48 protein-coding genes and 3 tRNA genes (1 of these 51 running past the window's edge) are annotated in these 57,671 nt (G+C 39.5%); 9 read left to right on the top strand and 42 right to left on the bottom strand.

Annotated elements, in window-relative coordinates; genetic code table 11:
- A protein-coding gene (locus OCI93_RS13185; RefSeq protein ID WP_261593484.1) for a SufE family protein crosses the window boundary here: on the top strand, positions 1-75 show its final stretch. It extends 333 nt beyond the left edge of the window; 75 of the gene's 408 nt are visible here — the last part of the coding sequence; the start codon falls outside the window, past its left edge; it ends in the stop codon at positions 73-75.
- Positions 76-362: 287 nt separating this feature from the next.
- Here OCI93_RS13185 and tcdA read toward each other — a convergent pair whose 3' ends face one another.
- From tcdA to OCI93_RS13155, 6 genes are all read right to left on the bottom strand, one after another.
- Positions 363-1,157: a tRNA cyclic N6-threonylcarbamoyladenosine(37) synthase TcdA gene (gene tcdA, locus OCI93_RS13180; protein ID WP_261593483.1), complete on the bottom strand. Its 795-nt coding sequence runs from the start codon at positions 1,155-1,157 to the stop codon at positions 363-365.
- A gap of 1 nt (position 1,158) precedes the next feature.
- On the bottom strand, positions 1,159-1,824 hold the full coding sequence (locus OCI93_RS13175; protein ID WP_261626584.1) for a TIGR01621 family pseudouridine synthase: 666 nt from the start codon (positions 1,822-1,824) through the stop codon (positions 1,159-1,161).
- Positions 1,825-1,870: 46 nt separating this feature from the next.
- Positions 1,871-2,068: a Trm112 family protein gene (locus tag OCI93_RS13170; protein WP_261593481.1), complete on the bottom strand. Its 198-nt coding sequence runs from the start codon at positions 2,066-2,068 to the stop codon at positions 1,871-1,873.
- Complete coding sequence (lpxK, locus tag OCI93_RS13165) at positions 2,058-3,032, bottom strand: tetraacyldisaccharide 4'-kinase (RefSeq protein WP_261626583.1); 975 nt, start codon at positions 3,030-3,032, stop codon at positions 2,058-2,060. Before lpxK ends, OCI93_RS13170 begins: the two co-directional genes overlap by 11 nt.
- A 1-nt stretch (position 3,033) precedes the next feature.
- Positions 3,034-4,770, bottom strand: a complete 1,737-nt coding sequence (msbA, locus tag OCI93_RS13160) for a lipid A export permease/ATP-binding protein MsbA (RefSeq protein ID WP_261626582.1) — start codon at positions 4,768-4,770, stop codon at positions 3,034-3,036.
- 135 nt (positions 4,771-4,905) lie between these two features.
- Entirely contained in the window at positions 4,906-7,089 is a 2,184-nt protein-coding gene (locus tag OCI93_RS13155; protein WP_410007635.1) for a DNA internalization-related competence protein ComEC/Rec2, read from the bottom strand.
- Positions 7,090-7,152: 63 nt separating this feature from the next.
- On the opposite strand from OCI93_RS13155, the gene OCI93_RS13150 reads away from it, so the two are divergent.
- Entirely contained in the window at positions 7,153-7,659 is a 507-nt protein-coding gene (locus OCI93_RS13150; protein ID WP_261593477.1) for a DUF2062 domain-containing protein, read from the top strand.
- A 52-nt stretch (positions 7,660-7,711) separates the two neighbouring features.
- On the opposite strand, the gene OCI93_RS13145 is transcribed toward OCI93_RS13150, so the two are convergent.
- From OCI93_RS13145 to OCI93_RS13045, 21 genes are all read right to left on the bottom strand, one after another.
- Positions 7,712-9,466 (bottom strand): DUF3466 family protein, encoded by a 1,755-nt coding sequence (locus OCI93_RS13145; protein ID WP_261593476.1) that lies wholly within the window; start codon positions 9,464-9,466, stop codon positions 7,712-7,714.
- 11 nt (positions 9,467-9,477) lie between these two features.
- A complete protein-coding gene (uup, locus tag OCI93_RS13140) occupies positions 9,478-11,391 on the bottom strand; it encodes an ATP-binding cassette ATPase Uup (protein ID WP_261626580.1) in 1,914 nt (637 codons plus the stop codon).
- A 1-nt stretch (position 11,392) separates the two neighbouring features.
- Complete coding sequence (locus tag OCI93_RS13135; RefSeq protein ID WP_261593474.1) at positions 11,393-11,623, bottom strand: glutaredoxin family protein; 231 nt, start codon at positions 11,621-11,623, stop codon at positions 11,393-11,395.
- On the bottom strand, positions 11,616-13,727 hold the full coding sequence (gene rlmKL, locus OCI93_RS13130; RefSeq protein ID WP_261626579.1) for a bifunctional 23S rRNA (guanine(2069)-N(7))-methyltransferase RlmK/23S rRNA (guanine(2445)-N(2))-methyltransferase RlmL: 2,112 nt from the start codon (positions 13,725-13,727) through the stop codon (positions 11,616-11,618). The genes OCI93_RS13135 and rlmKL overlap by 8 nt, the downstream gene beginning before the upstream one ends.
- Positions 13,728-13,786: 59 nt before the next feature.
- Positions 13,787-14,317: a cell division protein ZapC gene (locus tag OCI93_RS13125; RefSeq protein WP_261626613.1), complete on the bottom strand. Its 531-nt coding sequence runs from the start codon at positions 14,315-14,317 to the stop codon at positions 13,787-13,789.
- A 121-nt stretch (positions 14,318-14,438) separates the two neighbouring features.
- Positions 14,439-15,449 (bottom strand): quinone-dependent dihydroorotate dehydrogenase, encoded by a 1,011-nt coding sequence (gene pyrD, locus OCI93_RS13120; RefSeq protein ID WP_261626578.1) that lies wholly within the window; start codon positions 15,447-15,449, stop codon positions 14,439-14,441.
- A 98-nt stretch (positions 15,450-15,547) separates the two neighbouring features.
- Entirely contained in the window at positions 15,548-20,386 is a 4,839-nt protein-coding gene (locus OCI93_RS13115) for an NAD-glutamate dehydrogenase (protein WP_261626577.1), read from the bottom strand.
- 201 nt (positions 20,387-20,587) lie between these two features.
- Entirely contained in the window at positions 20,588-22,918 is a 2,331-nt protein-coding gene (locus OCI93_RS13110; RefSeq protein ID WP_261593468.1) for an efflux RND transporter permease subunit, read from the bottom strand.
- Positions 22,918-23,916: a YCF48-related protein gene (locus OCI93_RS13105; RefSeq protein ID WP_315942712.1), complete on the bottom strand. Its 999-nt coding sequence runs from the start codon at positions 23,914-23,916 to the stop codon at positions 22,918-22,920. Before OCI93_RS13105 ends, OCI93_RS13110 begins: the two co-directional genes overlap by 1 nt.
- Positions 23,917-24,020: 104 nt before the next feature.
- Positions 24,021-25,388, bottom strand: coding sequence for a DUF1329 domain-containing protein (locus OCI93_RS13100; RefSeq protein ID WP_261593467.1), 1,368 nt, complete (start codon positions 25,386-25,388; stop codon positions 24,021-24,023).
- 11 nt (positions 25,389-25,399) lie between these two features.
- Entirely contained in the window at positions 25,400-27,517 is a 2,118-nt protein-coding gene (locus OCI93_RS13095) for a DUF1302 domain-containing protein (protein ID WP_261626576.1), read from the bottom strand.
- A 237-nt stretch (positions 27,518-27,754) separates the two neighbouring features.
- Positions 27,755-27,976, bottom strand: coding sequence for a DUF2835 domain-containing protein (locus OCI93_RS13090; protein WP_261593465.1), 222 nt, complete (start codon positions 27,974-27,976; stop codon positions 27,755-27,757).
- A 7-nt stretch (positions 27,977-27,983) separates the two neighbouring features.
- Positions 27,984-30,578, bottom strand: coding sequence for an aminopeptidase N (pepN, locus tag OCI93_RS13085; RefSeq protein ID WP_261626575.1), 2,595 nt, complete (start codon positions 30,576-30,578; stop codon positions 27,984-27,986).
- Between the two features lie 42 nt (positions 30,579-30,620).
- Complete coding sequence (gene nhaC, locus OCI93_RS13080; protein WP_261593463.1) at positions 30,621-32,078, bottom strand: Na+/H+ antiporter NhaC; 1,458 nt, start codon at positions 32,076-32,078, stop codon at positions 30,621-30,623.
- A gap of 184 nt (positions 32,079-32,262) precedes the next feature.
- Positions 32,263-34,293, bottom strand: a complete 2,031-nt coding sequence (prc, locus tag OCI93_RS13075) for a carboxy terminal-processing peptidase (protein WP_261593461.1) — start codon at positions 34,291-34,293, stop codon at positions 32,263-32,265.
- A gap of 11 nt (positions 34,294-34,304) precedes the next feature.
- On the bottom strand, positions 34,305-34,955 hold the full coding sequence (gene proQ / locus OCI93_RS13070) for an RNA chaperone ProQ (RefSeq protein ID WP_261593460.1): 651 nt from the start codon (positions 34,953-34,955) through the stop codon (positions 34,305-34,307).
- Between the two features lie 12 nt (positions 34,956-34,967).
- Positions 34,968-35,249, bottom strand: coding sequence for a hypothetical protein (locus tag OCI93_RS13065; protein WP_261593458.1), 282 nt, complete (start codon positions 35,247-35,249; stop codon positions 34,968-34,970).
- Positions 35,246-35,707, bottom strand: coding sequence for a GAF domain-containing protein (locus OCI93_RS13060; protein WP_261626574.1), 462 nt, complete (start codon positions 35,705-35,707; stop codon positions 35,246-35,248). The genes OCI93_RS13065 and OCI93_RS13060 overlap by 4 nt, the downstream gene beginning before the upstream one ends.
- Before the next feature lie 141 nt (positions 35,708-35,848).
- Positions 35,849-36,223 (bottom strand): hypothetical protein, encoded by a 375-nt coding sequence (locus tag OCI93_RS13055; protein ID WP_261626573.1) that lies wholly within the window; start codon positions 36,221-36,223, stop codon positions 35,849-35,851.
- Between the two features lie 144 nt (positions 36,224-36,367).
- Positions 36,368-36,458 (bottom strand) — tRNA-Ser (locus OCI93_RS13050).
- 43 nt (positions 36,459-36,501) lie between these two features.
- Positions 36,502-36,592 (bottom strand) — tRNA-Ser (locus tag OCI93_RS13045).
- 238 nt (positions 36,593-36,830) lie between these two features.
- Between OCI93_RS13045 and OCI93_RS13040 the strand changes: the two genes are divergently transcribed.
- From OCI93_RS13040 to OCI93_RS13020, 5 genes are read left to right on the top strand one after another with little or no spacing between them, the layout of a single operon-like run.
- Entirely contained in the window at positions 36,831-37,496 is a 666-nt protein-coding gene (locus OCI93_RS13040) for a Bax inhibitor-1/YccA family protein (RefSeq protein ID WP_261593455.1), read from the top strand.
- Between the two features lie 55 nt (positions 37,497-37,551).
- The gene (tusD, locus tag OCI93_RS13035; protein WP_261593454.1) at positions 37,552-37,905 is read left to right on the top strand and encodes a sulfurtransferase complex subunit TusD; all 354 of its coding nucleotides are present in this window, start codon (positions 37,552-37,554) and stop codon (positions 37,903-37,905) included.
- Entirely contained in the window at positions 37,902-38,258 is a 357-nt protein-coding gene (gene tusC / locus OCI93_RS13030) for a sulfurtransferase complex subunit TusC (protein WP_261593452.1), read from the top strand. The genes tusD and tusC overlap by 4 nt, the downstream gene beginning before the upstream one ends.
- Positions 38,255-38,527 (top strand): hypothetical protein, encoded by a 273-nt coding sequence (locus OCI93_RS13025; protein WP_261593451.1) that lies wholly within the window; start codon positions 38,255-38,257, stop codon positions 38,525-38,527. Before tusC ends, OCI93_RS13025 begins: the two co-directional genes overlap by 4 nt.
- A gap of 3 nt (positions 38,528-38,530) precedes the next feature.
- Positions 38,531-38,860, top strand: coding sequence for a TusE/DsrC/DsvC family sulfur relay protein (locus OCI93_RS13020; RefSeq protein WP_261626572.1), 330 nt, complete (start codon positions 38,531-38,533; stop codon positions 38,858-38,860).
- Between the two features lie 84 nt (positions 38,861-38,944).
- Here OCI93_RS13020 and OCI93_RS13015 read toward each other — a convergent pair whose 3' ends face one another.
- The 8 genes from OCI93_RS13015 to trhO all read right to left on the bottom strand — a co-directional run bounded on the left by OCI93_RS13015 (position 38,945) and on the right by trhO (position 45,037).
- Positions 38,945-39,247, bottom strand: a complete 303-nt coding sequence (locus OCI93_RS13015) for a DUF1330 domain-containing protein (RefSeq protein WP_261593449.1) — start codon at positions 39,245-39,247, stop codon at positions 38,945-38,947.
- Between the two features lie 88 nt (positions 39,248-39,335).
- On the bottom strand, positions 39,336-39,671 hold the full coding sequence (locus tag OCI93_RS13010) for a zinc ribbon domain-containing protein YjdM (RefSeq protein WP_261593448.1): 336 nt from the start codon (positions 39,669-39,671) through the stop codon (positions 39,336-39,338).
- 195 nt (positions 39,672-39,866) lie between these two features.
- Positions 39,867-41,873 (bottom strand): methyl-accepting chemotaxis protein, encoded by a 2,007-nt coding sequence (locus OCI93_RS13005; protein ID WP_261626571.1) that lies wholly within the window; start codon positions 41,871-41,873, stop codon positions 39,867-39,869.
- A 380-nt stretch (positions 41,874-42,253) separates the two neighbouring features.
- Positions 42,254-42,871, bottom strand: a complete 618-nt coding sequence (locus OCI93_RS13000) for an FKBP-type peptidyl-prolyl cis-trans isomerase (protein WP_261593446.1) — start codon at positions 42,869-42,871, stop codon at positions 42,254-42,256.
- A gap of 90 nt (positions 42,872-42,961) precedes the next feature.
- Positions 42,962-43,312 carry a hypothetical protein gene (locus OCI93_RS12995; RefSeq protein ID WP_261593445.1) on the bottom strand — a complete coding sequence of 117 codons (351 nt, stop codon included), beginning with the start codon at positions 43,310-43,312 and terminating at the stop codon, positions 42,962-42,964.
- A 51-nt stretch (positions 43,313-43,363) separates the two neighbouring features.
- Positions 43,364-43,454 (bottom strand) — tRNA-Ser (locus OCI93_RS12990).
- 68 nt (positions 43,455-43,522) lie between these two features.
- The gene (locus tag OCI93_RS12985; protein WP_261593444.1) at positions 43,523-43,924 is read right to left on the bottom strand and encodes a hypothetical protein; all 402 of its coding nucleotides are present in this window, start codon (positions 43,922-43,924) and stop codon (positions 43,523-43,525) included.
- Positions 43,925-44,050: 126 nt separating this feature from the next.
- Positions 44,051-45,037, bottom strand: coding sequence for an oxygen-dependent tRNA uridine(34) hydroxylase TrhO (gene trhO, locus OCI93_RS12980; RefSeq protein ID WP_261593443.1), 987 nt, complete (start codon positions 45,035-45,037; stop codon positions 44,051-44,053).
- A 225-nt stretch (positions 45,038-45,262) separates the two neighbouring features.
- On the opposite strand from trhO, the gene OCI93_RS12975 reads away from it, so the two are divergent.
- Together OCI93_RS12975 and OCI93_RS12970 are read left to right on the top strand one after the other, a co-directional pair.
- On the top strand, positions 45,263-46,585 hold the full coding sequence (locus OCI93_RS12975) for a DEAD/DEAH box helicase (RefSeq protein ID WP_261593442.1): 1,323 nt from the start codon (positions 45,263-45,265) through the stop codon (positions 46,583-46,585).
- On the top strand, positions 46,582-47,415 hold the full coding sequence (locus tag OCI93_RS12970; RefSeq protein WP_261593589.1) for a CvfB family protein: 834 nt from the start codon (positions 46,582-46,584) through the stop codon (positions 47,413-47,415). The genes OCI93_RS12975 and OCI93_RS12970 overlap by 4 nt, the downstream gene beginning before the upstream one ends.
- 366 nt (positions 47,416-47,781) lie before the next feature.
- Here OCI93_RS12970 and OCI93_RS12965 read toward each other — a convergent pair whose 3' ends face one another.
- The 7 genes from OCI93_RS12965 to OCI93_RS12935 form a co-directional block, all read right to left on the bottom strand.
- A complete protein-coding gene (locus OCI93_RS12965; RefSeq protein WP_261593440.1) occupies positions 47,782-49,845 on the bottom strand; it encodes a TonB-dependent receptor plug domain-containing protein in 2,064 nt (687 codons plus the stop codon).
- 253 nt (positions 49,846-50,098) lie between these two features.
- The gene (locus OCI93_RS12960; protein ID WP_261593439.1) at positions 50,099-50,320 is read right to left on the bottom strand and encodes a DUF1289 domain-containing protein; all 222 of its coding nucleotides are present in this window, start codon (positions 50,318-50,320) and stop codon (positions 50,099-50,101) included.
- 242 nt (positions 50,321-50,562) lie between these two features.
- Positions 50,563-51,712, bottom strand: a protein-coding gene (locus tag OCI93_RS12955) for an IS3 family transposase (RefSeq protein WP_261626570.1) whose coding sequence is annotated in 2 segments (ribosomal slippage) — positions 50,563-51,463 and positions 51,462-51,712 — 1,152 coding nt in all. Because the reading frame shifts where the segments join, the coding sequence is not laid out codon by codon here.
- A gap of 100 nt (positions 51,713-51,812) precedes the next feature.
- Positions 51,813-51,977: a lysozyme family protein gene (locus OCI93_RS12950; protein ID WP_261626569.1), complete on the bottom strand. Its 165-nt coding sequence runs from the start codon at positions 51,975-51,977 to the stop codon at positions 51,813-51,815.
- Positions 51,978-52,233: 256 nt separating this feature from the next.
- The gene (locus tag OCI93_RS12945) at positions 52,234-53,232 is read right to left on the bottom strand and encodes a cupin-like domain-containing protein (RefSeq protein WP_261593436.1); all 999 of its coding nucleotides are present in this window, start codon (positions 53,230-53,232) and stop codon (positions 52,234-52,236) included.
- Between the two features lie 26 nt (positions 53,233-53,258).
- Positions 53,259-54,809, bottom strand: a complete 1,551-nt coding sequence (locus tag OCI93_RS12940) for a flavin-containing monooxygenase (RefSeq protein ID WP_261626568.1) — start codon at positions 54,807-54,809, stop codon at positions 53,259-53,261.
- A 49-nt stretch (positions 54,810-54,858) separates the two neighbouring features.
- The coding region (locus OCI93_RS12935) for a non-ribosomal peptide synthetase (protein ID WP_261626567.1) at positions 54,859-57,671 on the bottom strand (2,813 nt) is incomplete at its 5' end.

Raw genomic sequence — 57,671 nt, 5'->3', positions numbered from 1 at the left:
CTGAGCCCTTCAAGAGGTAACGGTATCAAAGCCATCGTAGACAGAATTCAAACAATAGCCTTACAGTGGGTTTAACTCTCTTTCAATACATCGACTTCTCTTATCGATGTATTGAATAACCTTTTACCATAAATAACACAGCTCTAAAGGCCTTAACTGACATCACTTAAAAGCTAAATAATATGAAAACGCATGAACAGCTACTATTTTTGACTATTCGATATCATGAACAAAATCAATGTATAAGACCAATTTTATTAAAAAATTGATCATTCTAGCGAGCTAAATGACTCATTCACTGCGTTAAAAGCAACCTAATGTAAAGTAAATTAAATCATTTTTAACTTTATCAACTTTTAGACTTATACTACTTTTGCCTTTTTATCCAAGTATTTACGAATAGCTTTCGCTGCTGCAAAAAAACCAAACGTACCCGTTACCATAGTCGCAGAGCCAAATCCTGTTGCACAATCCATGTTTTTACTGCCATCAGCTTGTTGCTTTGCCATACATACTTCGCCGCTGTCAGTTGGGTAAACCAGTTGTTCGGTAGAATAAACGCAATCGACACCAAATTTGCGCTTTGGGTTTGTCGAATAATTGTAATTTTTGCGCAGAATATAACGAACTTTAGCAAGTAAAGGGTCTTGCGTGGTTTTCGCTACATCACCAAATTGAATTTGACTGGGATCAGTCTGGCCACCAGCGCCTCCAGTGGTGATCACTGGAATTTTATTTCTCTTACAATGCGCAATTAACGCTGCTTTTTCTTTTACTGCATCAATACAGTCAATCACATAATCAAAGCCATTAATATGCTCAATGATGTTATCTAAGGTAATAAAGTCATCAATTAACTGTATATTACAGTTTGGGTTAATTTGCTTGAGCCTATCTTGCATAGCTTCAATTTTTTGTTCACCAATTGAAGATGATAATGCATGAATTTGACGATTCACATTGGTTACACAAATATCGTCTAAATCCACTAAACAAATCCGACCAACACCGCTACGTGCCAATGCTTCTGCAACCCAACTACCTACTCCACCTATACCAACAACACAAAAGTTAGCCTCGCTTAACCATTGCAATTGTTGCTCACCATATAGTCTGCCAATGCCACCAAAACGTAATTGGGTTTGCTGTTGTGTCATACTACCACTCTAACTGCCACGGGTTTTGCCATTTAGCAAAAGCTTCGTGATCTAATAATATTGAAAACTGCCCCATCGGTTGAGGCTTTGAAAAATAACATTTCACTTCATTTTGCCAAGAAAAACGCAAAGCATAAGCGTGTAAATAAACCCTATCACTTGGTACTCCACCATAAAGCTCATCACCTAAAATAGGTGAAGATAAACTTTTTAAGGCGACTCTAAGTTGGTGTGTTTTACCTGTAAATGGTTTTAAAATGCATGCCCTAACCCCAGGCTCTAGGCTTAAACTGTAAAATCGAGTTATTGCCGGGTTATCAGTGGATTTTAAAAGTTTGTAAGCCCCACGACGCGACTTTGCCATATCACCTTTTATCCAGCCTTGCTTTTTCTTTGGTTTCTCAGAAACTAAAGCAATATACGCTTTATCAATTTGCCGATTAGCGAATAACTGACTTAATGCATTAGCAGCCTTACTAGACTTTGCTAAAATAATTATCCCTGATGTTACTTTGTCTAATCGGTGTACTGCATAAAGCTTAATACCTAATTGCTTTTCAAGTTGCACAACAAAGCCAATATCACTTTCGCTATGAAAACTCACACCAACTTGTTTGTAGGCAACAACAAAGTCTGGCTCATCTGCGATTAATACAATATCAGCCATTTAAAATAACGCATTTTCTGTTATTAGAATAACTAGCATCGTGCTGTTAACCATGCCACTTTTCAATTTCATCAGCGCTAAGCTCTCGCGCTTCATCTTCAAGCAGCACCGGAATATCTTCACGAATAGGGTATGCCAGCTTTGCAGCGGTACTAATTAATTCACTATTTTCTTTATCGTATTGCAACTTTCCCTTACATACAGGACATGCCAAAATTTCTAATAGTTTTCTATCAAACGCCATGATAAATCTCTTTTTGTTTTAAAATCTGCTTTAATTGTGATTGCAACGCGTCACTAGGCTGCGCATCAACTTTCAAATAGTACCAGTTGTCTTTAGCAAACGCCTGACATTTAACTGCGTCTTTTTCTGTCATAAAAATAGGGGTATTGCCAAATAATGCAAAGTCACTTGCACTATATGCATGGTGATCTCGAAAATGATGTGTACTCTCTAAAGTAATACCTTGCTCTGTTAAACTTTTTTCAAAACGCTCAGGGTTGCCAATGGCACTAATCGCAATGCCATTATGCGGGTAGACTGTAGCTTCAGAGCCATTTATTACCCGATAAATACCTGTATGGGCAAGTTGATAGCTTATTTGGGCATTACCACCATTTTCAATCACCAAATCAACAGAGTTTAACCTACTTGGCAACTCTCTAAGTGGGCCTGCCGGCAACAAACAACCATTGCCGAATCGACGCCTTGCATCCACAACACATAGTTCTATTTCACGGTACATTTTATAATGCTGTAGCCCATCATCTGAGATAATGATATCTACCTCATAGCGCTTTTTGATATGCATACAACTCGCATGCCTATCTGCACCAATTACAATCGGGCAATTCAGCCTTGATGCCAGTAAAAATGGCTCATCCCCCGCCTCTTTGACTGAACTTGCTTTTGTGACTTCATATGGATAATTAAGCGCTTCAGAGCCATATCCTCTACTAATTACCGCTACTTTTAAGCCTAGCAGCTGTAAATAAGGCACAAGCCATAATACAAATGGCGTTTTACCATTACCACCAATACCAATATTGCCAACAATAATTATGGGTACATGCGCATGGAATCTTTTTCTCAGCCCAGCAGAAAAGCTCCATCGACGAAGCGTACTAACCAACCAAAAAACGGCGCTCAATGGTAACAATATGAACGTTAACAAGCTTTTTGCTTGGTACCAGCTTTTTTCAATCATATTATGCCCCATGTTGCATTTGGCACAATGCAGCGTAGGTTCCGCCAGACTCAAGCAGTGATTGGTGTGTACCTTGCTCAATAACTTGCCCTTGTTCAAGAACATATATCCTATCTGATTTTTCTATTGTTGATAGCCTATGCGCTATGACAATAGAGGTCTTATCTGCCATCAAGCTATCTAGTGCGCCTTGAATAAGCCTTTCAGATTCAGTATCAAGTGCTGAAGTGGCCTCATCTAAAATCAAAATAGGTGCATTTTTAACAAGCGCCCTTGCTATGGCAATACGCTGTCTTTGTCCGCCAGAGAGCATTACACCATTTTCACCTACCATGGTCTCAAGACCTTCAGGTAAGTCCTTAACGAACTCCCACACATGGGCCTGTTTAGCAACTTCTTCTAACTGCTCAGGTAACAAGGGTTCATCCAACCCATACATGATGTTATTGGCAATGGTGTCGTTAAACAGCACCACTTGTTGTGATACAACAGAAAATTGCCGACGCAAGTCTTTTAACTTGTACTGTTGTATAGCATGTCCATCGAGTAAAATCTCGCCCATTTCTATATCATAAAACCTCGGTAATAAATTAGATACAGTCGATTTACCGGAGCCAGAACGTCCTACAAGCGCAATGCTTTGTCCAGGTTTGATATGTAAAGATAGATCTCGAATAACAGGCTCTTGTTTGTTTGGGTAACAAAACGTTACGTTGTTTATTTCAAGCTCGCCCCGACAAGATGTGATAGCTAAAGTACCAGTATCTGCTTCAGTTGGAGTGTCTAAAATTTCAAAAATACTTTGCGCAGCGGCGATACCACGCTGTAATTCTCCATTCACATTAGCAAGCTGCTTAAGTGGTCTAAGCATCATCATCATCGACGATAAAAGCGCAACAAAAGTACCGGAGGTGATCGTATCTATCATCGATGGCATGGCAATTATCGCCAAAATTAGGGCCATTGCACTGGCCGCTAAAATTTGAATAACAGATACACTCAATGCACGTGTTGCGTCCATTTTCACTCTTTGTTGGCGATTGTGATTATTAACCTTTGCAAAGCGTCCTATTTCTTTGTTGTGACCTTCAAAACCATGGATTACTTTATGCCCTGACAACATTTGCTCAGAACCTCTTGTTACCTCACCCATTGCATCTTGAATATTCTTGGAAATTGTTCTGAAACGTTTAGAAACAACATTAACAATGACAGCCACAAGGGGAACAATCACTAAAAATATAGATGACAGTTGCCAACTAGCATCAAACATCACTACCAATAGGAAAACAACAAATGCACCTTCTCGGATCATGACTTGTAACGCTCGTGTAATAGCTTGCTGCACTTGCTCAGTATCAAAGGTGATCTTTGAGATCATATCGCCATTTGAGTGCTGATCATGAAAAGATACGGATAGAAATAGCATATGCTCAAACAATTGTTGTCTAAGCCTTTGTACCACTTGAGAACCTAAATAACTTAAGCAGTATGACGCCATATAGTTAAATACACCACGGCCAAGTACCAGTACTATCACCACCACAGGTGCCCACGTCAACACTTCACTGTTTCGTTGCGTTAGTCCTTCATCAATAAATGGTTGCATGAGTTTAATAAATAATGCATCCATTGCCGCATAGCCCAACATGCCCACGACTGAAAAGATCGCAACCATTTTAAAGTCAAATGTATACTTTAATAGCCGCTTGTAGACTTGTTTGGCACTGTGCTGCATAAAAACTCTCTGCTTTTGAAAACCCCGCTTATTGTACTTGTGCAGTGACCAAAAACAAAATGCAATGTTGCCAAAGCTCTCATCTTGAAGCAAAAAGTAATTAAATACCTAATCTATGGAGTATTCTCTGTACACTTATAAGAACCAATAATGGTAGTTTTCTCTAGCAGACTCTACTAACAGCCCCTGTTGAGTTATCTTTATACGAATATGTCCGTCAATTGCTGTATCAAGTTGCCTAACATCAACATTTGTATAGCGTGCAACTACCTCAGAGTGTGGCAAACGCCAAATTGAATAATAGCTACGAGAATAAATAGCAAGCTTAGGTTTAACTGCTGCAATGAACTCTTCACTCGATGACGTTCTACTCCCATGATGCGGCACAAGTAAAATATCACTCTGTAAGCTTTTTCTTGACTGTTTAACTAACCACTGCTCAGCTAAATACTCAATATCACCGGCAAGCAAAACTGAAAAACGTCCATCAGTAATCTTAACAACACATGAATTATTGTTTTTGCTAGACATCATTTGCGTTGGCCAAATTGATTCCACACTCAATGCACCAGCAAAGTTTAAGCGCGTTATATTACACAGCGAATCTGGCATTTCATTGTGAAACGCTCGCAAAGGTGCCTTGCCTGCAAAATTGATTAACTCATCTATGCCACCAACATGATCATTATCTTGATGACTCAAAACTACATGAGATAAGATAATTTTATTGCGCTCAATATAAGGCTTAATAACACGTTCAAAAATAGAAAATCGATCAAAATACTTTGCACCCAGATCATAGAGCACAGCCTGTTTTTGTGACGTTATCAATACAGCAGTGCCATGACCTACATCAAATACGTCCATTTGCCAATGTACTCTAGGTTGCATAAGTGCATACCCTGCACTTATTAATAGAGGCAAGCACGCAATCATGCGCCAGATTTTAACATGCATGACTAATAGTAATGCCAAATAGCACGCGATTAAATAAGAAAACTCAAAGGGTTGTGTTGGCAACCAACCTATAGTCAGCAGGTTATTGCTAAATAATTGCAATAACCAACTGAAAAAACCATCTAACAACAGAAACCAACTATCGCTAATACCCAACCCTAATAGAGGCAATAGAATCAATAAAGCCGGTAGTAATGCAAATGTTAAAAGTGGTATGAACACGATGTTTGTCAATAAAGACGAAACACTTACGCCATAAAAGAAAAAACTACTCAAGGGCGCTAAGACAACGCCTAATATCAGTTGTAGAATAATAAGTTGCGTTATAAAGCGTTCTACACCTAGTTGATGAATAAAAATCCGTACAAACGTAAAAATACTATACACCGCAATGAACGAAAAATATAACCCAGGATTGAGTAAAGAAAAGGGGTCAAATAACAGCACACCACACAAAGCAAATAACAAAGTTCTATAGTTAATCACGCGTTTATCAAAAATATATGCAATCACTAAAACGATAAGCATTAATAATGCTCTAAGCGCCGACACGCTCAAACCACTTAGCAATACATACACTGCACTACCAAGTAAACCAATCGCGGCGTAGTATCGGTTTACATCGTATAATTGATTAAACTTACAGCCACACAAAGCACAGCTAAACAATAGCCATTGCGCCATGTAAAAACATAATCCATAAATAATACCTACATGTAACCCAGATATTGCCAGCATATGGCTCAGACCTAAGCGTTGCATTAGCTGGGTATTTTCGTAGTTCGTTTTTGACCTGTCGCCACTTAGCAAGGTGTAGTAAAGCCAAGATAACTCATATTTTTCCAAATGCGGCCACAACCAAGTCCGGTAGGAGGAAATCCAAGTCATAGATCGAGAAGGAGACACCTCAAAAGCAACTAGCTTGCCTTTAAAATGAAGGTTTTTCGTAAACGCATATAGTTCACTATCAAAGCTGTCGAAATTTTTTCGACTTCTATATGGTTTCAGCTTAGCAGTTGCTGTAAAGCAAGTACCAACGTTAAGCGACTCGTTGTCGAGTTTAACTGCTATATTTGCGAATATAGATTTATACCAAGGTATTACCTTACTATCTAGTTGTGTAAGCTTAATGCGTAAATACCCTTTAGAAAGTACTCTTTCGACTTCACCTTTGATGAGTACTGTTTGTAATTTATCACTCCCTAAAGGAATTTGTTGGTAAAACAGCCTATAATGTACCGAAACTGAAAAAATAGCGAAAATAAAACCTAACAATAAAAGCCAAAACGGCTTAAAATAACACGCGATGATCAATAGGAAGAGTAAGCTGCAGTAAAATTGCCACCGACCAAAATAAAACATGGTGACTATGCAGCCTAAACAAAACCCACACCCTAAGAGAATTGAAGTATATGGTTGCACAAAATGGCTAAGAAGACGATCCAACGATTTTTACCCGATCACAATAAGATCAAACAGCAAAAGTCACTCAAGATTTTTGGTCGTTTACTACATGATGCCAATTTATGGCATTTAAACCGCCGTTCCGCTCGTGGGGCATTTTCTGTCGGGTTATTCTTCGCATTCATCCCTGTTCCTTTTCAAATGGTGCTAGCTGCTGCTTTCGCGATTCCATTTCGCGTTAATTTACCACTGTCCGTTGCATTAGTTTGGTTAACAAACCCACTAACTATGCCGCCTATTTTCTACTGCTCCTATATCGTTGGCGTATTTGCCTTAGGACAAGAAACCCAGCCTTTTCATTTTGAAGCCAGCTGGGAATGGCTTACACAAAGTATCACAACTATAGGCCCGGCTTTCATAGTCGGCTCACTCATCTGTGCCAGTGTTGCTGCAATAATCGGTTACTTTGGGATTGACTACTTATGGCGACGTTCAGTTAACAAGGCTTGGTCCTCCCGCGGTCAGTAATAAACTATAGACAATAAAAAAGCCCTTTCGGGCTTTTTTATTGTCTATTCGTTCATCTGACTAATAACTTGAGTTTTTTTCTTCTTAACCAAGCAAATGGCATCACTAATAAACTCAATAACAAAGCACTCCCCGACTGGCGTTCATAGGTTTCGGCTTCAGGCGGTGCACAATCTTCTATCTGCCCTTGAGGTGTCGGCGTCAATAACACTGGCAAAGTAACAGACTCATACTCAATCTCGCCATTACTGTCTTTTTCTATATTGCCAAGTCTATCTCTACGCTCTACGGTTTTTGTCGCAATAGCATAAATATGGTTTGACTCGGTTATTTTAATCGCTTCAGCAACCGTATAGGGATAATTGTTACCGCTATCATCTTTACATGGCAGTAAATCGTTTATATTTAAAAGCTTTTCATCGCCAACTTTATATATAAACCCCTCTCTACGACGATTACTGCTATTTTTCTCAATTTCAGCTTGGCCAATAATATATCCAGCATCATTAATATCGGTAGTAATCGTGCTCGACCCCTTAAAAAAATAAGGCATTTGGGTATATTCTTTCGTATTCAAATCATAGTAAAAGCCATATTGGTCAAGTATTGAGCCATTTCCAACTCGTCTACCCATATACCCGATAGCAATATTATTATTATTTATATCAGTCGCTTTACCTGTTGCAGCTCTGTTTTCTAATTCTTTAAATGGCACAAGTTTACCATCTTCAAAATAGCCTGCGATATTAAATGGATAAGCAACTGAACCATCCTCTTCTCCACGATAAGGAGAGTAACCAACAGTAACACCTGCTTTATTAACAGCAAGTGCCGCACTAACAAAGGCATCGTTCTCATCATCCTTAGGTGTTAGTCCAAGCCCTAAATTGGTTGTACTTATAACATTAAAGCTTTCATCTAGCTGCCATTTAAAAGCTCTTAAATCATAAAACTGCCTTGATGATACTTGCTGTAACCATCTACACACTTGTAGAGGTTCATCTTTTGAATCACAGTTATCATCATAATTTTTTTGACGATTTTCAGGTATACCGACACTCGATTGACCAACGACAACATATCCACCGTTGTCTAGCTTTTTAATATCAGTTGCAATACTATAACCACCATGCTCGGTAAACTCAGGCTCTAAAATAACCTTTTCACCTTGTGGGGTTATTACTACCCCTCTTGAGCTCCAGTCTCTGATAAAAAACGTTTCTTCATCCGACTGCCCCTCTGGTGTAAAAGTTGTTTTTGAAAAAGGGGCTGATCCCCAGCCCACCATCACCCCATCTTCACTAATGGCTGTCAGGTAATTAGATGTAGAACGTGTTAAGCCATTAGTATCACTATTTTCAACATCGAATAACACATGCTCTTGTGCCGATATTGCATCAATATCTAATGCGATTCTGTCTTGTAATTTTTGATATTCGGCCGAATTAGCTCGGGCACCTAAAAAGCTCAGCATAAAACGATTTGCATCAGCGTTGGTCGCTGCTGCACCATTTTTTATATCTTCCAATGTAAAAGATATTTCTTCATCTATTTGTTCGTAAGAACGCTTAGCCTGATCATATGCATTTTTAATGGTTGCATCATCGAAATCTATATAGCTGACATCAATTGGTAGATTAAATAAACTGGTTGCAGCACCAATTATTTGACCATTATCATTTACATCAGAAATAAACGTATACTTTGCGCCTTCATAGCGAGGTAACTCTGTTAACTGATAGGTTGCTGCCAGTGCTTGGCTACTTAAGCCAGCTAAAATACTCACAGCTAAAAATGTGTGCTTCATTTCAATCCTTACTACTGATTTTGTAATGCTTCTAGTTCTTCCCAACGCTCGAACGCGATTTCAAGCTTCGACTCAAGTTCAGCTAATTCGTTCAACGCATTTTGAGTAGTTTGTGCATCTTGTTTAAAAAAATCCGGTGAGTTCACAATTTCTTGCTGTTGCTCTAGAGCTTGTTCAAGTGACTCTACTTTACTTGGCAACTGTTCCAATTCAAGTTTTAATTTGTAACTCAACTTGGTGGATTTGTTATCAACCGTTTTGACCTGCTTAGCTTGTTTTTCAACATCTTGCTTATGTTGCTTTTCAAGTGCTTTAGCCTGTGCTTCACGATATGACAAATATTGCTCGTAATCTGAATATCCGCCCACAATATCAGTGATCTGACCATCACCTTCAAACGCCCAAACGGTATTACAAGTATTATCAATAAACTCACGGTCGTGACTAACAATTAAAATCGTGCCTTGATATTGGTTAATAATATCTTCCAATAGCTCAAGGGTTTCAATATCTAAATCGTTAGTTGGTTCATCAAGTACCAGTACATTTGATGGTTTTAAAAATAACTTTGCTAATAGCAAACGGTTTTTCTCACCACCTGATAACGCTTTAACAGGCGTTCTTGCTCGTGCAGGCGGAAATAAAAAGTCTTGTAAATAGCCTAAAACATGACGGCTACGCCCACCCATCATAACTTCTTGCTTACCTTCAGCTACATTATCTTGTACCGTTGCTTCTTCATCTAGCTTCTCTCGGTATTGATCAAAATAAGCCACCTCAAGGTTTACCCCTTGCTTAATTTTACCCTCATCAGCAGCCAGCTGACCAAACAATAATTTAAGTAAGGTCGTTTTTCCGACTCCGTTTGGCCCTACAAGACCCACTCTGTCACCACGCATTACCAAAGTTGAAAAGTCTTTGGCTATTTTTTTCTCTTTAAAAGCGTGGTACACATGCTGCGCTTCAAAGACTAATTTACCTGAGCGCTCTGCTGTTTCAATATTGAAGTCTGTTTTACCTACTTGCTCGACGCGTTGTTTACGCTCATTGCGCAACGCTTTAAGCGCTCTGACCCGACCTTCATTACGTGTTCTTCGAGCTTTAATACCTTGCCTGATCCAAGTTTCTTCTTCAGCTAACTTTTTATCAAATAGCGCATTTTGAGTTTCTTCAACTTTTAAGTCATGCGCCTTTTGTTCTAAGTACTTCGCATAGTCGCCTGGGTAAGAAATCAGCATACCTCTATCAAGGTCTAAAATACGGGTTGCCACTGCACGTATAAATGCCCTATCGTGAGAAATAAATACAATGCCGCCTTTAAACTCTTTTAAAAACTGCTCTAACCAGATCACACTATTCATATCTAAATGGTTAGTTGGTTCATCAAGAAGCAACAAATCGGGATCGCTAACTAATGCTTTCGCTAATGCAACCTTACGCAGCCAGCCCCCTGAAAGTTTTTCTAAACGCATGTTTGCACTCAGCTCTAGCTGAGTTAACACTAAATTTATACGACTTTCAAAACGCCATGCATCAGCCGCTTCAATTTTGTTAGAGAGCTTTTCGAGCTTATTAAGTAGCTTTGGCGATTGGTCAGTTTGCAGTGCATCACTGATATGATGAAATTCGATAAGGAGCTCTGCAATATCTGGTAAGCCACTTGCTACATAATCAAATACAGAGCCTTCTACACCTTTCGGTGGGTCTTGCTCTAGGCGCGATATTTTTAACTCTCCGATGCGATTTATGTCACCATCGTCAAGTAATACTGCACCGTCAAGTACCTTGAGTAAAGTCGACTTACCTGCACCATTTCGGCCTACGATACATACGCGCTCACCTGCTTCAATAAGCGCATCTGCATTATCCAATAATGGGTGTGTTCCAAACGCTAATTGCGCTTTTGATATTCTAATTAAATCCATATTATTCTACGAGTTGTTGAATTTGTTGTAATTCGAAAGGCCAATATAAAACCTGTTCGTCACTGATTTTTTTTATAACAGGAATAGATGTTTGATAAATATCCATCAACGCTTGATCATCTATTATATCAATATGCATAACGTCGCTTTCGCTCATTACTTGAAGCGTCATTTCATAGGCTTGCTCACACAAATGACAACCTTGTGTGTAATACAAAATTACTTTAGCCATGAGTTATTAACCAACTATTGTGAATTTGCTTATTGCGCTTGAAATCAGGAGATAGTGTGTTGTCTGAAATATTCTCAGCCTTTAAGCCTAAACCTATCAAGCCAACTTCATCCATCTTAAAGCCGCGCTTATTGTTTGAGAATATCAAGGTGCCCTTTGGGCTTAAGATTTTCTTAATCCAAGTTAGTAGCTGAATATGATCGTTCTGCACATCAAATACATCTTTCATTCGTTTAGAGTTTGAAAATGTAGGTGGATCTAAAAAGATCAAATCATATTGCCCCTGAGCATGCTCCAACCACTTTAAACAGTCAGCTTGCTCAAAACGATAACGTGGGTTTTTAAGATTGTTTAGCGCAAAGTTATCTTCTGCCCATTTTAAATATGTTTTTGACATATCAATAGTCGTGACAGACTTAGCACCACCGAACGCAGCATGGACCGACGCCGAACCTGTATATGCAAACAAATTTAAAAAACGCTGATCTTTGGCATTTTGTTGAATGTAACGACGCACTAAACGATGGTCTAAAAATAAGCCTGTGTCTAAGTAATCGAATAGATTCACCTTAAACTTAGCGCCAAACTCTTCGATTGTATCGTAGCGATGTTGTTTATCCATCGCAGTATATTGCGACTCGCCCTTTTGCTTTTTACGTACTTTTACGGCAATATCTTCGGGCGCTATATCAAGCTGCTCTGCGGTTAAAGTGATCACATCTTGTAAGCGTTTTTGCGCCACAACATCGTCAATTTCTTTAGGCGCAGCATACTCAAATATGACCGCAGAATTGTTATACACATCGACAGCAACATTATACTCAGGAATATCCGCATCATATACACGGTAAGCATTAACTTGCTCTTTCTTCAACCAACTTTTTAAACCTTGTTTATTTTTCTTTAAACGATTAGCAAATGCGCTCGACCCTTCAAAGTTTAACCCCGTTTTTTGCTCATTTTGAGATACCTGACGCGCGTTAAGATCATAAAGGTTTAATTCAACATCTATTGGACCATTTTTAAATTTATAGCGTTTTTCACGCGCAAGCTTTAATAATTTAAATAAACTATCGTCAGTGCCCAAAAGTGCCAGTTTCCAATCTTGAAAGTGCTTTTTAAAAGCAATACCTAAATTACGATATAAACTGACCAACTCTGCCATCGATCCTAAACGCTCACCATACGGTAAGTTACTTAATATAACACCTGCTCGTTTAGCAACGCTATTTAATCCATTCGCATCTTTTACTGTAAACTTGATTTGGCTGTCTACATCGGCTCTATGTGCATTTTGCTTCGCAACATCAATAACTTTGCTATCAAAATCACTGCCTATAAGCCATAAACTATTATCCGTCTGAGAAGACTTTACATCGGCTATGGTTTCGTCAAACTTAGATTTCCGAAAACTTGGAAGACGTTTAAACGCAAATTCTTTATTGATGTTTGGATATATGTTGTTTGCCATACATGCGGCTTCAATCAGCAGCGTACCTGAACCACAACATGGGTCAAAAAGCGGACGAGAAATATCATCTAACCAACCACTGCGTTTAACCAAAGCAGCGGCTAAATGCTCACGAATAGGAGCTTTACCTTGACGTGTTCGATAACCCCTATCAGATAAGCGAGGGCCTGAGTAATCAATATATAATGCGCACTTATTTTTATTTAGTTTGGCAATCACTCTGATGTTTGGATCTGTTTTATCTACATTAGGGCGCTGCTCATACAAATCATTAAAATAGTCAACAATGCCATCTTTTATAACAAGCCCTGAAAATTGCGTATTTTTAAGCTCAGTGTTAGTGCCATTGAACTCAATTGCAAACGTTTGAGTTGGACCAAACCAATCTTGCCACGCTTGGAAGCGCGCAAATTTATAAAGCGCAGCTTTATCATTTATCTCTTCACTTTCATCGATCATTAACATAACACGTGTAGCAAAACGCGTTGTTAAACAAAACCTTTGAGCTGCGATGTTATCGGCATTAAACCTGACTGAGCCAACGCTTTGCTTGCCTAGCTCTAGGCCTGCTTGTTGAAGTTCTTCAGCGAGGAGATGTTCGATACCAATAGATGTAAGCGCGATAAATTGCAATGTACTAACCCTTTATATTCAATTACCCGCGAGTATAACATAGGTTAGAGGGAGCTTGATCACGCCATTTGGGAAATTTTATTACTACTTAATACTGGATGCACACGGTTATTTAGAACTTTGATTGCTTGAAATTGCTCTAATCTCAGGTTTTCATCTAAAGCAAATTCACCACTTAAACTAATACACAAACAAGTACTATCAATTTGTTCAACAATAAAAAAATCACCTTGCTGTTGATTTGAACGCAAACGAATAATCGCTTCCGTACAAGGCTGCTCTCCTGAATAAATTTCAAAGAACCAACTTTTAGCTTGAACAGGGAGTAAATAAAACTTCGCAGCTGTTGCATTAAGTGCTATTTGACAACACTGGGGTTCAGACCAAACATTAAAACTGCGAAGATAATCAAATACGTTTTGATAGTAGCCTGCTTCGCTAATACTAAGGTGGGGGTTACTATAAGCGTCTTGTGTAAGTTGACGTATGCGAAAAGGAGTACAGAGAATTAACTCCTCTCCTAAATCTACAAGCAAACGGTTTTTTTCGCGACAACTAATCCATTGCCACTCTTTTGATGCCTGCAAAATAAAACCCCCGTACTATTTTACTTTGTTGAATAGTACAAGGGATTATAAACAAAAATAGTAAGCTGTAAAAATTTTTTATAAGAACAATTTGTAGATGATCATTGACTTATATAACTGATCCTTATAAACCATCAATGATCTTTTTCACCAATTTTGGGCCTTCGTAAATAAAGCCAGTGTACACTTGAAGCAATGATGCACCCGCATCAAGCTTCTCTTTTGCAGACAGAGCAGAGTCAATACCACCTACTCCAATAATCGGCAGTTTACCTTGTGTAAGGCGCTTAAGTTCACTCACTACAAACGTAGACTTTTCTCTGACAGGTTGACCTGATAAACCACCTGCTTCGGTCGCATATTGCATACCATCAACTGCACCACGTTCTAAAGTGGTATTAGTTGCAATCACACCATCAATTCGGTTTTTTTGTAAGGATTCAGCTATTTGCGCAACTTGCACAGCATCAATATCCGGTGCAATCTTAACTAACATAGGCACAGATTTACTGTGCTTAGCTATTAGGTCCATTTGCTCATTTTTAAGACTTTGCAATAAATCGTCAAGGGCATCTCCGTATTGTAAATCTCGTAGCCCAGGTGTATTTGGTGAAGAAATATTTACAGTGATATATGAAGCATGTTCAAATACTTTTCTCATACAATGAATGTAATCATCTTTGCCTTGTTCATTTGGCGTATCTTTATTTTTCCCAATGTTGATCCCTAAGATCCCATCATATTTTGCGGCTTTCACATTATTTACTAAATTATCCACGCCTTTATTGTTAAAACCCATTCTATTAATAATTGCGTGTGCTTCTGGCAATCTAAAAATGCGCGGCTTTTCGTTGCCTAACTGTGGCCTTGGTGTAACCGTTCCTACTTCAAGAAAACCAAACCCCATTTGCGCAAATGCATCTATACACTCTGCATTTTTATCTAAGCCTGCAGCAAGCCCTACTGGATTTTTAAGTTCTAAGCCAAGGAAGTTTACTGGTTTATCCGCGACAGATTGCGACCATGCCATACTCAACGGTGTATGTGCAAAACGTCTTAAATTATCTAATGCAAATTCGTGTGCCCATTCAGCATCACGGCTAAACATATAGCGACGCGCAATATCATAAAACATGAAAACTCCTCAAAATTCCTAAGTAACATAACAATCTATAATTGAATACAGACAAAAAAATACCCCAGCAAGGCCGGGGTATTTTAACTATTTAAAAATTATTTAATAGTGTCACAATTGTGACTCAACAACATTAGCTCTCGTAGCGCTACTGAAAACTTAGCAAAGTCATGGCTTTGTGAAGTCTTAAACTCTTGTAACATTTGCTGCCAACGATGTAATAGTAATGATTGGTTGTCCATCCACTGTTCTATTAATGCATTTACATCTTCTTCATCACCCTCAAAGCTGTTTAGCACCACTTCTGTTAGTGAGCGTTGTTGCCAATCTAGCTCTTCACGGTATGAAGCACGAGCAAGTGCCTGCCAATGATTTGATACAGGTTGGGCTGTGATCTGATCTAAGAACCAATGCAAGCCCATACTTGCGCCAAGGTTAAAGTAGGTATTTGAAACCAATTCAACATTACGATTAGAGTTTTGCGCGACTTCAGCTAAGTCCATCACTGAGAACAAGCTAGATAAAGATACGATACGTAAAGCGATGTCACCTGGTACGCCTTTCTCTTCTAGCTTTTTAGCATTTGCCATAATCGAAGCACTTTCTGATTCAATCATATAACTGTTTAAATTATTGCTCACATCTTTAAACACTGGTGCAAAAAACTCGATTGTTTGCTCAATTGTCATGGCTTTATTACGATGACGTAAGAACCAACGCGTAGCTCGACGAACCGTACGACGCAGTTGATAAAGCATCTCGGTTTGCACCGTTGATGGGATCTTGTTATCCAGTTGAGCAATAGCACTCCATGTGCTCTTCATTTCAAAAATTGCACTGGCAATTGAGTAGCAAAGTGCAATTTCGCTGTCACTTGCACCTGTTTCTTCGTTCATGCGAACCATGAAGTTCAAGCCCATATCATTAACAATGTTATTTGCTAATTTTGTGGCGATAATTTCTTTACGTAATGGATGGTTATCCATTGCTAAATTGAACTTTTCACGCAGTGGAACTGGGAACGATGTAACGAGTAGTTGACGATAATATGGGTTTTCAGACACATCATCTACAACGAGTGACTCTTTTAAAACCATTTTTGAATAAGAGACCAGCACAGATAACTCTGGACGTGTAAGGTCCTTATCTGCAGCAGCACGCTCCGCAAGCTCTTCATCTGTTGGTAAGAATTCAATGTTTCGATCAAGCTTACCGTCTTTTTCAAGGGCATGAATAAACCGTACTTTCTCTTTTAACGTTGCTGGACCTTTTGATTTAGTAATCGAAAGTGTGTGTGTTTGACGATAACAATCAGCCAACACCAACTCAGAAACTTCATCGGTCATTGAGTAAAGTAACTCGTCACGTTGCTTTTGAGTTAAATCACCTTCAGCAACAAGACCGTTTAATAGAATCTTAATATTAACTTCGTTATCAGAACATGCCACACCACCGACATTATCAATAAAGTCAGTATTAATACGTCCGCCTTTGCTCGCAAATTCGATACGGCCTAGCTGAGTTGCGCCTAAGTTGCCACCTTCACCGAAGATTTTAGCGCCAAGATCAGCACCATTAATGCGCAACGCATCATTGGCACGATCGCCAACTTCTGCACTTGTCTCTTTAGAGTGCTTAATATAAGTACCGATACCACCATTCCAGAGCAAATCAGACGGCATCATCAAAACAGCCTTGATTAGCTCATTCGGTGTCATGCTTGCTTTCTTAGTGCCAAGCATTTTTTTCATTTCAGCTGTCAATGTAATAGATTTAGCTGCACGAGAAAAAATACCCCCACCTTCTGAGATCAACGATTTATCATAATCTTCCCAAGAAGAGCGAGGTAATGCGAATAAGCGCTCGCGTTCAACATAAGATTTAGCAGCGTCAGGGTTAGGGTCGACAAAAATATGCATATGGTTAAACGCGACTTGCAATCGAATATGCTTTGATAGCAACATACCATTACCAAACACGTCACCTGCCATGTCACCTATACCGACAGCGGTAAAGTCTGTAGTTTGACAATCAATGTCCATTTCACGGAAATGTCGTTTTACAGATTCCCAAGCACCTTTAGCGGTAATACCCATTTTCTTATGGTCATAACCTATTGAACCACCTGATGCGAATGCATCACCTAGCCAGAAATTATATTCTTGGGCTATACCATTGGCAATATCCGAGAAAGTGGCAGTCCCTTTATCAGCCGCTACAACTAAATATGGGTCATCTTCATCATGGCGAAGTACACTTTGAGGTGCAACGATTTCACCATGTACAATATTATCGGTAATATCGAGTAAACCACGAATGAAAATTTTGTAACACTCTTGTCCTTCTTTAAAGAACGCTTCGCGCTCACTAGGTAGTTGCTTACATACAAAACCACCTTTAGAGCCAACGGGTACAATTACCGTATTCTTAACTTGTTGTGCTTTAACTAAGCCTAACACTTCAGTACGGAAATCTTCTCGTCTATCAGACCAACGCAAACCACCACGCGCTACTTTCCCGCCGCGAAGGTGAACACCCTCAACACGCGGTGAGTAAACAAAAATTTCAAATGCAGGCAATGGCAATGGCATATCTGGTATTTCGCTAGGTTTGACCTTAAACGAAACATAAGATTTGTTGCTACCATCTTGCTCTTTTTGGAAAAAGTTGGTGCGCAATGTCGCATTAATCATATCAACGTACAAACGAATGATACGATCGTCATCTAAGTTTGCGACATTTTCCAAGTCTTCATAAATACCAGCGATCACTTTATCGATGGTTTTTTGAGCTGCCGGCTTTGATGGAGAAAACTTTTTAACGAATAAATCAACAATTTTAGCTGCAATATGCGGATAGTGATCAAATGTATTCTCAATATAGCTTTGCGAAAATGTCACTCCAATTTGGCGCATATATTTAGCATATGCACGAAGAATGGATGCTTCACGACCCGTCAAGCCACCTAGAAGCACTAAACGATTAAAACCATCATTTTCTAAACGGTTATGCCATACATTTGTTAACGCGGCACGAAAGCGCGCTGATACTTTGTTGAAATCAGCAATACCTTTGCTATCAAGCAGCATTGAGAAATCCATGATCCAATTTACTTGACCATCGCTTGATTTAATTGCAAAAGGTGTTTCACCAATCACACGTAAACCAAAGTTTTCAAGCATTGGCATCACATCAGACAAATGAATAGGCACGTCTTTGTGAAACAAACTTAAACGCACGATTTGTGAGTTTGCTTCTTCTTGTGGACGATAGAACAGCATATCTAGCTTGTTCTCATCATCAAGTTGCTCTACCTTTTCGATATCAACAACTGATGCACTTGGTAACACTTCATCTTTATAAGCTCTTGGAAATGCTGATGCATACTTTCTAAATAATTCATTACCACGAGACTCACCCGCACTTTCAAGCAACGCATCATGAAGTTTATCTTCCCAAGTGCGAGCGGCTTCAATTAGGTTGTTTTCAATATCTTTCACGTTATATTCAATATTATTATCTGCTACACGTACAGTATAATGCGTTCTTGCAAGCGTAGATTCTGAGAAGTAGGTTGTGAATTCAACTTTTTCTTTTGATTGGAACGCATTGGCCAACAATTGTTGAGTTTCACGTCTAAGTGCGGTGTTATAACGCTCTCTTGGTACATAAACCATACAAGAAAAGAAACGACCATAAATGTCTTTACGAACAAATAAACGACACATGTCTCGCTCTTGCACTTGCAGTACACCCATGGCAACTTCTAAAAGTTCCGCTTCACGAGCTTGAACTAGCTCATCTCGAGGGTATGTCTCAAGGATATTTAACACGGCTTTATAAGCGTGCGTTCCTTGCGCAAAATCACACATTTGCATGATGCGATTAATCTTGCTTTTGAGCACCGGCACATCAGCAGCACTGTTGTTGTAAAAGCTTGATGAAAACAGGCCAATAAAGCGGTCTTCACCAATCACGTTACCGTCGTTATCAAAACGCTTAATACCTACGTAATCTACGTATGCTGGACGATGCACTCGTGACAATGAATTTGTTTTGGTAAGAATGAGTAAGTTACTACTACGCGCTTCTTTACGGGCGACTTCTGGTAACTCAGATAATAACCGCCCTTGAGCATCAGAAGATTTTTTCATTAAACCTAAGCTAGTCTCTGTCACATGCTTAAGTTCATAATCTCCTTGAACTGGGCACAAATCATATTGACGATAGCCCATAAAAGTAAAGTTATCTTGTGTTAACCAGTCAAGGAATTCTATTGCTTCTTTTACTTCACTTTCATCGCATTTAAAATCACGTTTTGGTAAATCTTTAATGACTGACTTAAGTTTATTGCGAATCGGTAGCCAGTCTTCTACTGCCAAAGACACATCTTGTAAAACAGACTCAAGTTCTTTTTTAAAGGCTTCAATTTCTCTTTTATCCGTTTGACGGTCTATTTCAATAAAGAACACCGTTTTGGTCGATGTCGACTCTTGTTCTGTTTTTAAGTTGGAAATCGCGGAGATACTTGCGTCATCATTACGTTGAATTTTCAGAGGACAGTGTAACAATAAATGCGAAACAATATTTTCGCGAGTCATCGCCATACGCACTGAATCAACCAAAAAAGGCATATCTTTGGCTATTATCTCTACGATTGTATGAGATGACTGCCAGCCATCTTTTGCTACCTCAGGATTGAATACGCGAATAATCGCATCATCTGAGTTATTTTGTTCGAGAGAATTCCAAAGACTAAGTGCAGCGCCATATAAGTCACTATCGTTGCGGTTTGCCAAGTCCTCTTTACACATATTGCTGTACAAGGCTTTGGCAAATTTTTCAACGAGTGACACGTTTTCTGCATGAACTTTCTTGTGGATCAACTTACATACGTTATCCAAGATAACTGATGCTGGACCTTCATTTTGTGTCATATGTGTTCCTTAATCTATACCACCTTTGAACGGTAGATTATTTGTACAGCTGTTTATTAGCGTGGAGTCAAAAGAATTTTAACCTTTCTGACGCTAATAAACAGCCTTTTCGATGAAAACATTTTAAGCTTTTCAGCTATTTGCTCATCTATTCACAAAATATAGATATAAATAGCCATTCATGGCTATTTAAGAGCACATTTATTCACGTTTTTTTTTCTGGTCGGTCCAGAGCAACGTGCCTATAGCAGGTAATAACAACACAGCACCGAGCATATTTACCAAAAACATAAACGTTAGAAGTATACCCATATCGACTTGAAACTTCAGTGCAGAGAAAATCCAAGTACTAACTCCTATCGCTAATGTAATACCTGTGAACAGCACTGCACTACCTCGCTCAGCAAGCGCATTTCGATAAGCAATTGGTAAAGGTATACCTTGCTTTAACTGTCCCATCATAGACGACAGGATATAAATACCATAATCAACACCAATACCTACTCCAAGTGCAATCACTGGCAATGTAGAAACTGTAAGGCCTATTTCCAATTTTACCATTAAGGCTTGTGCTAAGGTTGATACAATATAAAGTGGTAACACCACAGCAATCGTTGCTTTAACACTTCTAAAACTTACCAAGCACAAAATAATGACTGCACCGTATACATAGATCATCATTGGCAACTGCGCCGCAGATACTGACTCGTTTGTTGCAGCCATTACACCTATCGGGCCTGAAGCTAATTTAAACTGAACAGTGTCGGTATTTTCTTCTTGTGCAAATTGTTTAATACTTGAAACAACGTAATCAATGGTTTCTGCTTTATGATCTTCCATAAAAATGATCACTGGCATAACCGAACAATCGCCATTAAGTAACCCTGTACTGGTTTCAACACGAGAAGTCGCTTGTACTAAAGATGCACTGTTTCGTGGGAGCGTTTGCCATTTCTGGTTACCTTCATTGTAACCAGCATTAACAGCTTGTGCTACAGAGCTCAAAGAGACGGCAGATTGTACACCTGATAGATTTTCAACGCGCCATTGAAAACGACTGATCCTTGCCATTGTTTCATGCTCAGTACAAGCAGCGGGATAAGCTTCAACAATTACTTTCAATATGTCTGATGAAATAGCATAGCGGTCTGAGATTAAGAAAGTATCTTGATTATATCGTGCATCTTGGTGAAGCGAAGGTGCACCTGCATGTAAATCACCAATACGCATACTTTGTGCCTGCCAATAGCCAAACGCAAATAATAACGCCGATACAGCTAAAATTACTCGGGCCCATTTTCTATCTGTAGCACACACCAGCACTTCTCTTACTTGTGTAAACAAAGAATGAGATGTTGTCTTACCGTCATCAACACGCTTAATTTTACTTGAATTAAAGTACGAAGCTAAAATAGGTAGTAACACCAAATTTGTAAATATAATGACCGCCACACCTAAGCTTGCTGTTATGGCCAATTCTCTAATAATACCAATGTCTATGGCTAATAATGTTAAAAAGCCAATCGTGTCTGACAATAATGCAATACCGCCAGGGATCAGCAATGCCTTAAAGCTCGCTTGAGCTGCTACTTTACTAGATACCCCCTCAGCCACTTTTTTACCAATTGAATTGATCATTTGCACGCCATGGCTAACACCAATAGCAAAAACTAAAAACGGCACTAGAATAGACATCGGATCCAAACCAAATCCTAAGCTAGATAACAACCCCATTTGCCACACAACGGCAATAATAGAGCATGCAATTGGTAATAATGTGAGTTTAAAGCTCTTGCAAAATAACCAAACCATGATAAATGTAAATGCAATGGCAACAGCAAAAAATAACACAACGCCTTTTGCACCGTCGGCGATATCTCCTGCCATTTTAGCAAAGCCAATAATATGGATGCTGACCTGTTCAGTACTTAGAGGTTCACGAATTTGAGATTCTAATTTTTTTGCAAAAGCAAGTGTATCTAGCTTCTCTTGGGTCTGTGGGTCAATTTCCATCAACTGTGCACTTACCATAGCGCAGCTATAGTCGCTGGCTATCATTCGACCTACTACATTTGCTTTTTCAATGTTTTGCTTTACAACAGCTAGACCCTGTTCAGTCGCAGCAAAATTAGCTGGGATGATAGGGCCACCAGCAAAACCATCTTCAACTACTTCCACAAAGCGAGCACTTGGCGAAAATATCGAATTCACTAATGGTCTATTTACCCCAGGAATAAAATATAACTGATCATGTACCGCTTTTAGTTGAGCAAAAAAATCCGGATTGAAAATGTCTCCATCTTTATCGCATACCGAGAGCAAAATGCTATTGGCACCCCCGAATTGTTTTTCATGCTTTAGATATAACTGCATGTATTCATGCTGCAACGGAATATTTTTATTAAATGACGCATCAAGTTGAATTTGGGTGGCTTTATATCCCAGTAAACATGTTAACACCGTAAAAAACAGTACCACTGCCATACGGTGTCGAAATACGATGTACTCTAATTTATTTAATACGGCTTGCATTACTTTTTAGCCTCCCAAGTTTTTAGTCCCTTTTCGGTGGCTAAAACTAACTTATTCTTGAACGTGACTGCCGACAATATCGCGTGACCGCTACTAAGTTGTGATGAATCAACTTCACCCTTTTCATAGCCAAATAAGTAGCCACTGTTAGCTAACATATATGTTTTATTTTCAAAGTTAACAAGTGAATTAATGGTAGCTTTGGCAGGCGTTTTAATCTTTCTAAATTCAAGATTGTCGATATTTGCGATAAAAGCGTTACCACGTAAACCGGCAACAATAATCTCTTCATCATCATATGAGGCGACTGAGAAAAATGAGCCAGGGTAAAATTCATCTAATCGTTGCCAACTTTTGCCCATATCTAAACTCTGAGCCACTAAACCCATTTCACCAACCAGAAACAACTGCTGCTGTTGAGTCAATAATCGATTAAAGTGAGGAAGTATAAATTGAGTCTCCTCTTCATATGCTTGAGGATCATCTTCTTTTAATTCGCGTAAATAGTCCTTGTCATCAGGGTGAACAAAATCATCTATAAATCTTTTATGCCAAGTTTTGCCACCATCTTCGGTCTGGTAAAACATGCCATATGCCCCAATGGCAAAACCAACATTAGGGTCAATAAACTCGATATCTAAACAAGGTTTCTGTTGCTGTGGTAAAAACTGCTGAATTTGCCATGTTTGGCCTTTATCACTACTAAATAAAATGCTGCTATCATGGCCACATGCCCAAGATTTATCTGCACTTAATGATGTAACGGCTGTTAACAGTGACTGAACCGGCACCTGTGCTTGCTGCCAATGTTTACCATCATCACTGGTTACTATCGTGCCATGCTTACCTACGGCAATCAGCGTGCCTTCATTATCCACAATATCTGTAAATAAGGTCCTCTCAGGGTGTTGAACTTGTAACGCTGACTCTGGCGCGACTTGCGCACTCACTGAAGTACAAAACAGTACAAGGGCACTCGCAATGGATGTTTTTATCATGCTGAAACTACTCAAATAAACGTGACAGGAGGCGAGAATTCGCCAAATAAACAGAATTGCTAGCGATCAGTTTGACCGCTAACAATAGTTGGTTGAGAACCGTTCTAGCGTTTACCCTCACGGCGCAACGCACTCTGTGTAAATTCATTATCTTGGAAAGACTGACTGAAATCGTACATCTTTTCTTCGTTATCTAGGCCAATTGCTAAATAACGACGAGAGTTCAAGTCATAATATACATCCAAGGTACTCCAATGCGTGGGTACTTCATAATAGTTAAGACCATGTGCCATCGCTACACGATACATTTGATCGCGATTGTCGTATAAATCTGCGATATGAATCTGCCAGCTGTCTTCATCAATGTAAAAAACACGTTTTTTATAGATATGACGCGTGCCTTCTTTTAGGTTTGCTTCCACAACCCATACACGGTGCTTTTCATAGCGAACATGTTCAGGGTTAACATGTCCAGGCTTTAAGATATCCTCATATTTAAGCTTATCGCTGTGAAGCTTATAGCTGTTATATGGAATATATAATTCCTGTTTGCCTTTTAATGTCCACTCATAACGATTCGGTGAACCGTTAAACATATCAAAGTCATCCGTTGTACGTAGACTATCAGAAGCCGTTCCAGGTGCATCATAAGCTATGTTTGGTGCACGACGAACTCGGCGTTGACCAGTGTTATAAGTCCAAGCTTGACGTGGTGTTAAGATTTGATCCATGGTTTCATGAACTAATAATGCGGTTCCTGCCAAACGTGCAGGTTCAGTGACCTTTTGTTTGAACTTAAACAAAACATTTGATTCTTTAAGCTCTTGCGGTGTTGCATCAGTTGCTGAGTACTTTACTAACAACTTTTCATCAAAACCAATTAAGTTATAAGAGCCAGATTCAGTTGGCATAGCTTGCCCACCAAAACGCGCAATAGATAAACCGCGATAACGTAATAAATGGTTCCAAATTGCTTCTAAGCCATCTTTAGGAATAGGAAATGGAATACCAATTGCAGTATTTTTTATCCCGTTACCACCTTCGATCAACTCTGCCGTTGACGCGTACTTTTTAGTTGCATCATAAACAAACTGAGGATAGGCAGCACTGCGACGAGTTGGGTAGATGTTCATTTTGAACGTATCAGGATACGTGTCAAACATCGCAACCTGACCAGGACTTAAATGCTCTTTATATTTATCAATATTTGATTTGTCGATGGTAAATAAAACTTTATCATCAGCAAATGGGTCTGGATGATGCATTCCTGGTTTATAGTCGGCCGGAGGCTGAGTGATACCGCCATCCCAAGCTGGGATAGAACCATCTTTGTTACCAGCCTTTTCAGCGCCAATCGGTGTAAGATCCGCGCCTAAGCGTGCAACTTGATCTGCCGTCATTTTTGCCATTGCGTTGCTCGCTGATAGCAGTGTTATCATTGTCGCGGCAATGAGTGTAGGTTTTCTAAACATACTGAAAGCCCTTAAATTGAATACTTGATATTAAAAGACACAAAATCACGGTCTGCGAATGTATTGGTAGCACCACCACCCCAAAAAGTGTTGTAGCCGACGTCAAATGACCATGCATTTTGATAATTGAAATTCATCGTAACACCCAAAGATTTACGGTCTTCAATAAACAAAAACATAGGATCTGGTGTAATACCATTTACATCATGTGAAAAAACAATCTTTGGTGAAAAGTTTACGCCAGCAAACAGGTTATTAAACTCACCTTTTGCTATTAAGCGATAACCCCAAGCGGAGGACGTTGGGAATGGGTTAACTTCTGGGCCATTAGATACTGCTTGATGGATTAAATCATAGCTTTTTCCTGATATCCCTTCGACAGTGCCACTTCTTCCGGTACCAGATACATTTAAGCGCAGCTGATCGTAAGTTGGCATATCTTTAATCGTTACAGCCCCGACTTCACCAACAAGCGCCCAGCTATCAGCACCAAGTGATGGACCAAACAAATGTGTCGCAGTGAATTGTGCTTGTAAAGTATCTTTTAAAATATAGCCCTGTGCCACTTCACCAGGGTCAACATAAGCAACGGCGTCGCCTTGACTAAGCTGAGAAAAACCAGCGAAGTCATCACGACGACCAGCATAAGCTAACTGCTCAACCATACCTGCGTATAACAACTCAACGTCATCGATTTGCAAAGGCTCGTCTTCACGATAGGTAAATTCACCAGCGAATGCAGTTTCACCAATTGCTGTATTAAAACTTAAACCATATAGTTTAATGTCTTCAGGGTATGCAATTTGACCCTGCGTAAAGGCATTTAGGTTAGTAATGTTATCTTCTGTTATTGTGTTGGCTGAGATATATGCAAGATCTTGCGAAACAGCAGCATTTGTAAAGTTCGATGCTTTACCTGAAATAAGTGGTCTACGAGCATGATAGTTTATGTAATATAGCGCAAATTCAGTGTCATTTAGTTCTGGTGAGTAAATGCCTAAACGTATACCAAATTGACCATTGTCTTTTGGTTCCGTCTTACCTGCATCACCTTTACCTTTAAGTGCCACTTTTGTTGGATAAGCAAGGTACATTTGTGCAAGTAACTGTTGAGCTGATGCACTGGTTGTTACCCCATCTTGCGTTACATCTAACCCTTGAGCAGTTAACCCGCCCAACCAAGTTGCTTGTAAAGTGTTAAGCGAATCGGTTAGGTGATGTAAATCAATATCAGGGTTGGATGTGAAACCTAACTGAACGTTTTGCGAAAAGCCATTCGCTGGGGCGAAGTCGTTTGTTGAGAAATAACTGCCAGACGCTGGTAGGCGTGTTTCATGCCATTCGTACTGATAGAAACCTTCGAGTGTAATGTTGTCGGTGATCCCCAAAGACGCCCACAACATCCCTACGGGAATAAACGCCTCTTTAACTTCCGAACCAGGCGCTTTTAAGCGGTCGATATCTACTGGGTTAACGTTAATGCCGTGAGTGATTAACGTACTTTCACCCCAGTTAACTACCTGCTGACCTAAGCGAACGGAAAGAGGATTTTTACCATCGTTAAGATCAAAGTCTGCCCACACGAACGCATCAAGTAAACGAACATCAGAACAAACTTGCTCTTTTGTCTCGTCAAATGCGCATGGGTCAACTTTTTTACCTGAAACAGGATTGTTATAAGCAAAGTCACCATCTTCCATAGCAAAATCATAAAAATACATAAAACGAGAAAAGAACCCGTAATTATCTTTGCTAATTGCTAAGTCATGTGTGCCTTTAACCAGTTGAGAAAAGGTATCCCCTGAATCAAAGTTTAAATTACCAGCATCACCATTATTTGAGTATGCGCCGGAATTAGCCCACACTTGTGCCGAGCTATAAACTGTATTGCCCGTTAGAGCATTATAGCCAGACCAATCATATCTTGGGTGATTGCTTTTACCTACATATTGAAAATCTCTATCTTCAACGCGAATACTCTGTCCGTAAGAAAAAGTCGAATCAAATGTGATATCAAAATCACCGACTTGGAAACTTGCTGCAAGTAAAGGCGCACTGCCCATAGATAACGCAGCTGCACTAAGACCGAGCATGATTTTGTTTTTCACAAAAAGCGATCTTTTTATCATTATTTCTCCCCCTTATGGCGGGTATTTTCTAATCAAGTTATTGTTTTTTGTTGTCACTACGATAGAAGCGAATTATCAAAATTACAAATATAACGCGCTCAATCGGTACTTTTTTGGCATTTAGGCCGTATTTTCACTCTTGGTAAGACGTCCTACCAGATAATTTATAACACGTAATTTAAGTTTATAACAAACCCATTTAACAAAAATACAATATGACTGAGTTAAAATTCTAAATTAAGCAATTTTTTCAAGCGAAACAAAGCCATTTTGGCCATCTAGACATAAACGGTAGCGCCCTCTTACCCCTAAAGATGAAACAAATCTTCTAATATGCTTAGCAGGAAAGCGGATCCGCTTTCCTGCATCTTCAGTAACCTGAATATATTTGATGTTGCCATGGTAATATTCCATGCACTCATCATAAGTTAAATGTATCGAGAAAAAATACTCCTGCATCATTCACCTAGTTCAAAGCTTTATCAACTTTTTCATATAAGTCACCACTTAAGTCTGTTAACTTCGACAAGCGCTCAAGCTGTTCTTTCATCAATTTCTGCCGCGCTTTATCATATCGTTTCCACGACATAAATGGCGTTAACATTCTAGAAGCATTTTGTGGATTAATCGCGTTAAGTTCAACAAGTAAGTCACCTAATAAACGATACCCCTGGCCATCAAGTCGATGGAACTGCACTGCATTACCACGCGCAAAGCTACCAACCAGTGCTCTAACGCGATTTGGGTTTGACTTATCAAAGCAAGGGTGTTCGTACAAATTTTTGATATTTGCAATAGCCTGATCGGATTTTTGTGTTGCTTGTAAGGCAAACCACTTATCCATCACCAACAAATCATGACGCCACTGAGAATCAAAAACAGCCATGCTAGGTTCCGAACAAGGTAATTGTGCATTAAACACGGCTTTTAGAGCGCCAAGCTTCAATGTCATATTGTCACAGTCCAATTGTGACTGTATCCAAGATAATATCTTTTCATCACAGACCATTGCTAAGTAATACAAACACACATTTTTTAATGCTCTTGCAGATACGGCTTTATGACTCATTTCACCTTTTTCTTCACATGATTCATAGGTTTGTTTCAAAGGATTAGCCAAGCGAGTAGCAATATCTAATTCAAATTGCACAATACACGTATTGAGTGCATCTACAGGTATGCACTCAAACTCACTTGAGAGTGTATCAAAGCTTGGCACCCTTATTAGCTCTGCAAGTAAAGCTAAATCGCCTTGCCGTTTGCATAGCAGGGCATTGAATGTATCTACCAACTCACACGATAGCGATATGGTTCCATGTGCATTATACTGTTTGACCCCTTCGAGGACTTCTAATTTAAAAGCCTGCTGCGTCGCCTCCCAGCGTGCATAATCACTGCTTGCATGCGCAATAATATGAACAAGTTCAGATAGTTTATAATCGTAATTAACAATTACTGGGGCAGAAAAATCTTCTAGTAATACGGCAACTGGTTGCTCTGGTATCTGCTCAAATGTGATACTTTGTTCTGGGTGAGTAACATCGATAATTTTCGAGGTGGTTTTCCCATTAACTTTAAGCGCTAAAGCATGCCCATTTTTATCCAGTAATTCTATCGCGAATGGGATATGCAATGGACTTTGAACCGGGTCATTTTGAGCATTTTTCTGGGTGAAAGTACATGTATACGTCGCACTGATGTCATCAAATTCGGTCGCTACAGTTAGTGTTGGCGTACCAACTTGCTCATACCAAAGTTTAAACTGGCTTAGGTTAGTTTGACTGGCATCCTGCATGGCCGCAACAAAGTCATCACACGTAACAGCTTGTCCGTCATGGCGTTCAAAGTATAATTGCATACCTTTTTGAAAATTCTCTTCGCCAAGCAGCGTATGCATCATGCGGATCACCTCCGCCCCTTTGTTATACACCGTCACTGTATAAAAATTATTCATTTCAATAACTTTATTAGGACGAATCGGATGAGCCATCGGGCCCGCATCTTCAGCAAACTGATGTGTGCGCATAGCCATCACAGCATCTATTCTATTTAGACCTCGAGAGCCTAAGTCACTACTAAACTCTTGGTCACGAAATACCGTTAAACCTTCTTTTAAGGATAGCTGAAACCAATCTCTACAGGTCACTCTGTTACCAGTCCAGTTATGAAAGTATTCATGTCCAACGATAGATTCAATCGTGTGATAATCTCTATCTGTTGCAGTTTGTTGATTGGCTAAAACACAGGCACTATTGAATACATTCAGGCCTTTGTTTTCCATTGCCCCCATGTTGAAAAAATCTACCGCAACAATCATGTAAATGTCTAGGTCATATTCTAACTTAAAGCGTGATTCATCCCATTTCATTGCTCGTTTAAGCGAGGCCATAGCGTGAGGTGCTTTTGCTAAGTTTCCTTTATCAACAAATAAAACCAAATTAACTTTACGACCGGAACAAGTAACAAACATATCTTCAAGTTTGTCAAAATCACCTGCGACTAATGCAAACAAATAACTTGGTTTTTTAAATGGATCATGCCACTTAGCAAAGTGGCGTCCATCGTCCAATTGACCTGACTCAACTTGATTACCATTAGAAAGTAGGCATGGCATTGATTGCTCGCCTATCACCGTGACGGTATAAATGGTAAGAACGTCTGGGCGGTCTAAAAAATAGGTGATTTTTCTAAAACCTTCAGCTTCACATTGTGTACAGTACGCACCACCAGATAGATACAGCCCTTCTAACGAAGTATTGGTTTTTGGCGAGATCTCAGTCTCTATTTCCAACTCAAACTCATTCGGTAAGTTACTAAGCTGTAAGTGCTGCTCTTGGCATTCGAAGTGTTCAAAAGGTTGACCATTTACATTTATAGACAGTAGCGTTAAACCAACACCATCAAGGACCAGTGAAGTTGTTCCACAATTGGCAATATAATGAGCTTTGGCTTTAACCTTCGTTTTGGTAGGGTGTAAATCGAAAGTAAGTTCTAAACGAGTCACCTCATGAGATGGTGCCTGATAGTCTTTTAGATACTTAGCTTGAGGTTTAATTTGCATCGTTTTTCCTCAAAAATGCCCCGAACTAACGGGGCAATATTATTAAACTTGCTGTGGCATATTCTTTGGCTTGATACGTAAGATTTTAATACCTAAGTAAGCATAAATCACTGCCAACACAGGATTAATTAAATTAAAGAATGCATACATCGCATAGTCAAGTGGATTAATTAACAACACACTTTGCATGTATGCACCACAAGTATTCCATGGGATTAAGGGGCTTGTAATGGTACCGCCATCCTCTAGAGTTCGAGATAAGTTAACAGGTTTCAACCCTCTTTTTTCATACTCTTCTTTAAACATCCTACCAGGGACAACGATTGCTATATACTGATCAGCCGCTACAACATTTGTGCCAATACACGTAGCTACCGTTGATGCGATTAATGAACCCGTACTTTTTGCGACTTTCAAAATACTCCGTACAAAAACTTCTAACAAACCGGTCTTTTCCATAATCGCCCCGAACATAAGAGCAGTCATTACCAGCCATGTGGTCGTTAACATATTTGACATGCCACCACCACTGAGTAAATCATCCATTTTGCCATCTCCGGTGGTAATACTAAAGCCTTCATAAAATGTAGCCCATACCAACTTAAAGTAGCCTACTAATTGGCCTTGAGACGCATCTATTTGGCTTTGAATTAAATCACCTTGAAACAGCATTGCCCAAACGGCACCCACTACAGCGCCTATTGAAATTGCAGGGAAAGCAGGCATTTTTTTAAAGGCTAAAATAAGTAAAATGAGTAATGGGGCCAACATCACGGGATTTATATTAAAATTACTCTTTAATATGGTCACAATCTCTTCTATGCGACCGATATCACTACTTACATCAGCGCTAAAGCCCATAAAAGTAAAAATAATTAGTGCAATTACAAAGCTTGGCACTGTTGTCCAAAGCATATGTTGAATATGCTCAAACAAATCACTGCCAGCTACCGCTGGAGCTAAGTTAGTGGTTTCAGACAAAGGGCTTAATTTATCACCAAAATAAGCACCTGAAATAACAGCCCCAGCGGTTACCACTGGGTCTAGGCCTAAGCCTGTGGCCACCCCCAATAGAGCCACACCAATTGTTGCGGCTGTTGTCCATGAACTGCCAATGCTCATAGCCACTATGCCGCAAATCATACAACTGGCAGCATAAAACCAACTTGGGCTGATTATTTGTAAGCCATAGTAGATCAATGTAGGAACCGTGCCTGAGAGCAGCCAAGTACCAATTAGAGCCCCCACCATCAGTAGAATTAAAATAGCACCAAGGGATAGCGTAATGCCTTTTATCATCGCATCCTCAAGTGTTTTCCATGTATAACCATTTTTCAAGCCGACCAATGCCGCAGTAAAAGTAGCAAATAGTAATGCTATTTGGTTTGGTCCTGATGACGAGTTGTCACCATAAAGGTAAACAGCCGCACCGAGCAAACAAACTAAAACGGTAATTGGTATAAACGCATCTAGATATGAGGGTTGTTTAGGTTGTTTCAAACTGAACTCTCCTATGCATGAATATTCATGCTTATTATTATTTTTACGCACAACCCCTGGGGCTATGGTAATGACCTAATCTTGTTATTCGTAAAATTACTGGCGTGGATAATAGCAAATTCGTAGCGCAAGTCGTAACAAAAAAGGCGCCGTAGCGCCTTTTTATATCGATATTGAGCGATTTTTAAACATCATTTTTCGCTAACCGACCAAATGAAATAAGATCTTGAGTTATCAGTGCAGCTTCTTCTAAATATGGGTCTAACTCTGATAAAATATCTGGTAAGTCATCTAAGTTCTCAACTGGTTCCTTACCTAATCGTTTTAAACGCTCGTTATTTCGAGTTAACGAACGAAGCTTTGCTTCATCTCGCTCTTTCAATCTTTGCGCTTCAACCAAAGATATTTTCTTTTCATCTTTTTGTTCTTTGTAGCGGGCAATATCATCATAAACGTATTTAAATTCAGGCTCAACTTTGACACGCGCAATATGCTTAGATTGCAAATACTCAACAACAGGTTTTAAATTATCTAAACTGCTATAACGTGCTCTTTTTATGCTATCCCAAGGGAGCGCATTGTCTTCTTGGCTTTCCCCCCACTCTTCAGGCTCTATTGCTGAAGGTAATAGCACATCTGGGACTACCCCTTTATTTTGTGTACTGCCGCCATTAATACGATAAAACTTAGCAATGGTATAAGTCACACTGCCAAGTGCATTACTAAATAAGTCATAGTTTTTACTTAACCCACGATGCTGTTGAACAGTACCTTTACCGAAGGTTTGTTCGCCAATCACGACTCCACGACCGTAATCTTGAATAGCCGCAGCAAATATCTCAGATGCTGAGGCACTATATCTATCAACAAGAACTGTCATTGGACCATCATAAAATGTAATGCCGTCACGGTCTTTTTGCTCTTCCACACGATTATAAGCTGTATGAATTTGCACCACAGGCCCTTGGTCGATAAATAACCCTGTTAACTGCGTTGCCTCATACAGTGAACCACCACCATTTTGGCGTAAGTCAATAACGATACCATCAACTTTTTGTTCTTTCAGTTTGGTGATTTCAACTTTTACGTCTTTGGACAAGTTATTGTAAAAGCTTGGTATTTCAATTACACCAATTTTACTCGTTAGGTCTGAGTACTTAGCTTCAAATACTTCCGATTTTGCAGCTCTATCTTCTAAGCGAATTTTGTCTCGCACAATTTCAACTACTTTTGGTGTGCCGTGGGTGTCTGACCCTTTCAAATATTGCAACCTAACTTTAGTCCCTTTCGGTCCTTTAATTAAATCCACAACATCATCTAGACGCCAACCAATTACATCTACAAACTCTTCACCATCTTGTGCTACACCAACAATTCGATCTTCAGGCTTAATTTTATCGGATTTATCTGCAGGTCCACCAGGAACTAATGAGCGAATGGTAGTATAATCTTCGTCATAACCTAAGACAGCCCCAATACCTTCAAGCTCAAGGTCCATATCCATTTTAAACTGTTCAGCTCTGCGGGGAGATAAATAAGAGGTGTGAGCTTCAACACTGCGCGCAAATGCATTCATCACAATTTGAAATGCATCTTCGCTATTAGTTTGTACCAACCGCTTCAACGCATTGTTGTAACGCTTAGCCAATATTTCTTTTATTTCTTTCCACTCTTTACCCGTTAGTTTCAAACGTAACGCATCAGATTTAACTCGCTGACGCCAATGTTCATCTAACTCTGCTTGACTTGTCGCAAACTGGGTATCTTCTCGGTCATAGTGAAAATTGTCGGGCTTATCGAATACCATTTCATTTTCAAGCAATGAAAGTGCATATTGGAAACGCTCAAATCGACGTTTCATACTTAAATTGAATAGCTCGTAAGCAAATTCTAACTTACCACTTTTCAATGCATCATCAAATTGCTTTTGAAATTTTTCAAACTGTTTGATGTCGCTTTGCAAAAAAACCGAACGGTTAAAATCAAGTGAGTCGATATAACGGTTAAAGATCTCTTGTGACAAAGCGTCATCAAAACTAAATCGTTTATAATGTTGGCGAGTAAATAGGTTGGTCACTCTTTTGCTTGCCGTTGTATGTTGGGCTTCTGGCGCAAGCACCGGAATATCCTTCTCTGTAACCGTATTTGATGAAGCATATGCTGCTCCAGATAATAACGCGGCGATAACATGAATGAGTGTCAACTTTTTACTCATACGCAAACTCCTTAAACGATGTATAGGCTATCAACTTTAGTTTTTACTTGCATACCAGTTACTAATTCAACATGCACTTCTTCTTTGTTGACTTCTGTAATAGTAGCATTTACAAGTGCTTGGCCTAACTTAACTTTTACTTTGTTATTAACCTTGACCTCGTTAGCAGGTAATGGTTCAACTTTTCCTGGATTACGCTTAGCTTGCTGAGGCGCTGGCTTCTTATTAACTCTAGCGTTTTTATCGCCTTGACGAGGATGAGGCGCACCTTTCTTTTTGTAAGATTTTGTTTCACCGTCCTGACGAGGACGCTGTGGCTTCTTACGTTTAGCCATTTTAGCTCGGCTTTCTTCAAGCGCCTTTTGTGCGTGCTCAATATGCTCTTGTTCAACTTTTTCGGCATCATTGCCATCTAAGTCAATCCTAAATTCATTTTTTGTCACGGCTTCGAGATAACGCCAATTAGAAGTGTATTTGCGCAATGCTTGACGAACCTGCGTCTTACTTACTTTCTCTGAGCCTTCAATACGCTCTGCGATATCTTTAAAAATACCGACCTTTAATGGCTTAATACCATCTTTTTGTTTAAAACACTGAGGAAACTCTGAATATAAAAAATCCAGAACCTCATTAATATCTTTTAGCTTGTTTGTGGTTTCCATGTTTGAACCTATTTATGACTTCTGTTCATCTAATGATGATTGGATATAGTGTATTACCCAGTCTGTTAACTCTTCAAATTCAGCTTCTAGTAAAGCTAAATCACCACGAAGATGTTCCCAAATACCGTTGATTAAATTATCGATGATTTCACACTCGAGATCATCTGGTAACTGCTGCCAAGCGAAATGAATAAGCTCATTTAAAGTTTCGGCAACATGTTCTTCTTCACCTTCCCAATCACCTACATCGGCAATTGAGAACAAGTAATCTTGTACGTTTAATAAGTCTTTCACGATAGTGTCAACTCAAAGCTTTTCACTAATTTTTCAAGACCGTTTTTGTCCGACTCATCAAATCGAGATAAACTCGGACTATCGATATCTAAAACAGCAAATACTTCACCGTTTTTAAATACAGGGATCACTATTTCTGAGTTTGACGCGGCGTCACACGCAATATGCCCATCAAAGGCATGCACATCCTCTACTAACTGGGTCTTTTTAGAGTATGCAGCGCTGCCACAAACACCTCTACCCATAGGAATACGGATACAAGCTGGGTTGCCCTGAAAAGGACCTAACACCAACTCTTGTGGACTATCAACAAAATAAAAGCCCGCCCAGTTTATGTCTTCTAAAGACGTAAACAACAACGCGCTTAAGTTTGCCATATTGGCAATCACATTGCTTTCACCACTAATTAACGCTTGAGCTTGCTTTGTGAGTGACTGATAAAAATCTTGCTTTTGCATCTACTAAATCACGTTACAACATACAAAAGTCTAAGGTACTCTTTCAAAGAATTAATTGAAACCTTTTCTGGCGAAAAAGTATTAAATATCCGTAAATATAGTGCTACTTGGCTAAATATAGAGCAGCTTACAGCTGCTAACTTATGCGAAACGTCTTAGCCCATATAAAAACAAGCCTGCTGCTAAAGTTGCCATTATCGTATTGATAAGCAGTGCACCGCCCTCTTTAGCTGAGAAAACATAGCTAAATACTGCGCCTCCCAACATACCTAGCATGAGTATCATATCGAAGCGTACCTTACTATTTTTATGTAAAAACCAATACCCTGGCACCACAAACACGGCCATCGACAAACCCACTATGTAGGCATTAGAAATTGCAATCGCGACCATACTGATAAATACATTTATGCCTGCACCAGCATTTGTGACAGTAAAGTACAGACCTAATACACACCCAACAAATACAGGAGAAAGCAGGGATAACAAGACACACTTAGCGATTTTTAGTTTCATAGCAGCTGTAAACTCAAGTAAATAAACCACCAATTAGATTGCAACATATTAATATATTAACTAGTGGACTTTGGTCTACAATCAGCAAAATTTAAGCAAAAAAAAACCGCTGATATGTTCAGCGGTTTGCTATTCAAAGAATAGTGGCGGAGAGATAGGGATTTGAACCCTAGAAGGGCTACAAACCCTTGCCGGTTTTCAAGACCGGTGCTTTCGACCACTCAGCCATCTCTCCAAATTTGTAATACACACCATAATAATGCTGCATAAATAATTAGTGGCGGAGAGATAGGGATTTGAACCCTAGAAGGGCTACAAACCCTTGCCGGTTTTCAAGACCGGTGCTTTCGACCACTCAGCCATCTCTCCGCAGCGGAGCGAATATTAGAGAATCCAATCGATAATGTGAAGCTTTTTTTGCAAAAAAAAGTTCAAGTGTTCAAAAAACCTCACATTTGCTCAAATGTAAAGCAACTTTTGACATCTAAGGGAACTTTTGCCAATTTCACGACTCTATTTGATCGACAATGTTTGCCGAACCATATAACTCTTGGTAATCTTAACTCAGTTTAATTATTGGAACATTTGCTCACTAAGGAGTTTAACCATGGCGTTCAATCACTCGTACGATACTGCTCAACCGGCAATGTCGACCATTGAAACTAACAAAGTATTAAAGAATACATACTTTCTTTTGGCAATGACATTGGCATTCAGTGCCATCACTGCCGGAATTTCAATGACAATGGCATTACCACGCTTTACTGGCATAATATGCTCACTCGTTGGTCTGGGTTTAATTTTTGTAATTCACAAAAAAGCAAATTCATCTTCTGCGGTTGGCTTAGTTTTCTTATTTACAGGTATTATGGGCTTTGGCTTAGGACCTCTACTTAACCATTATGCAGCTATGCCAAATGGTGGCATGTTAATCATGCAAGCTTTGGGTTCAACTGCTTTAATTTTCTTTGGTTTATCTGCATATGCACTAACTACTAAAAAAGACTTCTCTTTCATGGGTGGCTTTTTAACGGTTGGTTTAATCGTTGTGGTTATAGCAAGCTTAGTAAACCTATTTATTGGAAGTAGTATCGCTTTTATGGCACTTAATGCTGCTGTTGTACTAATAATGTCAGGCTTCATCCTTTATGATACAAGCCGTATCATCAACGGTGGTGAGACCAATTATGTGTTAGCAACGGTTGGCTTGTACCTTAGCATTTATAATTTATTTACTTCATTACTTGCTCTTTTAGGCGCAAATGATGACTAACCAGTCATATCTGGTAAACTAAGCCCCATTATGGGGCTTTTTTTATGGTCATTTTTTGAGTAAATTTGTTTTATCTTTACATAGCGATATTGCAGATCATAACTGCTTACAGCAACTATCTCGCTTTGCGCATAGCGCAATACAAGGCGGTCACCAAATTGACTGTATTTTTCTATACCAAGATGCCGTCAATCACGCATCCCAGTATTTACAACTTTCTTCTGACGAACTAAATGTTCAGGCTACATGGCAAGCACTCGCTGACTTAGATATTACTTTGTTATTATGTGTTACAGCCGCTGAAAAACGCGCAATAGATGTTAAAAATACAGGGCTATTCAAAGTGGCTGGATTGGCTGAATTTGCTATGTTAAGCGCCAAAGCCGATAAATGGGTGCAATTCAAATGAAAAATGTATTAGTTATCAGTACAACCAGCCCATTTGATAGACAAAAAATACGCGATGCATTAGACACCGCATTAATATATGCAGCAATAGATCAAAACATATCATGGCTGTTATTAGATAGCGCGGTGCTGGCTTTAAAAAAGCCTCAATCAGCAAGCCATATTGGGCTAAAAGACTATTTTAAAGCCATCAAAACACTAGAGATATATGATATTGAACAAGTGTATGTTTGCGCAGACGCCATGGAGAAATATCAACTAGACGAGCAGCAATTAAATATTGCAGTAATTGCGCTTAATAAACAGCAACAGCAGCAACTTTTACAGCAGCAAAACTTTGTGGTGAACTTATGACTCTTGAAACTGTACACTTACTCGCTAAGCCTGCTGCTTACTATCAAAACTTAAACTTAGAGCATCTTATAACCAATGAAGATGTAATTGTGCTTATTGGGGATGCTTGTTACGACCACCAACGCTATAGCGAATTGCCGGGTCAACATTTTATGCTAACAAACTGCGCTGTCGCGAGAGGCATCATTCCTAAAAATAAGATTAACTTAATCAGTGATATCAAATGGGTAGAACTTATTGATAACGCAAAAAAATCAATAAGTTGGTAATAAATGATAGAATTTAACAATCAAACAATCGATACAGATAGTCAAGGCTATTTACTTGACCACACGAAATGGCACAAAGAACTCGCACCCATTATTGCAGAGCAAGAAGGCATAACTCTAAGTGAAGCTCATTGGGAAGTAGTCAATTTTGTTCGCGATTTTTACGAAGAATATAATACCAGCCCAGCAATACGCATGTTAGTAAAAGCAATGGCCAAAAAGCTTGGTGAAGATAAAGGAAACAGTATGTATTTATATAAACTATTTCCAAAAGGCCCGGCAAAACAAGCAACTAAAATTGCTGGCTTACCCAAGCCTGCAAGATGTATTTAGTCTCTTAGGCACCCCAAATGTCGTTCACACAGTTTTTCATTCTGGTCCGCTAGAATTACTATCCATGTGAACGATACAGAGCTACTAAGCTTGTTTTTCGTAGCTGGCAATAATCACCGTATTACGTACTGATGCTTCAAAATACTGACTCTTAATACTTTGATAGTCATTATCTTCAAAAAAATTATTGGCTGATAGCTGAGTTGGGAAGTTAATTGTGAAAACACGATTTATTGGTTCACTTACTTGTGAGAGTAACACCTCTGACACCATAAAATCATACCCAAAAGCCCCTTCAAAGGTGGCTAAAATAGGCTTCATGGCCGCTCTATATTGCGCATAAATTTCATTATCTGAAACCTCCAAACCTACTAACATTTCATACATAGTTCTAGCTCCTTCACTTTATGAACATGGGTGTTGATATTTTTCTTCGATATCAAACATTAACAAAACTGGAAGTTATGAACCAAGGTCATGCCTTTTTCACGAACTTTGCAGTCACCATCATTTCACCTACCCCATCTACTTTGCAATCTAGTTCATGATCTTTTTTATCTAAAACTCGCCTTACTAGGGCCTTGGTGCCAATTTTAATCACTTGTGAACTGCCTTTAATTTTGAGATCTTTTACAATGGTCACTTTGTCACCGTCAGACAATAAGGTTCCATTTGCGTCTTTGACGCGCAGCAACTGCTCTTCTTTAATTTCTGATGGGTCCCATTCATGTGCACACTCTGGGCATACGAGGTTATTTTGATCTTGATATACATATTCAGACTGACATTTTGGGCAAGGAGGGAATAACATAAGCTACTATACTCATTTTAAAGTTTGAATCACCACCAGCATTTGCGCCAGTCGCTTTGCAGCACTAAAATACTTAGGCTGACCAGTATATCATTTAGCGACAGGGTTTTTATATTTGTGTCGTGTATTTTAAAAGAAAAAGTCAATAAAAAGCGCCCTTAAGGCGCTGCTAGTTTCACAAAATAATTAAACAAGTTAATAATACTCGTCGCCTTCAACCCGTCGTACTTTGTATCTATCAATTAAGTCGTCCATTTCCATAGCAGCTTCTGCAATACTAGATGCAGAAACGGCTATTTGTTCAGTTCCAGCAACATTTTCAGTCGCTTTTTGAAAAATATCCGTAATATTTTTGCTCACTTCTTCAATTGCGTCGCTTTGCTGTTGTGTACTTATAGAAACAGATTCGGTAACAGACTCTACTTTTTTCGCTTGCTCTACAATTTTGCTGAGTGCCAGCTTTATCTCTTCAGCCCTGCTCGCGCCCTGTATGGCATTTTCTTTTCCTTGCGTTATCACTTGAGAAGCATGCTTTGAGCTTGATTGCAATTCAGATACTAATGCTGAAATTTCTTCCGTCGACTTTTGTGTTCTACTTGCAAGGCTTCTTACTTCGTCAGCCACTACTGCAAAACCACGCCCTTGTTCACCTGCCCTTGCCGCTTCAATCGCTGCATTCAAGGCTAATAAGTTAGTTTGTTCAGCAATACTTTGGATCATATCAACCATGCTAGAAATGCTACCAACACGTTCATTGAGTTCATCAACTGTGTGTGCAGACTTTGCCATATCTTCAGATGCTTGTTGAATTACACTCACCGCGTCCGACACAACCTCTTGCCCGGCAACAGATTCCAGTGCTACCATTTTCGCATACTCTGAATTTTCGCTCATTGATAAAGCAATACCTTGTACATTCGCACTCATTTGCTCTGCCGCCGATGCAATAGTCTGAATACCCGTTTGTTGTTCTACTAAGTTCACTTGACTTTGACTAATCGCAACGGCTGTTTCATGAGTCGACGTTGCTATTTTCTTAGATACTTTCCTAAAAATAACTAAATCATCTTCTACTTCACTTGTTAATTGATTTATACGCTGAGCTGACTCGCCAAGCTCGTCTAAACTCATTACTTCTATGTGGTGGGTCATATCTTTGTCAGTAATTGCAATAGAGATCCCCTGTGCAATTGCTTGGGATTGACGATGTCGCACTTGAATAGATAAAAACAGCGCTAAAGTAATAAGCACACCAACCATTAAAATAATGCTTTCAATTATCAGTAAATTTACAGAGTATTGTTTGATGCCCGATGCCGTTTTTATCACGATAGCCAGCGCTTGTTCTTCTGCCTCTTTAAATGCATCTATTCGCCTTGTTGCTGCATCAAACCATTGCTCCGAATCTACTCCAAAATCTGAATCAATTGCTGAAGCTTTTTGTCGAAAATTTTTGACTACTTGCGCGTCACGAGATTCAGATGCAGCTTCAAACATATTTGCCATTTTTTCAGGTGCTGCAGCAATGGCCTCTTCTATATATACATGTTGCTTAGTTGAAAGCTCTATAAACTTACTTTTGAGCTCCTTACTAAATCTATCTTTAGCAAATACATTAGACAACACAGCTCGTTCAATACCAGCCGACTCCTTAGCGTATGCAAAGTTATATACAGCTACTAACTCAGTAGCGATAACTTGCTCTTTGCTGGAACGAGCAGCTGTCATTACTAAATCTAACCCTGCAACGTTAATGGCTGTATACACCGCTAATGCATCTGCTAAGGGCAGTGATAGATTGCTCACACCTCGACGAGTCGCTTCTACACGGTCAATTTTTGACAAAAAAACATTTAATTTTTGTTGCATCGGATCCGATATATCTGAAAAGCGCTCTAATTCCTGATTGATCCTAGATACAATTTGGTCAGTTTCATTTCTTTGCCTAGACAATTGAGTACCAAAACGCTGACCTTCAGAGCCAATATACCCCGCAGACCGACCTCTCTCTTTTTGTGATTCATGTACTACATCCAGCACGTACTTACTAAGCAATGCATTACTTCGAGCCTCACTCGCGTCATACATCCTATTAGCCGACATCGTAACATCAAACACAACGATACCTGTTAGTAATACGCAAGGTAACAGTACAACGCCAGTTAGGTTTTTAGAAACAAACCTAGATATTGAATGCCACATAAAACTCACTCTAAAATTTAACATACTAAAATATAGTACGTTTATGATTAGCTTATAGTTTAATTTTAATGCTTTTTTAAAAGAGCACTTATATTATTATAAGTAAATATCTATAATTTCAATCATGTAGCGTTCGCTGCCATTAAGTAAACTCAGTATGTTGTGGCACTTGATTACTAGGAGTAAATCAACTACGCAACCGATAAGAAAAGAAACAAAGAAGAAACAGACAATACCAATTTTATTAAAACATTGGTCATTCATTTAATGCATTGGTGTACGAACAATTATTAGCTACTGATAGCAAACTTCGATATGTAAAATGGAAAAAGCCCAGCTAAACTGGGCTTTTACGTAAAAACGTTATCACTACTAGGTGATTATAAAACGTCTAATAGCTCAACATCGAATACAAGCGTTGAGAAAGGTGCTATTGCTGCACCTGCACCGCGTTCGCCATATGCAAGTTCATGTGGAACATATAAACGCCACTTTGATCCAGCAGGCATTAGCTGTAATGCTTCAGTCCAACCTTTGATCACGCCATTCACAGGGAACTCAGCAGGCTCACCACGATCATAAGAGCTATCAAATACAGTACCATTAACTAAAGTACCGTGATAATGAACACGCACTTTTGAATCAGCAGTTGGTTTTGCACCTTCACCTGTTGTTATTACTTCATATTGAAGACCTGATTCAGTTACCGTGATTTCAGCGCGCTTAGCATTTTCTTCCAAAAACGCAACGCCTTCTGCTGAAAGTACTTTTGATTCTTCTTCGCGACGAGCTTGAATTTCTGTGTTTATTTTTTCAAAGGCAGCTTGGATCTCAGGGATCTCAACTCGGAACGCATCGCCTGCGTATGCGTCTTTCATTCCCTCAAATACTGAGTGCAGGTTTAAGCCTTCAAAAGGATTTGCTTTAAGTTGCTCACCCATTTGTAAGCCAATTCCGTAGCTTGCTTTTTCAGCATCTGTATTAAATAAATCTGACATAAATTAATTCACTTTCGTTTCTATTATAAGACGCGGGCAGTGTACCATAGCAAATGATGAGTTTAAACGCGTTCAAGACGCATTATCTGCTTACTGAGCTTTGAACTTTTGCACAATAAATGTCGCTAAAGGTAAACTTAGCGCCAGCCCTAACCCAAGTTCAACGCTATATTGAACAAGCCGCTGCGTGTAATAATAACCAAAACCTGCAATACCAACCAAACTGACTGTAACAGATGCTAACATCGGCCAATAAGTTTCATATTTGGTAATTAAATGTCCAACTAATAAGTTAAAAATAAAAATCAGCCCGAGTGTTTTTAATAATGTTGGATATTGTTGACCGTCAATGGCTAAGCGCAGGGCCATTTCTAAGCCACTCAAGTAGAAAAATCCAAATACAATCCATAAACTTGCGTGTTTAACTACTGTTGCTGACATCACTGCCTCCAAACGAAAAAAACCGCCAATAAGGCGGTTTTGGGAATGAGGTGGCGGAGAGATAGGGATTTGAACCCTAGAAGGGCTACAAACCCTTGCCGGTTTTCAAGACCGGTGCTTTCGACCACTCAGCCATCTCTCCGTTGTTGGCGCGCATATTAGTGGTTTTACTTGTAGCTGTAAAGTACTAACTTAACTTTTTTGTATATTTCAATAATATTGCTTAGGCCTTTTCGCAAACCAAGCACATATCAAACTAAGTAATAAACCTGAGACGAACAATACACTACCCTTAACAACAGTAATCGCCACTTCATTTGCAGGTATTAGTGCATTTAGTAATAATGGAGTAAAAGAAACACTAACAACTAAAAATAGTATCTTAAATGCTCTAAAAAACTCGAAGCGTTTCATGTAATTCATCCAGATAGCAATAGACAATACTAATAAGCAAGGAACGACAAAACCAAGTAACTGCTGTTTGGTTAAACTTAGAATATAGCCACTCAGTAAACCGCCAAGTGCGCTCCATATTAACCAGATCCACCAGCGCTCTCGCTCTTTTAAAAACAAATTGCCCATGTCCATCACTATTATTGTTATTTGAGACACAATTAGCCTAACAAATATTCACTGCTAAACACAACCATACGAAAGCATGACATTTGGTTGCAAATGCAACAAAAAAGCCGCAGTAATTGCTGCGGCTTCATGTTACTTTTTAACGTATATTACAAACTACGCTGACTTTTTTCTCTGAGCTGCTTTTTGAGCTTGTTTTGCTTCTTTTCGTTGACGTAGAACTTCTTGAGCTTCATGCCCTATGTGTCCCTCGCCACGAGCTTGCGCAAGCTCCATCTGTTTTTGACGCTCTGCAAAGCGAGCACGCTGCTCATCTGTCAGTGAATCATGGCAATGGTGACAAGATACACCTTCCATATACTCATCTAATTGCATCTCTTGCTCTGTAATAGGCATACGACATGCGTGGCATTGCTCGTACGACCCTTTTTGTAAATCATGATCAACCGCAACGCGATTATCAAATACAAAGCACTCGCCTTCCCATAAAGACTCTTCTTTAGGGACATCTTCTAGATACTTTAAAATACCACCCTCTAAGTGGTATACCTCATCAAAGCCCTGCTCTTTCATGTAGGCCGTTGATTTTTCACAGCGAATACCACCAGTACAAAACATAGCTACTTTTTTATGTTTACTTGGGTCTAGGTTTTCTTGTGCCCACTGGGGGAATTCTCGGAATGTTTTTGTATTAGGGTCTATCGCATGCTTGAACGTACCAATTTCAATTTCATAATCATTACGCGTATCAACCACGACTACGTCTGGGTTTGAAATCAATTCGTTCCATTGCTGTGGTTTTATATAACTACCAACTACTTGGAGTGGATCAATACCCTCTATCCCCATTGTCACTATTTCTTTTTTCAGCTTTACTTTAGTGCGGTAAAACGGACAAGTTTCATCGTAAGACTCTTTATAAACAATATTATCTAAACCTGGCTGCTTATCTAACCAAGCCAATAATTGATCAATACCTTCTCGCGTTCCAGCAACAGTGCCGTTAATGCCCTCAGCAGCAAGCAATAAAGTACCTCTTACTTCATTTTGCTCCATCACATCATGTAAAGGTTGGCGAATTTTTTCAAAGTTTGGCAGCGACACAAATTTGTACATGGCGCAAACCACAAATGGCTTAGACATAAAGTAATTCCTAATTTTCAGCTTTAAACTTCGCATTTGATGCTTATCATCAACATCAAGCGCATATAAACCGAACCGTAAATCCGGCGCTAGGGCGCGTATTTTACGTATTTTTACGATAATTGCAAAAACCAGAGACACAAATCACTTTATTGCTATCAGTACAGTACATAGCTTTGCTATAATGGCTGGCTACTGTCCGTTTAAGTTTTGGAGAAAAACGCTTTGCACTTTACCGAATTAGGCATAGAAACCCGCCTAGAAAAACAACTTGCCCATCAGGGGATCACGACACCAACCGAGATCCAAAGCCAAGCAGTTCCAACGGCAATTGCCGGGCACGATGTATTTGCACAATCTAAAACGGGTTCAGGTAAAACGCTAGCATTTTTGCTGCCTGCGGTGCATCGCGTAATGAAACAAAAAGCCCTTAGTAAGCGTGATCCTCGTGTACTTATCATTGCACCAACTCGCGAACTAGCAACCCAAGTTTTTACACAATGTCGACTTTTAATTGCCGGTACAAGCATCAGCGTAGTGAAGGTGCTTGGTGGTGAAAATTTCAATGATCAAGTTAAAGCTCTACGCAAGGACCCACAAATTGTAATTGGTACGCCTGGTCGCATAGGAGATCATCTCGCACAGCGTTCACTTCAGCTTGCTGGGTTAGAACTTTTAGTATTTGATGAAGCTGACCGCATGCTTGATTTAGGTTTTGCTGAACAGCTAAACAAAATCAATGACGAAGCAAACCATAGATTACGTCAGACTTTATTGTTCTCCGCCACACTTGATCACGCACAAGTTGAAGTGACTTCACGTAATTTATTACGAACGCCGAAAAAAATTATTTTAAGCGATGCGCATCAACAGCATGGCGATATTCAACAAACCCTATTTTTTGCAGACCATTTAGATCACAAAGATGCTTTATTAACCCATTTTGTCACTCAAAAAGACGTTGGCCAATGCATTATTTTTACCGCCACTCGTACCGACACGGTACGTATTAGCCAGCAACTGTCTGAGCTTGGCATCAAAGCAACTGCTTTGGCTGGCGATTTGGCGCAAAATAAACGCTTAGACATTATGGATGCCTTTAGCCGTGGTTTATTTAAAGTGTTGGTGACCACCGACGTCGCATCACGTGGATTAGATTTGTTAAGTGTTACTCACGTGATTAATTTTGACTTACCTAAACAAGCTGAAGAGTATGTACACAGAATTGGTCGTACAGGTCGTGCTGGATTTAAAGGCACTGCTATTTCATTAGTAGGTCCAAAAGATTGGAATAGCTTTGTTGCAATTAAAAATTATCTAAATGATAAGCTAGAGTTTGCGACAGTAGAGGGTTTAGAGGCTAAGTTTAAAGGCTTTAGACCTGCTAAACCTAAAGTAGCAAAGCCTATCGAGAAAAAACCTGCCGCTAAAAAGCCACTTAAAAAAGTCACAAAATCCAAAGCTAAAGTTAAAAAAGCCATCCCTGCTCCTTTTAACATAGATGGCAATACCCCACTTCGTCGCAAACCAAAACCAACTGAGGAATAAACATGTTAGGTCGTATTGAAACATTAATGATCAGTGAAATTTGCGCTGAAGGTGCCTATTTAAATGGTAATGAGTTAGGTGAAGTATTTTTACCTTCTGCTGAACTTGAAGAACATCTAGAAGCAGGCGACAGCGCACAAGTCTTTATTTATCAAGATTCACAAGGTCACCCCACAGCAACCACCAAAACGCCGGTTGCCCAAGTTGGTGAGTTTGCACTGTTGCGTGTAAAAGCACTGTCGACTGTCGGTGCGTTTATGGATATAGGCATCGATAAAGATGTGTTAGCACCGTTCAATGAACAAAAGCCAAAAATGCAAGAAGGTCGCAGCTATTTAGTCAAACTCTACCTAGATAATGCAAGCCAACGCATATGTGCCTCTAGCAACCTCAATAAGTTCGTGAATAAAACAGAACCAAGCTATGAGAAACTCCAAGAAGTACGGCTTATCGTCGCTGCTAAAACTGACATTGGCTACAAAGTAATTATCAATGAACAGCACTTTGGCGTGGTGTTTTTTAACACTGTTTTTAAGCGCATGTTTGTAGGTCAAAAACTAACGGGCTTCGTAAAATCTATACGCGAAGATGGTAAAATTGACGTCGTACTTGAAAAGCCAGGCATGGAAAAAGTGACTGGCTTAGGCGAGCAAATTTTACAAGCCCTTCAAGATAATGGCGGACATCTTCCTTTAGGGGATAAGTCTGATCCAGAACAAATTAAAAAAGCCTTTGCCACCAGCAAAGCAAATTTTAAAAAAGCCATTGGCGGCCTTTTTAAACAAGGCAAAATTAACATTGAAGCTAAATCAATTTCTTTAAAAGAGTAGCGCAATCTTATATAAGCAATGCTTAGATATTAAGTATTGCTTATGTCATTTCCACACATTATTAGCTTCCTTCTTAAAAAGAGATAACGTACTTGTACGATATTTGACAGTCATTGGGTATATCTATTTATTATAATTGAGTTATACAGAACTATATCAATTCGCTTAATTAAGTGAGTTACTTTGAGGCAATGAAACCTGATCGATAGCAACACTCTTGCTAAGGTAACTAAATCAATATAGGCAAGGCAGACATTTTGCTATTTAGTTGTCCTTAATGAATCCAATTTACTTTTTTACATTGTTCAAAATACGTTCGCGAGTTTACCCTGTTATTTACCACCCTCTAAGTCGCAATCAAACAGACTAAAATGTATAACTAAACTGAAAGCGTAAATTTCTGGGAGCTTGTGGGTATTTTACTGGAGATGTACCACGCCCATTGCTGTGAAAATACTCTTCATCAAATACGTTCTCAATATACACGCCATATGAGTAGCGCTTGGTCTGCTTAAAAATATGCATATTGAGTGTTGCCCAAGATTCGACTTTTTCAATACCGGTATCACCGGTATTGAGTAGATTAGCCTCGGTATAAGTTGCGGCCCAGTGATCAACAAACCCAGCTATTCGCCACGAATCGGTAAGCCGATAAACCAACCCGAGTTTTATTTTATATTTTGGTACATTCAAAACTTGCCGTTGTGCCCCAATCTCTTCATCATCAGGTTTCACATAACGGTAGCTAAACTGCCCTTGCCAATTATTCATTTGAAACTTTAATTGGTTTTCAAAGCCATAAATACTATGCTTGCCGGTAATACGAGTTTGCCAAATACCCTGTATTGGGTCGAGTATTTTTTCATAGAAGTTTTCCGCTTTCATATGATAAAGCGCTGCAATATTTGCAAACTGAATATCATTGTAAATAAAACTTTTACTCCAATTCAATTCTGTCATTTTCATGGTTTGCGACTCAAGTTCATCATCTACAACCAAATCAAATTCAAATATTGTTGGCGGTCTAAATGCCTCACCATAAGTCAATTTGACAGCTTGAGTGTCGTCATTTTGATACACCACACTGGCGCGCGGCAGGTAGGCTGAATTAGTAAAGTCTTGCTGATTATATCTAAGCCCTGTGCTTAGTTTCAGGCTTTTATTATCCCAATTCAATGTCTTTGAGTATTGCCCATATAACGCATGTTTTTTTGATTTTTCTTTTTCTTTAGCCCACTCAGCTGGCGTAAATAATGTAATCTGCCCATCGATTTCTCGATATTTCACTTTCCTGCCAATAACTGTACGCCAGCCATCATAGCCAAAAATCACATCCGACTGTTCACTTATTTGATACTGCCACTGCGTATTCAACCTCACCCGGTCTGAAGGGCCAATGTCTTCTCGCTCATTATATTGAATGAGGTCTTGGTAGCGACTTGCCCCCTCAGGCACAATCGTCGTGAGCCTATCTTTCTCTTTGTATTCTCGAAAGTAGCTCAGCTCCACAGTACCTTGCCATTTAGGACTTACTGTAATCGCTTTGCCCACATAATAGTTCTCATAACCTCTTCTAGAATCATCGCCTGTTACATAGTCATAGGCTACCGCCTCTATACCACTCACATTCTTTGCCCTACTAACATTAGCGCCCATATACACATCTTGATAACTTAGCTTGCCATCAAGGGTATAGTTTTGTTCATCATTTCTAAATGCTTCTGGGTCTAAGTTTCTCAATGGATCTTTACTACTGCGACTAAATTCAGATGTATTCATGACAAACTCTTTCACTTGAGTATAATCTTGCTTACTTTCAAAATAACTCGCGCTTAGCGACATAGATAAATCATTTTCTTTGTGGTTCAGTAGCAGATGTGCGTGCCGAGTACCGACTTCACCACCAAGTAGAAATAACTCATTGTCTTGCTGCTCAAGGCGTGTAATTACGTTTATAACGCCCTGAGTCGCATTGCCGCCATATAATGTGGAGTTTGGCCCCTGAAGTACTTCTACTCGCTCAATTCTCGCTGCTGGGAAGTTATTCATAATAAACGCTTCATTGGCGAGTAGATTTTGAACTTCTCTGCCATCAATTAACATCAAGGTACCGGACATATTACCTGTAAATCCGCGTTGTCCCCCAGGTAACCAGCTCCATTGATAGAAATAGTCCATATTTGGAATACTCGCTAATATTTCTTTTAAGTCTCGCCAACCATAGCTTTCTATGTCAGCTCGACTCACAACGTATACCGTGCCCGATGAAGATAACCAAGGTTCACTCTTTTTTGCAGCAACTGATACTTCTAACTCTAATAGCTCCTCAAATGCTAATGAAAACAGCGAGCCTTGCTCAACACTTTGAGTTTGTGCGTTAGAAAAACCCACATAGATAACAGCTATTACTGAAATACAACGAAAATTCATAAAGTATTAATTCGATGACGTATTTTGAAAAAAAGTATAGTACAAATTTTAATAGTCGATAGTCTATATAAACAGCCAGAATCAACTTGGTTAAATATAACAACCTAACGCAGAAACCCTAGACAGTGTAGAACTTAAGGTCGAGTTGCTTTATTACAACTACAAGATATTGCTGAATGCATGTTATTTAAATGAGCAGATTCTCTTAAGCTTCAGGGCCATAACTTTAGATATGAAGTAGATTTGAATTCACTTAAATACCTTTCTTATCGTGATCGGAGTGACTCTCATTGTGACAGCGTTTTTCACAACGGGATAATATTAATGCACGCTGCTCATTACTGGCACTTCCCCATGCCAATATTTCATCTAACGTGCGATAACACCCTAAACAAATATCATGTTCGTCTAAACAACAATTGCGTACACATGGCGAAGTGATTGGTATGGTAGATTTAGTTTCTCTATTATTCATGTGTCTTCCTCTGAAATTAAATATAAGAGATCGACAAGAAACCGACAAGTTTTGTCTGTTCGATATAAAAAAGCTAAAAGACTTTTTTATATCGTCAACTGGCGTTGTTTCTAAATCATGGAACTTCTCAAGCTTAGTGCGATCTGATCATCAAACTCACTAGCCCAACGATTAACATGAAAAAGAAAATCAGAAATTGGTCACAATACAGTCGCGCTTTAATACTGTTCTGCACAACTAATTCAGGACACTTTTCTTAAGGAACTTTGCTCATACTCTACTGGCGACAGATCATCATTAGTTATATGAAGTCGTTCTAAGTTGTAATAGCGCATATACGCCGTTACATCATTTCTCATATGCTCACGAGTTGGCTGTGGTACTTTCAACAACCAATCATGTTTTAAACTGCCGAAGAATCGTTCAACAACCGCATTATACCAACACGCACCGACATCACCCATGCTAGTTCTTATGCCATAGTTAGCTAACAGTTTACGATAATGTTTGCTGGTATATTGTGACCCTCTGTCAGAGTGAAATACTAAGCCTTTTGGTGGCTGACGTAAGTTATAAGCTTTCATCATTGCCTTGCTTACCAAATCAGTCGTCATGCGTTTATCAATATGCCAACCCACAATACGACGAGAATATAAGTCCATGACAATGGCTAAATACATCCAGCCTTCGCCAGTTCTCAAATACGTTACATCAGCAGCCCACACCTGATTGGGTGCAACAAGGTTAAAGTTCTGGTTCAGCAGATTATCTGCAACGGCATCACTGTGTTTACGTTTGGTTATTACCTTGTAAGCCACTCGTTGAGTCACTACTAGACCAAGTGTTGCCATTAATTTCTGAACGCCATAATCACTGACGTTAAAGCCCTCACTGCGTAGTTTCTTTCTAAGCTCTCGGTAGCCTAAGCTATTTCTGCTTTTCACAAAGAAGTGCCTTGTCTTTCGATATAAATTAAGCTGCTCTACAGTAATAACCTTTGCTGGTCGTTTAAGCCAAGCATAATAAGCACTGCGGCTTACTTTCATCACTTTGCAGAGCTTAACTACAGGAAACACCGAAGATAACTGCTTAATCGTTTTAAACGTTACTTGGTTTCCTTTAGCAAGAGGGCGCTGGCCTTTTTAAGATTTCTTTTTCCATCCTAAGTTCTTTATTTTCCTTGCGTAACCTTAAAAGCTCAGCTCGCTCATCAGCACTTAAACTGGCTCCAGATTGCTCAGCTTCAACCTTGGTTTTCCAGTTATAAAGTAATTTATCAGTAATACCTAAAGACGCTGCTGCCTTGGGTACGCTGTAACCTTGCTCGGTTACTAATGCCACAACTTCTTGTTTAAATTCTGCTGTGTAACTTCTGTTTGTTCGTTTTGTCATTTAACACCTCAATAATTGGATTATATTCCATTATTAAAGTGTCCTGCTTGATTAAAGCAGCTCATAATTATAAAGCCAATGATTTGAGCCACTTTATTTATTATCCACGCATCATATCAGCTAATCGATGTGCTCTATGTCCAACCTGACAAGCCCAACGGCTGTCAAGCATTTCAACTGCTGCTTTATCGTAATCTTTAATATCTAGTGCTGCACACATACGCTTAAACTTGAATAACCCTGCCATGCCTAAGTTAAAACCCATATCAACCAATACCCGGCCTATATCGTCTAGTTCTGAAAACCCTTTAAAACGTCGGCTAAGCTCAGCATAAGTGTTTTTTATATCATAAGCCTCTATCTTCTAGGTTACGACCCACGCCTATTGTTAATTTACCGCCAAGACATGTGTAGGCAGTATGTTTTTTACATTCATATATGGTAAGTGATGCACTTTCTTAGCAAGCAAACCAACAGTGCCATTGGTTTGCTTGTTTATCAGTACTCTATTTATTGAGTATCTAACCTGCTGTAAGCTCATCCATTATGTGCTGAATGCTACCATCATTTTTCATACCTTCGAGCATACCAAGTAACTCCGGCCTTACTCTGCCAATGCTGCCTGCAATTTGTATTTCTTTTTCTTCGGCTGGAATGGGCGCTTGCATAGTCTGCATTAACGTTGACATAAAATCAGCATCCCACCAATAATTTACCGAAACAGACAATGTCTCTGTTTGCACTGCATGAGCCCAACCAAAAGGAATATACAGTGCCTGACCAGCTTCAAGATAATGCTCATATACCGGTAAGTTCTCCAGCATTTTCTCAGCATCACCACGGCAGTTTGAATGATCAATTGAGCTTTGGCGGTTGTATAACCCACCCATCGGATTGAGACTTAAACGTTCATAATTGTTCGGCGACCATACTAGAACTTTCTTCCTTCCCATTAACTGTAGCAATAAGTTATCACCCATGTCGTAGTGGATTGGAGTTATGTTTCCAGGGCTGCTGAGCCAAAAGTTCTTAGAACTCACATTGCCACCAGGTATATAACGAGTAATATCAATGGCATCTGGAAGGTAAGTCAACAAAAATTCATGCCCTTGATAAATATAGTATTTTTCATGCTTGCTATGAAAGTAACTTCCGAACTCCCCTTTCATTCTTTGCATACACTCCTTCAGAGTCATTGATTTCCAAGAATGATTCTTTTGGCCTTCAGGCATGGTCCCACCTGGAAAGGTCCCGTCAGCAGAGACATATACTTCGACTTTCTCGTGCCCCATTTTACCGTCGTGCAAAATAGAGATCAGATTGTCACACTCTTTGCTTACCGTAGGGTTTTCAAAAATAAAAGGTTTGAAACCTTGCTGCTCAAAAACATCTACTGACATTTCAGTTACAACAGAAAGCGCTTGTCTAGGAGAAGCCCAATCATAGAAACAATTCAATTTTTTCATATAAATTACATCCTTTGCGTGACGGCAAAGCACATATTCGCTTCGCTCATCCATTAAAACTTTCTTAGCTTATAGTTAGTTTACTTCGCCCGACTGAAGTTGGGCTTTACTTGTTTCAACTTGAAAAACAAAAATAATATTGTTATCCATGTATTACGGCGTAAGGAACTGGCTGTCGGTAATCCTTTAATAATCTTGATCGCTTCTTTTCTATTCTCTCCAGGGCCATTGAGACGATAAAAGTTAGATAGGTGGCATCCAAATATCATTTTGTAGGTCAATTGGGGCTCAAATAAGAAGTTCACTTTAGGTCTGCACCCGATCAAGCTTGAAAGTGACTTCATATAGTCGTGGTAATCAACCAAACTAGTTAAAGCAGGGCTATCTTTAAAGTGCTTGCTTTCTATCTCTTTATCTTTATTAATTTCCGCATGCAAGACCTGACCTTTTGGCAATGCTCTTTCACCAGAAAGTAACTGCGCCAAATAGCGCGCTTGCATTTCAGAAATAGAAGGAACACCTCCTTGTGAAGGGCGAGCCCACCCGATAAATGCTAAATTTTCACCTATTTCTGGATGAAACATATGTTTATAGAGATCTCGGAAATCGCGGGGCTGCACGATAGAATCGAGAATAGAAAATTCTTGTCGATATCCTGTATTAAAAATTATCACATCGGCTTTAATACTTGTGCCATCCATTAGCTCAACGGCGCCCTTTGTAATATTTTTGATTTCGGACTTAATCGCTTTTAAATTCCCGTTTGCTATATCATCAAGAAAAACATCATTTTTAGTCAAAAACCGATTCATAAAACCAGGGCTATCAAGCTGCCACTGGTATTGTATCTTCTCTTTTTTAGACAACTTGCGCTTTGTTAAAAGCAAAGACTTAGCTTTCAAGCGCATAAATGCATTCATTCCTTTACGGCCCAAAGCACTAAACGCCAAAGAAGTGTAGGCATCATTGGTCTCATCATTTATCCAACGTGCCACTATTGATGGTTTGGACCGCATCAAAACTGAGCAATCATCAGCGACATTTGCAATATCATGGATTATATCAGCGCTAGACTCTCCAGCCCCAACACATACAACACGCTTACCTGCAAATCGGCTAGGCTCAGTATAATCAGCAGTATGTAATATGTCCCCCTGAAAGTTTACTGCTCCAGCTACTTCAGGCATATAAGGGACTCGGTTAGTGCCTGTACAAATTACGACAGCATCAAACTGCATAGAGGCCACTTTTTCGAGCTCTGTTTGCACTTGTACGTTATAACTACTCCCAATTTTGTCAATATGTTGCACCCGAGTATTGAGTAAAACACTTTCAGAGAGCTCAAAGTGTTCAACATAACGATCTAGATATGACAGGTACTCATTCGCAGACCAGTATCGCCTTTTCTTCTTTACATCAATGGGAAAGCCAGAATATGCCATGAAGAAATTCGACACAGTCAAAAGCAATGAATCATATACCTTACTAGACTTAGCGTCTGCGCAGAAACTCCCTCCAACAGATGAAGACGCTTCAAAACAAGTTACTTGATGCCCCTTTTCTTTCAACTCTTTAACTGTACACAAACCAGACAAGCCAGCCCCAACAACGCATACTTTTTTACTTACCATTATTTTTATTTCCTTCTAATTCAGCAACTTAATTCATACTACTTGATAGCTAAGCCATCAAGGTTAAATCCTCTAGAACTTTGCCAATGGCAAGTTTGAGAGCGTCACCTTCCAACAATTCTTCATGGCAAGCAGGCACTCGAGTAAAGTCAACATAGCCTTGTATTCTTTCGCGCCAAGACGCTTCATATCTATCTTTTTCGGGTTTATTTTTTGAAACAATAATATCGGTTCGAGCAACCCCATCTAACCTAACTACAGGCCTTTCAGCGCTAAAATAATCTGTCCCAGCTTGCAGAATCAGCTTATTAAACTTGAAGCTCTCAAAAATATCCTTACCTGAGGTCTGTAAGTATTCTGCACACATATCAATAGCGATTTGCTCTGTTACACTTTCTTCAATCTGTAACTTCACTTGTTTCAACTCTTGTTCAGATAAGCAGTCGAAAGTTAATTGCTCAACGAAGTAAAACAATGATTGCTTGCACGTCAACTTCATACCCTCGAAAGGAACTTCCGAGTCTAAATTCATGTAATATTCAACAGCATCACCTTGCTGTTGTATTAAGTGAATTAGGTAGAAAGCTATTAATCCACCTGCTGACCACCCCATAATTCGATATGGTCCTTTGGGCTGAACAGCCCTAATATCATTTAAATATAATTGAGCCAACTCTAACATTGAGTTGAACCTAAACTCCTCACCAGCAATACAAGGTGATTGAATGCCGTACACCGTTGCATGTTCTCTCAAAACATGAGCCAATTCTTTATAAGGGTCTACATGTCCTAATATTGGGTGAATTGCGAATATTTTTGCCGCAGTCTGACTGTGGTTCAAGTTTACAACCGTGGAAGTATGCGACTTCTTTGCCTTCCTTTTTTCATCAATAGATCTTGCGATTTGTTGAATATTTTTACCTTGATATAGATCCTGTATTTCTAAACTAGGAATGTTGCTTTCTACCAACTTCTTAACTAATGGTAATATCAACAGCGAATGACCACCTAAGTCGAAAAAGTTGTCAGTAATTCCTAGCTGTTCAACTCCCAATACGTCTTTCCATATGTTACACAATGACCTTTCTATCTCTGTTGTCGGCTCAACTCGAGAATTTTTCTGAAACGCCTGGCTAGGCGCTGGTAGCGTAGCACGATCAATTTTACCATTAGGAGTCAAAGGTAAACGCTGAAGTAAGATGAATGCCGCCGGTACCATGTAAGAAGGAACATCCCGAGCGAGACGATCCCTAAGTGAGTCAACAAAGCTTCGTAACCTATCCTCGTCTGCATTTATTTGAACCGCGTCGGTGTGAGTAACATAAGCGACTAAACACTGAGCCCCCCCTTCCAAACTAGAAGCAACAACAGTGACATTTTCAATATCACTGTATGAAAGTAGCTGCTGCTCAATTTCACCAAGCTCAATGCGAAAACCTCGAATTTTAACCTGATAATCAGTACGTCCAATGTATTTTAGATTCCCATTAGGTAAATAGCGTACGATATCACCTGTCTTATAAAGACGCTTAAAACTATTTGCGTCACCGCTGTTGTAATAAGGGTTATCTATGAACTTATCCGCGGTTAATTCAGGGTCATTCAAATACCCTCTGGCAACCCCGGCACCACTTATATATAACTCCCCCGTTGCACCGAAAGGAGCTAGAGACATGTTGTTGAGTACGTAGCATTGTGTATTAGCTATGGGTTTGCCAATGCTCATGCTTCCCGCATATATACGTGTAACGAAGGTTGAATAGGTTGTATCTTCAGATGGACCATATAAGTCATTTACAGTCATGAAACCTGCATCATACAACTTATCTACAAGATGCTGTTTTAGAGGTTCACCCGCTAAATTGATCACCTTATTATCAAAACACAATCCTGATACATTAAGTAGTGACTCAGCAGCCGACGGTACAGTATTGATTAAGGTCAAACATTCGGAGTTAACTAAGTTAGGTAACTCCAGAATGTTCTGAACAATTACAACTTCTCCACCTACTAACAACGGAGCAAAACACTCAAAGACAGAAAGGTCGAAACAAATTGAAGTGGATGCGAGGACGCACTTGAGCTTATCTGGCCCATAGCACTGATGTGCCCAACTCAAAAGAGCAACGGTATTACAGTGTTCAACCATCACCCCTTTTGGCTTTCCGGTTGACCCTGAAGTATAAATCACATATGCAAGATGAGTGGACTCTAATCCTTCAATCTTACGGTTCTGTGTCTCACATTGCTGTAGCTGCGTAACAATGTCCTGGCTATCTAAGTCCACCCGTTGTGCTGCTGTGATTGGGATATCTGTATCAATCGCCTCATGCGTGACAATCGTCGTGAGCTTTGCATCCTCAATCATGTACTCCAAACGTGCTGACGGGTATGCTGGATCTAGCGGCACATACGCCCCCCCTGCTTTTAGAATACCGAGAATACCTACTACCATCTCCATGGAGCGCTCTACGCAGATCCCCACTAAACTGTCCGGGCCCACCTGCCGCGTTGTCACCAAGTAATCGCTTAATTGGTTCGCCCTAGTATTTAATTCGCTGTAGCTCAGTGACTCTCCTTCAAATACAACCGCTGTTGCATCCGGAGTCTTCTCTACTTGCGCTTCAAACAAGGTGTGGATCAACGCATCCTGTGGGTATGCACACGCTGTGTCATTAAGACCATGCACTAGGTGATTAATTTCACCGTCCGATAGCATTGGCAGCTGCGACAAAGGACGCGCTCCCCACTCCACCATGCTGCTTAATAGTCGCTCTAAATGCGCCTGTAACTGATGGATACGCGCTGCTTTAAATAAGTCGGTGTCATACACCCAGTTAACGGTTATCTCTGCATTTTCTT

This window comes from Pseudoalteromonas holothuriae, from assembly GCF_945859825.1.
Classification (GTDB): Bacteria; Pseudomonadota; Gammaproteobacteria; order Enterobacterales; family Alteromonadaceae; genus Pseudoalteromonas; species Pseudoalteromonas holothuriae.
This window is presented reverse-complemented; position numbering and strand designations above follow the sequence as displayed.

Coding starts and splice junctions, on each gene's coding strand:
- tcdA (WP_261593483.1), bottom strand. CDS start 1,157: ATGACACAACAGCAAACCCAATTACGTTTTGGTGGCATTGGCAGACTA.
- OCI93_RS13175 (WP_261626584.1), bottom strand. CDS start 1,824: ATGGCTGATATTGTATTAATCGCAGATGAGCCAGACTTTGTTGTTGCC.
- OCI93_RS13170 (WP_261593481.1), bottom strand. CDS start 2,068: ATGGCGTTTGATAGAAAACTATTAGAAATTTTGGCATGTCCTGTATGT.
- lpxK (WP_261626583.1), bottom strand. CDS start 3,032: ATGATTGAAAAAAGCTGGTACCAAGCAAAAAGCTTGTTAACGTTCATA.
- msbA (WP_261626582.1), bottom strand. CDS start 4,770: ATGCAGCACAGTGCCAAACAAGTCTACAAGCGGCTATTAAAGTATACA.
- OCI93_RS13155 (WP_410007635.1), bottom strand. CDS start 7,089: ATGTTTTATTTTGGTCGGTGGCAATTTTACTGCAGCTTACTCTTCCTA.
- OCI93_RS13150 (WP_261593477.1), top strand. CDS start 7,153: ATGGCTAAGAAGACGATCCAACGATTTTTACCCGATCACAATAAGATC.
- OCI93_RS13145 (WP_261593476.1), bottom strand. CDS start 9,466: ATGAAGCACACATTTTTAGCTGTGAGTATTTTAGCTGGCTTAAGTAGC.
- uup (WP_261626580.1), bottom strand. CDS start 11,391: ATGGATTTAATTAGAATATCAAAAGCGCAATTAGCGTTTGGAACACAC.
- OCI93_RS13135 (WP_261593474.1), bottom strand. CDS start 11,623: ATGGCTAAAGTAATTTTGTATTACACACAAGGTTGTCATTTGTGTGAG.
- pyrD (WP_261626578.1), bottom strand. CDS start 15,449: ATGTTTTATGATATTGCGCGTCGCTATATGTTTAGCCGTGATGCTGAA.
- OCI93_RS13115 (WP_261626577.1), bottom strand. CDS start 20,386: ATGACACAAAATGAAGGTCCAGCATCAGTTATCTTGGATAACGTATGT.
- OCI93_RS13110 (WP_261593468.1), bottom strand. CDS start 22,918: ATGCAAGCCGTATTAAATAAATTAGAGTACATCGTATTTCGACACCGT.
- OCI93_RS13105 (WP_315942712.1), bottom strand. CDS start 23,916: ATGATAAAAACATCCATTGCGAGTGCCCTTGTACTGTTTTGTACTTCA.
- OCI93_RS13100 (WP_261593467.1), bottom strand. CDS start 25,388: ATGTTTAGAAAACCTACACTCATTGCCGCGACAATGATAACACTGCTA.
- OCI93_RS13095 (WP_261626576.1), bottom strand. CDS start 27,517: ATGATAAAAAGATCGCTTTTTGTGAAAAACAAAATCATGCTCGGTCTT.
- OCI93_RS13090 (WP_261593465.1), bottom strand. CDS start 27,976: ATGCAGGAGTATTTTTTCTCGATACATTTAACTTATGATGAGTGCATG.
- pepN (WP_261626575.1), bottom strand. CDS start 30,578: ATGCAAATTAAACCTCAAGCTAAGTATCTAAAAGACTATCAGGCACCA.
- prc (WP_261593461.1), bottom strand. CDS start 34,293: ATGAGTAAAAAGTTGACACTCATTCATGTTATCGCCGCGTTATTATCT.
- proQ (WP_261593460.1), bottom strand. CDS start 34,955: ATGGAAACCACAAACAAGCTAAAAGATATTAATGAGGTTCTGGATTTT.
- OCI93_RS13060 (WP_261626574.1), bottom strand. CDS start 35,707: ATGCAAAAGCAAGATTTTTATCAGTCACTCACAAAGCAAGCTCAAGCG.
- OCI93_RS13055 (WP_261626573.1), bottom strand. CDS start 36,223: ATGAAACTAAAAATCGCTAAGTGTGTCTTGTTATCCCTGCTTTCTCCT.
- OCI93_RS13040 (WP_261593455.1), top strand. CDS start 36,831: ATGGCGTTCAATCACTCGTACGATACTGCTCAACCGGCAATGTCGACC.
- tusC (WP_261593452.1), top strand. CDS start 37,902: ATGAAAAATGTATTAGTTATCAGTACAACCAGCCCATTTGATAGACAA.
- OCI93_RS13025 (WP_261593451.1), top strand. CDS start 38,255: ATGACTCTTGAAACTGTACACTTACTCGCTAAGCCTGCTGCTTACTAT.
- OCI93_RS13020 (WP_261626572.1), top strand. CDS start 38,531: ATGATAGAATTTAACAATCAAACAATCGATACAGATAGTCAAGGCTAT.
- OCI93_RS13015 (WP_261593449.1), bottom strand. CDS start 39,247: ATGTATGAAATGTTAGTAGGTTTGGAGGTTTCAGATAATGAAATTTAT.
- OCI93_RS13010 (WP_261593448.1), bottom strand. CDS start 39,671: ATGTTATTCCCTCCTTGCCCAAAATGTCAGTCTGAATATGTATATCAA.
- OCI93_RS13005 (WP_261626571.1), bottom strand. CDS start 41,873: ATGTGGCATTCAATATCTAGGTTTGTTTCTAAAAACCTAACTGGCGTT.
- OCI93_RS13000 (WP_261593446.1), bottom strand. CDS start 42,871: ATGTCAGATTTATTTAATACAGATGCTGAAAAAGCAAGCTACGGAATT.
- OCI93_RS12995 (WP_261593445.1), bottom strand. CDS start 43,312: ATGTCAGCAACAGTAGTTAAACACGCAAGTTTATGGATTGTATTTGGA.
- trhO (WP_261593443.1), bottom strand. CDS start 45,037: ATGTCTAAGCCATTTGTGGTTTGCGCCATGTACAAATTTGTGTCGCTG.
- OCI93_RS12965 (WP_261593440.1), bottom strand. CDS start 49,845: ATGAATTTTCGTTGTATTTCAGTAATAGCTGTTATCTATGTGGGTTTT.
- OCI93_RS12960 (WP_261593439.1), bottom strand. CDS start 50,320: ATGAATAATAGAGAAACTAAATCTACCATACCAATCACTTCGCCATGT.
- OCI93_RS12950 (WP_261626569.1), bottom strand. CDS start 51,977: ATGGGTTTTAACTTAGGCATGGCAGGGTTATTCAAGTTTAAGCGTATG.
- OCI93_RS12945 (WP_261593436.1), bottom strand. CDS start 53,232: ATGGATGAGCGAAGCGAATATGTGCTTTGCCGTCACGCAAAGGATGTA.
- OCI93_RS12940 (WP_261626568.1), bottom strand. CDS start 54,809: ATGGTAAGTAAAAAAGTATGCGTTGTTGGGGCTGGCTTGTCTGGTTTG.